The 57671-nt window shown below is 74.0% G+C and carries 46 protein-coding genes and 1 pseudogene (1 of these 47 running past the window's edge); 31 read left to right on the plus strand and 16 right to left on the minus strand.

All coding sequences use genetic code 11. The features are described 5' to 3' along the window. Nucleotides 1-38: 38 nt before the first annotated feature. Nucleotides 39-1451 (minus strand): dihydrolipoyl dehydrogenase, encoded by a 1413-nt coding sequence (gene lpdA / locus ACFWIC_RS09630; RefSeq protein ID WP_329950570.1) that lies wholly within the window; start codon nucleotides 1449-1451, stop codon nucleotides 39-41. 269 nt (nucleotides 1452-1720) lie between these two features. Further along, nucleotides 1721-3226 carry a M28 family peptidase gene (locus ACFWIC_RS09635; protein WP_380517590.1) on the minus strand — a complete coding sequence of 502 codons (1506 nt, stop codon included), beginning with the start codon at nucleotides 3224-3226 and terminating at the stop codon, nucleotides 1721-1723. A gap of 229 nt (nucleotides 3227-3455) precedes the next feature. Here ACFWIC_RS09635 and ACFWIC_RS09640 point away from each other — a divergent pair, with 229 nt between their 5' ends. From ACFWIC_RS09640 to ACFWIC_RS09660, 5 genes are all read left to right on the plus strand, one after another. Beyond that, a complete protein-coding gene (locus ACFWIC_RS09640; protein WP_329875774.1) occupies nucleotides 3456-3632 on the plus strand; it encodes an antitoxin in 177 nt (58 codons plus the stop codon). A 247-nt stretch (nucleotides 3633-3879) separates the two neighbouring features. Further along, nucleotides 3880-4365, plus strand: coding sequence for a TrkA C-terminal domain-containing protein (locus ACFWIC_RS09645; RefSeq protein WP_329950568.1), 486 nt, complete (start codon nucleotides 3880-3882; stop codon nucleotides 4363-4365). Nucleotides 4366-4369: 4 nt separating this feature from the next. Then, nucleotides 4370-5713 carry a cation:proton antiporter gene (locus tag ACFWIC_RS09650; protein ID WP_329875770.1) on the plus strand — a complete coding sequence of 448 codons (1344 nt, stop codon included), beginning with the start codon at nucleotides 4370-4372 and terminating at the stop codon, nucleotides 5711-5713. Between the two features lie 347 nt (nucleotides 5714-6060). Further along, nucleotides 6061-6735, plus strand: coding sequence for a TetR/AcrR family transcriptional regulator (locus ACFWIC_RS09655; protein WP_380517344.1), 675 nt, complete (start codon nucleotides 6061-6063; stop codon nucleotides 6733-6735). Continuing rightward, complete coding sequence (locus tag ACFWIC_RS09660; RefSeq protein WP_380517347.1) at nucleotides 6732-8081, plus strand: MFS transporter; 1350 nt, start codon at nucleotides 6732-6734, stop codon at nucleotides 8079-8081. The genes ACFWIC_RS09655 and ACFWIC_RS09660 overlap by 4 nt, the downstream gene beginning before the upstream one ends. Nucleotides 8082-8366: 285 nt before the next feature. Here the strand turns inward: ACFWIC_RS09660 and ACFWIC_RS09665 are convergent. Beyond that, nucleotides 8367-9449, minus strand: a pseudogene (locus ACFWIC_RS09665) (MATE family efflux transporter); the annotation flags it as partial. Nucleotides 9450-9612: 163 nt separating this feature from the next. Between ACFWIC_RS09665 and ACFWIC_RS09670 the strand changes: the two are divergent. From ACFWIC_RS09670 to ACFWIC_RS09695, 6 genes are all read left to right on the plus strand, one after another. Then, nucleotides 9613-10155, plus strand: coding sequence for a PadR family transcriptional regulator (locus ACFWIC_RS09670; protein ID WP_380363365.1), 543 nt, complete (start codon nucleotides 9613-9615; stop codon nucleotides 10153-10155). Between the two features lie 260 nt (nucleotides 10156-10415). Continuing rightward, on the plus strand, nucleotides 10416-11312 hold the full coding sequence (locus tag ACFWIC_RS09675) for a class I SAM-dependent methyltransferase (RefSeq protein ID WP_380517350.1): 897 nt from the start codon (nucleotides 10416-10418) through the stop codon (nucleotides 11310-11312). Between the two features lie 142 nt (nucleotides 11313-11454). Further along, entirely contained in the window at nucleotides 11455-12378 is a 924-nt protein-coding gene (locus ACFWIC_RS09680) for an acyltransferase domain-containing protein (protein WP_380517353.1), read from the plus strand. Nucleotides 12379-12575: 197 nt separating this feature from the next. Further along, nucleotides 12576-13484 carry an oxaloacetate decarboxylase gene (locus ACFWIC_RS09685; protein ID WP_380517356.1) on the plus strand — a complete coding sequence of 303 codons (909 nt, stop codon included), beginning with the start codon at nucleotides 12576-12578 and terminating at the stop codon, nucleotides 13482-13484. Then, nucleotides 13481-13780, plus strand: a complete 300-nt coding sequence (locus tag ACFWIC_RS09690; protein WP_355400341.1) for a hypothetical protein — start codon at nucleotides 13481-13483, stop codon at nucleotides 13778-13780. The genes ACFWIC_RS09685 and ACFWIC_RS09690 overlap by 4 nt, the downstream gene beginning before the upstream one ends. A gap of 104 nt (nucleotides 13781-13884) precedes the next feature. Next, a complete protein-coding gene (locus ACFWIC_RS09695) occupies nucleotides 13885-14877 on the plus strand; it encodes a bile acid:sodium symporter family protein (RefSeq protein ID WP_380517360.1) in 993 nt (330 codons plus the stop codon). Between the two features lie 161 nt (nucleotides 14878-15038). Here ACFWIC_RS09695 and ACFWIC_RS09700 read toward each other — a convergent pair whose 3' ends face one another. The 3 genes from ACFWIC_RS09700 to ACFWIC_RS09710 are packed head-to-tail and all read right to left on the minus strand — an operon-like array spanning nucleotide 15039 to nucleotide 18327. Beyond that, on the minus strand, nucleotides 15039-15962 hold the full coding sequence (locus ACFWIC_RS09700) for a hypothetical protein (protein ID WP_380517363.1): 924 nt from the start codon (nucleotides 15960-15962) through the stop codon (nucleotides 15039-15041). After that, nucleotides 15959-17935, minus strand: a complete 1977-nt coding sequence (locus tag ACFWIC_RS09705; RefSeq protein WP_380517366.1) for a GMC family oxidoreductase — start codon at nucleotides 17933-17935, stop codon at nucleotides 15959-15961. Before ACFWIC_RS09705 ends, ACFWIC_RS09700 begins: the two co-directional genes overlap by 4 nt. A 35-nt stretch (nucleotides 17936-17970) precedes the next feature. Further along, nucleotides 17971-18327, minus strand: a complete 357-nt coding sequence (locus tag ACFWIC_RS09710) for a hypothetical protein (RefSeq protein WP_329950559.1) — start codon at nucleotides 18325-18327, stop codon at nucleotides 17971-17973. Between the two features lie 328 nt (nucleotides 18328-18655). Here ACFWIC_RS09710 and ACFWIC_RS09715 point away from each other — a divergent pair, with 328 nt between their 5' ends. Beyond that, complete coding sequence (locus tag ACFWIC_RS09715; protein WP_380517369.1) at nucleotides 18656-19582, plus strand: DUF4389 domain-containing protein; 927 nt, start codon at nucleotides 18656-18658, stop codon at nucleotides 19580-19582. Nucleotides 19583-19703: 121 nt separating this feature from the next. Here ACFWIC_RS09715 and ACFWIC_RS09720 read toward each other — a convergent pair whose 3' ends face one another. Next, entirely contained in the window at nucleotides 19704-21587 is a 1884-nt protein-coding gene (locus ACFWIC_RS09720) for a S8 family serine peptidase (protein ID WP_380517372.1), read from the minus strand. A gap of 383 nt (nucleotides 21588-21970) precedes the next feature. Between ACFWIC_RS09720 and ACFWIC_RS09725 the strand changes: the two genes are divergently transcribed. The 3 genes from ACFWIC_RS09725 to ACFWIC_RS09735 all read left to right on the plus strand — a co-directional run bounded on the left by ACFWIC_RS09725 (nucleotide 21971) and on the right by ACFWIC_RS09735 (nucleotide 25836). Then, the gene (locus tag ACFWIC_RS09725) at nucleotides 21971-22447 is read left to right on the plus strand and encodes a GreA/GreB family elongation factor (RefSeq protein ID WP_329875747.1); all 477 of its coding nucleotides are present in this window, start codon (nucleotides 21971-21973) and stop codon (nucleotides 22445-22447) included. A 46-nt stretch (nucleotides 22448-22493) separates the two neighbouring features. Further along, nucleotides 22494-24833, plus strand: coding sequence for an FdhF/YdeP family oxidoreductase (locus tag ACFWIC_RS09730; protein WP_380517375.1), 2340 nt, complete (start codon nucleotides 22494-22496; stop codon nucleotides 24831-24833). 151 nt (nucleotides 24834-24984) lie between these two features. Beyond that, nucleotides 24985-25836: an N-formylglutamate amidohydrolase gene (locus ACFWIC_RS09735; RefSeq protein WP_380517378.1), complete on the plus strand. Its 852-nt coding sequence runs from the start codon at nucleotides 24985-24987 to the stop codon at nucleotides 25834-25836. Nucleotides 25837-25844: 8 nt separating this feature from the next. On the opposite strand, the gene ACFWIC_RS09740 is transcribed toward ACFWIC_RS09735, so the two are convergent. Together ACFWIC_RS09740 and ACFWIC_RS09745 are read right to left on the minus strand one after the other, a co-directional pair. Next, entirely contained in the window at nucleotides 25845-26600 is a 756-nt protein-coding gene (locus tag ACFWIC_RS09740) for a thioesterase II family protein (RefSeq protein ID WP_380517381.1), read from the minus strand. 251 nt (nucleotides 26601-26851) lie between these two features. Next, nucleotides 26852-27592, minus strand: coding sequence for an AAA family ATPase (locus tag ACFWIC_RS09745; RefSeq protein ID WP_380517384.1), 741 nt, complete (start codon nucleotides 27590-27592; stop codon nucleotides 26852-26854). A 746-nt stretch (nucleotides 27593-28338) separates the two neighbouring features. Here ACFWIC_RS09745 and ACFWIC_RS09750 point away from each other — a divergent pair. From ACFWIC_RS09750 to ACFWIC_RS09770, 5 genes are all read left to right on the plus strand, one after another. Then, the gene (locus ACFWIC_RS09750) at nucleotides 28339-29064 is read left to right on the plus strand and encodes a hypothetical protein (protein ID WP_380517387.1); all 726 of its coding nucleotides are present in this window, start codon (nucleotides 28339-28341) and stop codon (nucleotides 29062-29064) included. After that, nucleotides 29013-29252: a hypothetical protein gene (locus ACFWIC_RS09755; protein WP_380517390.1), complete on the plus strand. Its 240-nt coding sequence runs from the start codon at nucleotides 29013-29015 to the stop codon at nucleotides 29250-29252. Before ACFWIC_RS09750 ends, ACFWIC_RS09755 begins: the two co-directional genes overlap by 52 nt. A gap of 148 nt (nucleotides 29253-29400) precedes the next feature. Continuing rightward, the gene (locus ACFWIC_RS09760; RefSeq protein WP_329950555.1) at nucleotides 29401-29586 is read left to right on the plus strand and encodes a hypothetical protein; all 186 of its coding nucleotides are present in this window, start codon (nucleotides 29401-29403) and stop codon (nucleotides 29584-29586) included. A gap of 265 nt (nucleotides 29587-29851) precedes the next feature. Continuing rightward, a complete protein-coding gene (locus ACFWIC_RS09765) occupies nucleotides 29852-30688 on the plus strand; it encodes an aldolase (protein WP_329950554.1) in 837 nt (278 codons plus the stop codon). A gap of 1 nt (nucleotide 30689) precedes the next feature. Continuing rightward, nucleotides 30690-31577, plus strand: a complete 888-nt coding sequence (locus ACFWIC_RS09770) for a dihydrodipicolinate synthase family protein (protein WP_380517394.1) — start codon at nucleotides 30690-30692, stop codon at nucleotides 31575-31577. A gap of 97 nt (nucleotides 31578-31674) precedes the next feature. Here ACFWIC_RS09770 and ACFWIC_RS09775 read toward each other — a convergent pair whose 3' ends face one another. The 4 genes from ACFWIC_RS09775 to ACFWIC_RS09790 all read right to left on the minus strand — a co-directional run bounded on the left by ACFWIC_RS09775 (nucleotide 31675) and on the right by ACFWIC_RS09790 (nucleotide 39575). Further along, nucleotides 31675-32250 (minus strand): XRE family transcriptional regulator, encoded by a 576-nt coding sequence (locus ACFWIC_RS09775; protein ID WP_329875733.1) that lies wholly within the window; start codon nucleotides 32248-32250, stop codon nucleotides 31675-31677. A gap of 83 nt (nucleotides 32251-32333) precedes the next feature. Continuing rightward, nucleotides 32334-33326, minus strand: a complete 993-nt coding sequence (locus tag ACFWIC_RS09780) for an ABC transporter ATP-binding protein (protein ID WP_380354460.1) — start codon at nucleotides 33324-33326, stop codon at nucleotides 32334-32336. A gap of 79 nt (nucleotides 33327-33405) precedes the next feature. Beyond that, the gene (locus ACFWIC_RS09785) at nucleotides 33406-36216 is read right to left on the minus strand and encodes an FtsX-like permease family protein (protein ID WP_380517398.1); all 2811 of its coding nucleotides are present in this window, start codon (nucleotides 36214-36216) and stop codon (nucleotides 33406-33408) included. Next, a complete protein-coding gene (locus ACFWIC_RS09790; protein ID WP_380354455.1) occupies nucleotides 36213-39575 on the minus strand; it encodes a PT domain-containing protein in 3363 nt (1120 codons plus the stop codon). The genes ACFWIC_RS09785 and ACFWIC_RS09790 overlap by 4 nt, the downstream gene beginning before the upstream one ends. Before the next feature lie 337 nt (nucleotides 39576-39912). Between ACFWIC_RS09790 and ACFWIC_RS09795 the strand changes: the two genes are divergently transcribed. From ACFWIC_RS09795 to ACFWIC_RS09805, 3 genes are all read left to right on the plus strand, one after another. Continuing rightward, nucleotides 39913-40626 (plus strand): ABC transporter ATP-binding protein, encoded by a 714-nt coding sequence (locus tag ACFWIC_RS09795; protein WP_329875726.1) that lies wholly within the window; start codon nucleotides 39913-39915, stop codon nucleotides 40624-40626. A gap of 669 nt (nucleotides 40627-41295) precedes the next feature. Beyond that, the gene (locus ACFWIC_RS09800; RefSeq protein WP_380360913.1) at nucleotides 41296-42078 is read left to right on the plus strand and encodes a TSUP family transporter; all 783 of its coding nucleotides are present in this window, start codon (nucleotides 41296-41298) and stop codon (nucleotides 42076-42078) included. Nucleotides 42079-42429: 351 nt separating this feature from the next. Continuing rightward, nucleotides 42430-42831 (plus strand): SAV_915 family protein, encoded by a 402-nt coding sequence (locus ACFWIC_RS09805; RefSeq protein WP_380517403.1) that lies wholly within the window; start codon nucleotides 42430-42432, stop codon nucleotides 42829-42831. Nucleotides 42832-42994: 163 nt separating this feature from the next. Here the strand turns inward: ACFWIC_RS09805 and ACFWIC_RS09810 are convergent, their stop codons facing one another. Beyond that, complete coding sequence (locus ACFWIC_RS09810) at nucleotides 42995-43537, minus strand: EF-hand domain-containing protein (protein ID WP_380517406.1); 543 nt, start codon at nucleotides 43535-43537, stop codon at nucleotides 42995-42997. A gap of 423 nt (nucleotides 43538-43960) precedes the next feature. Between ACFWIC_RS09810 and ACFWIC_RS09815 the strand changes: the two genes are divergently transcribed. The 6 genes from ACFWIC_RS09815 to ACFWIC_RS09840 all read left to right on the plus strand — a co-directional run bounded on the left by ACFWIC_RS09815 (nucleotide 43961) and on the right by ACFWIC_RS09840 (nucleotide 51243). Then, entirely contained in the window at nucleotides 43961-45883 is a 1923-nt protein-coding gene (locus tag ACFWIC_RS09815) for an alpha/beta hydrolase family protein (protein ID WP_380517409.1), read from the plus strand. Then, the gene (locus tag ACFWIC_RS09820) at nucleotides 45880-46041 is read left to right on the plus strand and encodes a hypothetical protein (RefSeq protein WP_329875716.1); all 162 of its coding nucleotides are present in this window, start codon (nucleotides 45880-45882) and stop codon (nucleotides 46039-46041) included. The genes ACFWIC_RS09815 and ACFWIC_RS09820 overlap by 4 nt, the downstream gene beginning before the upstream one ends. Nucleotides 46042-46120: 79 nt before the next feature. Then, nucleotides 46121-48067, plus strand: a complete 1947-nt coding sequence (locus ACFWIC_RS09825; RefSeq protein ID WP_329950548.1) for a RiPP maturation radical SAM C-methyltransferase — start codon at nucleotides 46121-46123, stop codon at nucleotides 48065-48067. Then, nucleotides 48048-48719 (plus strand): DUF5825 family protein, encoded by a 672-nt coding sequence (locus ACFWIC_RS09830; protein ID WP_380357636.1) that lies wholly within the window; start codon nucleotides 48048-48050, stop codon nucleotides 48717-48719. Before ACFWIC_RS09825 ends, ACFWIC_RS09830 begins: the two co-directional genes overlap by 20 nt. Before the next feature lie 30 nt (nucleotides 48720-48749). Then, on the plus strand, nucleotides 48750-49949 hold the full coding sequence (locus ACFWIC_RS09835; protein WP_380517413.1) for a cytochrome P450: 1200 nt from the start codon (nucleotides 48750-48752) through the stop codon (nucleotides 49947-49949). Then, nucleotides 49942-51243 carry an MFS transporter gene (locus tag ACFWIC_RS09840; RefSeq protein WP_380517415.1) on the plus strand — a complete coding sequence of 434 codons (1302 nt, stop codon included), beginning with the start codon at nucleotides 49942-49944 and terminating at the stop codon, nucleotides 51241-51243. The genes ACFWIC_RS09835 and ACFWIC_RS09840 overlap by 8 nt, the downstream gene beginning before the upstream one ends. A 250-nt stretch (nucleotides 51244-51493) precedes the next feature. On the opposite strand, the gene ACFWIC_RS09845 is transcribed toward ACFWIC_RS09840, so the two are convergent. Then, the gene (locus tag ACFWIC_RS09845) at nucleotides 51494-51880 is read right to left on the minus strand and encodes a winged helix-turn-helix transcriptional regulator (RefSeq protein ID WP_380357625.1); all 387 of its coding nucleotides are present in this window, start codon (nucleotides 51878-51880) and stop codon (nucleotides 51494-51496) included. Nucleotides 51881-51933: 53 nt separating this feature from the next. Here ACFWIC_RS09845 and ACFWIC_RS09850 point away from each other — a divergent pair, with 53 nt between their 5' ends. Continuing rightward, nucleotides 51934-52821 carry an NAD(P)-binding domain-containing protein gene (locus tag ACFWIC_RS09850; protein WP_355400383.1) on the plus strand — a complete coding sequence of 296 codons (888 nt, stop codon included), beginning with the start codon at nucleotides 51934-51936 and terminating at the stop codon, nucleotides 52819-52821. Nucleotides 52822-53028: 207 nt separating this feature from the next. Here ACFWIC_RS09850 and ACFWIC_RS09855 read toward each other — a convergent pair whose 3' ends face one another. Beyond that, nucleotides 53029-56874 (minus strand): ricin-type beta-trefoil lectin domain protein, encoded by a 3846-nt coding sequence (locus ACFWIC_RS09855; RefSeq protein WP_380517419.1) that lies wholly within the window; start codon nucleotides 56872-56874, stop codon nucleotides 53029-53031. A gap of 572 nt (nucleotides 56875-57446) precedes the next feature. On the opposite strand from ACFWIC_RS09855, the gene ACFWIC_RS09860 reads away from it, so the two are divergent. After that, nucleotides 57447-57671 carry the 5' portion of a ricin-type beta-trefoil lectin domain protein gene (locus tag ACFWIC_RS09860; RefSeq protein WP_380517422.1) on the plus strand. Its footprint extends 7590 nt past the window's final position, so only the first 225 of its 7815 coding nucleotides appear in the window; it begins with the start codon at nucleotides 57447-57449; its stop codon lies off the right edge, out of view.

Here is a 57671-nt window from a genome sequence, read left to right on the forward strand (position 1 = left end):
TCCCGGATCCGGGACGAGACCCGCGACCGGATCCGGAATCACATGTTGATCATGTGCCCGGCCAGCCCGTGGATCGCCTCCTTGACCGCCTCGCCGAGGGTCGGGTGGGCGTGGACGTTGCGGGCCACCTCGTGCACGGTGAGGTCCCACTGCTGGGCCAGGGTCAGCTCCGGCAGCAGCTCCGTGACCTCGGGCCCGATCAGGTGGGCGCCGAGCAGCTCGCCGTGCTTGCCGTCGCTGATGACCTTGACGAAGCCGATCGGGTGGCCGAGGCCGTGGGCCTTGCCGTTGGCGGTGAACGGGAACTTGGCGACCTTGACGTCGTAGCCGAGCTCGCGGGCCTGCACCTCGGTGTAGCCGAAGCTGGCGATCTGCGGCTGGCAGTAGGTGGCGCGCGGGATCATCGCGAAGTCCAGCTCCATGGTCTCCGCACCGGCGATGGTCTCGGCCGCGATGACGGCCATCGCCTCGGCGGCGTGGGCCAGCATCAGCTTGGCGGTGACGTCACCGATGGCGAAGATGTGCTCGACGTTGGTCCGGCCGCGCCCGTCGACGGCGATCGCACCGCGCTCGGTGAGCCTGACGCCGGTGTTCTCCAGGCCGTAGCCGTTGACGCGCGGCGCGAAGCCGATCGCCTGGAGGACCTTGTCGGCCTCCAGGACCTTCTGCTGCCCGTCCTTGGCGGTGACGGTGACGCGGACCTTGGCCGCCGGGTCCTTGTCGTCGATCGAGTCGACGCGGGTGGAGGTGAGCACCTCGATGCCGAGCTTGCGGTACTGCTTGGCGAGCTCGGCGGAGACCTCGGCGTCCTCCAGCGGCACCATCCGGTCGAGGAACTCGACGATGGTGACCTTCACGCCGTAGTTGTGGAGCACGTAGGCGAACTCGACGCCGATCGCGCCCGCGCCCGCGATGACGATGCTGCCGGGCAGGTCCTCGGTGAGGATCTGCTCCTCGTAGGTGACCACGCGGTCGCTGAGGCCGGTGCCGGGGAGCAGCCGGGTGGAGGCACCGGCGGCGATGATGCAGTGGTCGAAGGTGACGATCTCGAAGCCGCCGCCGTTCAGCGCGACCTGGAGGGTGCGGTCGTCGACGAAGGTGCCGCGGCCGTCGTACTCGGTGATGCCGTTCTTCTTCATCAGGTAGTGGACGCCCTTGACGCGGCCGTCGGCGACGGTGCGGCTGCGCTTGAAGGCCTCGCTGTAGTCGAAGGTGACCTGGCCCTCGATCCTGATACCGAAGGTCTTGGCCTCCTTGGTGACGATGTGCGCGAGCTCGGCGTTGCGCAGCAGTGCCTTGGAGGGGATGCAACCGACGTTGAGACAGACCCCGCCCCAGTACTTCGACTCGATGACGGCGGCCTTCAGGCCGAGCTGGGTCGCGCGGACGGCCGCGGTGTAGCCGCCGGGGCCCGCGCCGAGGACGACGACGTCGTAGTGCGTGCTGCTCATGGTGCTGACTCCTCCGAGGGTGTCACGGTGACGTGATCTCCGTGCCATGGTGTCAGGCGCCCCGGCGTCGCACCCATCGGGCCCCGACCGGCGCCCCGGGCGGTGGGGCGCCCGCGGCCGGGGCGCCCACGACTCCGGCCCGGCCTCCCGTCCGCACGGGGCGGGAGGGGGGACCGGGCCGGGTCGGGCGCGGAGGCGGGCGGGGCCTCGGCCCCCTCGGGCAGCAGCCCTCCGGGGCCGGGGCCGGGCCCCGGGTTCCACCGGTGCGGTCAGGCCTCGACCTCGTGGGCGTGGCCCTCCTGGAGGCCGCCGCCGCTGCCGGCCTGGCCGTCGGTGTGCTGCGGCGCGACCGGCGCGTACAGCGAGGAGAGGTCCCACGCGTAGGTGCCGACGGCGTTCGCGATCACGGCGATGTTGACGTCGAAGGCGGCGAGGTCGAGGTTCTCCAGGTCGTCGCAGGCCTTGTGGTAGCACTTGTCGAAGGCCACCCCGGCGGTGCCGCCGTAGCGTGCGGCCTGCTCGGCGGTCTTGATCACCTCGGCGCCCGTGTCGGTGCCGCCGGCCGGGATGCCCGCCTCGATGAACGGTCCGTAGTCGGAGCGGCCGGTGAAGTCGGTGCCCTCGTGCGGGACGTCCCAGTCGTCGAGGAAGTCGGTGATGTGGCGTTCGAGCTGCGCGGAGCCGGCCGGGCCGGGGCCCGAGCCGACGTGGTCGGAGTCGTCGCCGTCGTAGACGAACTGGGCGGAGTTGGGCGAGGCGATCATGTCGAAGTTCAGGTAGAGCTTGATCTTCTTCTTCTCGGCCTCGGACAGCGACTTCACGTAGGCCTCGGAGCCCTTGAGGCCGAACTCCTCGGCGGACCACCAGGCGAACTTCACCTTGTTCTTCACCGGCCGGGTGCCGAGGTTCTTCGCGACCTCCAGGATGCCGGCCGAGCCCGAGCCGTTGTCGTTGATGCCGGGCCCGGTCACCACGGAGTCGAGGTGGGAGCCGACGACCACGGTGTTGTCCTCGTCGCCGCCGCGGGTCTCCGCGAAGACGTTCCAGGTCTTGCGCTTCTCCATGAACGTGCGGATGTCCAGGGCGACGGTCACCGGGCCGGCCGCGGCCTTGGCGGCGAGGGCCTCACCGGCGGCCTGGGAGATGCCGCCGGTCGGGATCCGGCCGGCGGCCGGGTCGCCGAGGGTGCCGTTGAGGTCGCCCGCGGTGTTGTTGTAGACGATCGCCCCGGCCGCGCCGGCGTCGGCCGCCGCGGCCGCCTTGACGGCGAAGCTGCACCCGCCGCGGCGGATCAGGGCGACCTTGCCGGTGACCGTGCCGGCGGCGTAGTCGGTGGCCTCGCAGCCGGTCGTGGCATCCACCGGAACGACCGCGAGCCCGGTGGTCAGGCCGCCCGCCGGGCCGCTCACCGAGTAGGTCATGGTCCGCACCGTCAGCTCCTCGGCCTGCGGGGAGACCACGGCGAACCGCTCGGACAGGGCCTGGAAGAAGGTGTACTCGAACTCCTGCTTCGACACCTTCAGGCCGGCCCGGCGGGCCTGCTCGTAGACGTAGCCGGCGGACTGCTCGTGGCCGCGCGCGCCGGCCACCCGGTTGCCGCCGTTGCGGTCGGCGAAGCGCTGGAACGCCTCCAGGGTCTCGAAGGCCTCGTCCGCGCTGCTGTCGTCGACCAGCCGCGCGGCCAGTTTGGCCCCCTTGCGGGCCGGGTCCGAGTCTGCGGTGGCGGTGCCGGTGCCGACCAGCAGCAGCGGGGTCACCAGCGCCGCGACGGCCAGCGCGGCGCCCGCCGTGCGGCGGGCGGTGGCGGCCCGGGGGCGGGGCGTGGCGGCCTGGCGACCGGTCCGAACGTTCAAGGCGAGTCCTTCCGACGGTCCGTGGGACTCCCGATTTGACATGTTCCTCGCCGCCTTGCCAACCCCGGCGCGCAAGCTGACCGGATGCGGACACTCCGGTGCGCGGTGATGCTGGAGGGAGTGGGGCCGTCTCATCCAGGAGTGTGACCACATGTCCATGATGGACAAGCTGAAGCAGATGCTGAAAGGCCACGAGAGCCAGGCCGAGAAGGCCGTCGACAAGGGCGGTGACATGGTCGACGACCGGACGCAGGGCAAGTACAGCGGCCACGTCGACACGGCCCAGGAGAGGGTGAAGGACCAGCTGCGCGACCAGCCGCCCCAGTAGGGCCGCCGTTCCGGCGGTCCCGTCCCGACCGGCGGACCGCTTCCCGGCAGGCCGTCTCCCCCGGTTCGAGGTGTCGTTTTCGGCTCCTCGGACCGGGGTGTCATTTTCGGACTTTACATACTCATTACTATTGATCCGGTTGCGCGTTCGCGTGTCACACGCGGTCAGGCGCCGGCGTTCCTCTGTGCTCCGGCGCGCCCGCGCCACACGCAGCCCCGCGGAGCACCCTGACGAGAGGACAGCCGCCGTGTCGATCCCCCGTGTCCGGACCACCCCGCTGCCCGGTGTCGGCGTCCAGTACGACCTCACCACCCGAGAACAACGGCACCTGTCCGTGATCGCCCACCGGGACGGTGCGCGCAGTCTGAACGTCTACCGCTCGGACGACCCGGACGCCTGCTCCCAGGCGTTCCGGCTCACCGCCGAGGAGTCCGCCGCCCTGGTCGACGCCCTGACGCCCGCTCACCACAGCCCGGGCCTGCTGCACACCACCGACCTCGGTCTGGTCGCCGAGCGGCTCCCGGTCGAGGGCGCCTCGTACTGGAACGGGCGGCTGCTCGGCGAGACCCGGATGCGCACCGAGACCGGCGCCTCGATCGTCGCCGTCCTGCGGCGCACCGGCGCCGTGCCCTCCCCCACACCCGACTTCCGGCTGGCCGGCGGCGACATCCTGATCGTCATCGGCACCCGCGAGGGCGTCGACACGGCGGCCGCGATCCTGGATCGGGAGTGATCGGATGCACACCGCCACCGTCTTCATCGAGCTCGGCTCCGTCATCCTCGTCCTCGGCCTGCTCGGGCGGATCGCCGGACGCTACGGCTTCTCCCCGATCCCGCTCTACCTGCTCGGCGGGCTGGCGTTCGGCAAGGGCGGGCTGCTGCCGCTGAGCGCCAGCGAGGAGTTCGTGGCCACCGGCGCCGAGATCGGCGTCGTCCTGCTGCTGCTGATGCTGGGCCTGGAGTACACCGCCGCCGATCTGGTGACCAACCTCAAGGCCCAGTACCCGGCCGGCGCCGTGGACTTCCTGTTCAACGCGACACCCGGGGCGGTGGCCGCGCTGCTGCTCGGCTGGGGCCCGGTGGCGGCGGTGGTGCTGGCCGGGGTGACCTGGATATCGTCCTCGGGAGTCATCGCCAAGGTGCTCGGCGACCTCGGACGGCTCGGCAACCGGGAGACCCCGGTGATCCTCAGCATCCTGGTGCTGGAAGACCTGGCGATGGCGGTCTACCTGCCGATCCTGACCGCGCTGCTGGCCGGCGCGGGCCTGCTCGCGGGCTCCGTCACACTGGCCATCGCCCTGGCCACGGCCGGCGCGGTGCTCTTCGTCGCCCTCCGCTACGGGCGCCTGATCTCGCGGTTCGTCTCGCACGACGACCCGGAGAAGCTGCTGCTGGTGGTCCTCGGACTGACCCTGCTGGTCGCGGGCATCGCCCAGCAGCTCCAGGTGTCGGCCGCGGTCGGCGCCTTCCTGGTCGGCATCGCCCTGTCCGGCGAGGCCGCGGAGGGCGCGCACATCCTGCTCAGCCCGCTGCGGGACCTCTTCGCCGCGGTGTTCTTCGTGTTCTTCGGTCTCAGCACCGACCCGACCAGCATTCCGCCGGTCCTGCTGCCGGCCCTGCTGCTGGCCGTGGTCACCGCGCTCACCAAGGTCGCGACCGGCTACTGGGCGGCGCGGCGCGCGGGGATCGCCACGCGGGGCCGGTGGCGGGCCGGCGGGGCGCTGGTGTCACGCGGGGAGTTCTCGATCGTCATCGCCGGCCTGGCCGTCACCGCGGGCATCGAGCCCGGCCTCGGCCCGCTGGCGACCGCGTACGTGCTGATCCTGGTGGTCACCGGGCCGCTGGCCGCGCGCTACACGCAACCGGCCGTCGAACGGCTCGGCACGGTGCTGGGACGGCAGCGGTGGGTACCGACCCGCGCGCCCGGCTCGGGGCCCGCGCACCTCCCCGGGCAGGGCGGGGCACCGGCCCAGGAGGCCGGACCGACGGTTCCGGACGCCGAGCAGATCCCGCCCGGCACGCCGACGCCGGGCTCCACGGCGGCCGATTCGGGCCAGACGCTCGACGGGCTGTCGCGCTGACGCCCCGTTCGTTCCCACGTCCGTTCCCGGGGCGGGTCACCGACGGTGACCCGCCCCGGGGCGTTCCCCGTCCGGCGCGGTGCCCGTGACGCCGTCCGGTCGTCCGTCCGTCCGGTCGTCCGCACCGGCGCGCGCGCCGGGATCCGCGCCGCCGACCGGCCCGGCGCCGGTGCCGCAGTGTTCACAGGGCCCCGGTCCGGGACGCTCCCGCAGGCGCCCGCAGTCCTCGCACACCCGGTCCAGCCAGCAGGCCGGCTCGCCGCCTTCGTCCATGCCGCCGATTCTGCCCGCCGACCCGCTCCGACCGCGAGTAGACAATGTCTACTCGATCTTGGTAGACAGTGTCCATGACCGATCAGGACTCCACCACCGGCCTGCGCGGGCGCCTGGTGACGGCCGGCGTCGAGCTGGTGACCCGCGAGGGCGTGCACGCCCTCACCCTGCGCGAGATCGCCCGCCAGGCCGGCGTCTCGCACGGCGCCCCCCGCCGCTACTTCGCCACCCACGTCGAACTGCTCGCGGCCATCGCCCGGCGCGGCTTCGACGACCTGGCCGCCTCGCTCGGCCTCGCCGGGCCGGCCGCGGACCCTGTCGGAGCAGGTGGCCCCGCCGCCCGGGCGGCGCTCGGCCGGCTGGCCCGCGGCTACCTCGACTTCGCGGCCGCCCAGCCCGGCATGTTCGAGCTGATGTTCCGCCACGACGTGCTGGAGGGCAGCGGCTCCGACCTGCGGCGGACCACCCTGCCGCTCTTCGAGGTCATCGCCCGCCTGGTCGCCGAGGCCCGCCCGGACACCGCGGGCCGCACCGGCGGGCCCGGGCCGTACGCCGCCGCACCGCCCGGCGTCCCGGACCCGGCCGGCGTGCCCGACCCCGTCACCGCCGCGGCGGCGTTCTGGGCCAACCTCCACGGCCTCGCCCAGCTCCGCGCCTGGGGCACCCTGCGGCTCGTCACCGGAACCGACACCCTCGAACCGCTGCTGCGCGCCGCCCTCGACGCCCACCTCGGCCCGGAGCCCCGGTGAACGCGGCCACCCGGCAGCGCCTCACCCTGGCCGGCAGCATCACCGGGGCCGCCGTCGTGGCCCTCGACGGGACGGTGCTCACCGTCGCCCAGCCGAGCCTCCGACGCGACCTCGACGCCTCCCTCTCCGACGTGCAGTGGACCAGCACCGCGTACCTCATCACCGTGGCCAGCCTGCTGGTCTTCGCCGGGCGGCTCGGCGACCGCTACGGACACCAGCGGGTCTTCGCCGTCGGCGTGCTCGGGTTCGCCGCCAGTTCCGCGGGGATCGCCCTGGCGCCCGACATCGGCTGGGTGATCGCCCAGCGGGTCGCCCAGGGAGTGGCCGGCGCACTGCTCCAGCCCGCCACCCTCGGACTGCTGCGGGCCGCCTACCCCGCCGACCGGCTCGGCACGCCGATCGCGCTGCGCACCAGCGCGATCGGCCTGGCGGCCGCCGCCGGCCCGGTCGTCGGCGGTGCGCTGACCACCCACTTCGGCTGGCGGTCCGTCTTCGTCCTCACCGTCCTGCCCGCCGTCGCGGCCGGCGCCGCCGCCCTGTTCGTCCGGCTCCCGCACGCGCCCGGCGACCGCGCCGCCGGGCTGGACCTCCCCGGCGCCGCGCTGCTGGGGGCGACGCTGTCCTGCCTGGCCTTCGCCCTGACCGGAATCCCCGACCGGGGCTGGACGGCCGGCACCTGGCTCGGCCTCGCCGCGTCCGCCGCGCTGGGAGCCGCCTTCCTCCGGCACGAGCGGCGCACCGCGCGACCGCTGCTGCCACCGGCCGTGATCGGCTCGACCACGGTGACGGCGGCCCTCGGCGTGCTGTCGACCGCCTCGGCCGCGCTCTTCGGCACGATCTTCCTCGGCACCTACTTCCTCCAGGACGTCCTCGCCCTCGACCCGCTCGCGAGCGCGGTGCGGTCCCTGCCACTGGCGGTGGCGATGGTGGCGTCCGCGCCGGCCTCCGCCGTGCTGGCCCGCCGGTACGGTCCGCGCCGTACGGTCGTGGCGGGGATGTCGGCGATCGCGGCCGGGGCCCTGGGGGTCGCCGGGTTCGGACCGGCCACCGGCGTGCTCGCGATCGGTGGGGCCTTCCTGCTGCTGGGCGCCGGGTTCGGGACGGTGATGGTCACCGCGACGGCGGCGATCGTCCGTGCCGCCTCGCCGGCCGACGCCGGGGTGGCGGGCGGGCTGCAGCAGACCGCGATGAACATCGGTCCGGCCGTCGGTGTGGCCACCGCGGCCACCCTGACCGCGGGCCATCCGCTGGTCACCGCCCTGGGCCCGGCGCTCTGGGCCCTGGCCGCCACCGCCGCCGCGGGCGCCCTGCTCGCCACCCGCCTGCCGCACGGTCGCACCGCCTGAGGCCCGCCCCGACGCCGGGCCGTCCGCGGGGGTCACCGCCGGGTGACCCCCCGCGGACGGCCCGGCGGACTCCGCGGACCCCTCCGGCGGCCCGGCCGGCCGGCGGCGGACCGTCAGGACGTGGAGCAGCACCAGCTGGACGAGCGCGCCGACCGCCGTCCCGGCCCACAGGCCGGCCACCCCGAACGGGCCCGACAGCGCGATGCCGGAGGCGAGTTGCGCCGTGAGGCCGAGCAGCACGGACACCATCAGCGGGCGCCCGGCGCCGACCGCCTGATGGACCCCGCCGAGGGCGACCACCAGCGCGTACGGCAGCAGGTAGAGCCCGGCCGTCCGCAGGAACCCGACCGCTTCGCCGGCCACCGCCGGGTCGTCCGTGAAGAGCCGGGCCAGCGGCACCGCCGTGACCGCGCAGAGGACGGCCGCACCGCCGCCGAGCGCGCCGGCCAGCCGGGCGGTGTCGCGGCCCAGGGCGCGCACGGCACCGGCCCCGACCAGCCGGGCGGCCTCGATCGCGGCGGCCTGCCGGACGGCGTAGAAGGCCATGGTGACGACCAGCAGCACCCGGTAGCCGACCCCGTACCCGGCCACGGCGGGCACGCCGAAGGAGGCCACCAGCCCGAGCTGGACCGTCCCGACGCCCATCCGGGCGGTGAAGTCGAGACCGGACGGCGCACCGGCGGCCGCGATCCGGCGTGCCGTCCGCAGCAGCCCGTCCGGGTGGGCGGGCAGCCGGTGGCGGCGCCGGAGGAGCACGGTGACCGCGAGGGTCACGGCCCGGGAGGCGGTCAGGGCGAGGGCCGCGCCGGTGACGCCGAGGGCCGGCAAGGGGCCCGGACCGAGGATCAGCAGCGGGTCCAGGACCAGCAGCAGCGCGTTCGAGAGCAGGGCCGTCCGCATCGGCGTCCGGGTGTCGCCGGTGCCCTTGAACAGCTCGTCGGCGATCCGCTGGCCGAAGAACAGCACGAAGGCGGGGAACGCGACCGTGAGGTAGTCGGCCGCGAGTCCGGCGGCCTCGCCGTCCAGGAAGGCGTCGGCCAGCGGTGCGCGGAACAGGAAGCCGGGGACGGCGATCGCGACGCTGCCGACGGCGCAGAGCCGCCAGGCGGCACCTGCGACCCGGCCGGCCTCGGCCCGGTCGCCCGCGCCGTGGGCCCGCGAGAGCCGCAGGGTCGTCCCCGAGACGACCACCAGGACCAGGCCGAGCAACAGGTTCTCCACGGTGCCGGCGAGCGTGACGGCGGCGACGGCCGGCCCGCCCAGCCCGGCCACCCAGAAGGTGCCGACGACGGAGGCGACCACCCCGGACAGCAGTTCCCCGTAGACCGGTCCCGCCAGTGCGACCAGTCGTGGCAGGTGCCCCCGCATGATGTCTCCCCGTGCTCCGCCGCGCCCCGGCGGGCGCTTGCCTCGAATAGAGATACATCGAATCGATGCATCCCGGCAAGGGATACCATGACGCCCGTTCAGAGCCCGTACGAGCGGGTGTCCGGCCCGACCGGACGTCACGACGGCGGAAGGACGTGCGACGGTGCTGACCCTCGCGATCCTCGGATTCCTGCACGAGGAGCCGCTGCACGGCTACGAGCTGAAGTCCCGGATCCGCGGCCTGACCGGCCACGTCCGACCGGTCAGCGACGGCGCCCTCTACCCCGCGATCACCCGCCTGGAGAAGGCCGGGATGCTGCTGCGCCACAGCAGGCCGGGCAGCGGAGCCGTCCCCCGGCAGGTCCTGGAGCTCACCCCCGGGGGGCGGGAGGAACTGGAGCGGCGGCTGGCCGAACCGGAGGAGGCCGAGATCTCCGACCAGATCCGCTTCTTCACCGTCGCCGCCTTCCTCCACCGCCTCCCCGACCCGGCCCGCCAGGCCGCCGTGCTCCGTCGGCGACTGGCGTTCCTGGACGCGCCGAGCAGCTTCTTCTACGACGCGGACGGCCGACCGGTCGCCGCCGAACAGGAGGACAACCCGTTCCGGCGCGGCATGCTGCTGGTCGCCCGGGCCTCCGGCGCGGCGGAACGGGCCTGGCTCGCGGAGACGATCACCCGGCTGGAGGGCGCCGGGCCGGCGAGGTAGCCGGGCGGCGCCCGCCCGGCGACGCGTGGACGCCGGGACGACGCCCGGGGGTGTCCGCACCGTGACGCGAGGATGAACACGGGGCCCGACCGGCGCGTGCGGAAAGTCCTTCCGCACGGCTCCCCGCGGCGCCCGCCCGTCGCTATGATGACGCCCTCGCAGCACGGCCGGTCCGCCCCCCGGACCAGGGCACTGCCGCGCGTGAACCGCTCGCCGGGCCCCGCCCGCGCACGCTCCGCCCCGTCCGCAGGGAGACCGCCGTGCCCAGTGCCGACACCGCCACCGGCCCCGCCGCCACGACCGCGACCACGGCGGCACCCCGCCCGGCCCCGAGCCGGGACGCCATCCCCGGCTGGTTCTTCCGGCTCGACCAGGAGGCCTTCCGCCACCTGCTCGCCGCCCAGAGCACGGCCGGACGCACCGGCGACATCCTCGAACTCGGGACCTACCTCGGCCGCAGCGCCGTCCTCCTCGGCGACCACCTGCGGCCGGGCGAGCGGCTGACGGTCTGCGACCTCTTCGACTCCGAGGCCGGCGACGCCGACAACGCCGCCGAGATGACGATGTCGTACCGGACCTCGCTCACCAGGGCCGCGTTCGAGGCGAACTACCTGGCCTTCCACCCGCGGCTGCCGGAGATCGTCCAGGCGCCGACGTCGGTGCTGGCCGACGGCCGGATCCCGGCCGACAGCTGCCGCTTCGTCCACGTCGACGCCTCCCACCTGTACGAGCACGTGGCCGGGGACATCGAGGTGGCGCGGGCGGCACTCGCCGAGGACGGCCTGGTGGTCCTGGACGACTACCGCTCGGAGCACACCCCCGGTGTCTCGGCGGCGGTCTGGCAGGCGGTGTTCACGGGCGGACTGCGGCCGGTGCTGCTCACGCCGATGAAGTTCTACGGGACGTGGGGCGACGCCGAGGCGGTCCGTCGGATCCTGCTGGCCCGGGACTGGCGGGCCGAGGGCTTCACCGTGGACGAGGACACCATCGCCGGGGTGCCGGTCGTCCGGCTGAACAACGCCGTACGGTCGGGCACGGCGCCGCGGTCGACCCCCCGACGACTGCTGCTCGACCTCCTCCCGCCGGTGGCCACCCGGACGGTTCGCCGGGCGCTCCGGGGGCTGCGCGACCGCCGCGCGGGCGGCCGGGCGCGCTGACCTCACGGGCGCGGTCGGCGCCGGCCCTCACCCGGCCGACCGCGCGGGCCCGGTTCCCCGCGCCCGGACACCCCGCCGGTCGATAGGGTCACCCGGTCGCCCCGCTCGGACGGCCGAGCGGGCCGCGCACCGAGGAGGAACCGTGGAGCAGTACCTGCCGGCGGACGAGGAACTGGCGGACGCGCTGCTGGAACTGGCAGTCCCGTTCGACGCGGTGAACGGAGTGCTGGCCGCGCGGTCGCGGCTGGCCCGGGACCGCGGCCTGCGGACCGTCTTCGAGGAGATGCTGCACCTCCAGACCGCGGCGGTCGGAACGCTCGGACGGCCGTCCGGTCTCACCCGCGACTGGCCGGCCGACACCGACGGCGGCGGGCTGCTCTCCACCCTGCTGTTCGTCGCCCTGGCACCGCACACCCGGGCGTACCACCGGACGCTGGGAGTCGCGCCGGAGGTGACCCGGACCACCCTGGCCGATCTCGGCCGGCAGCTCGCGGTGAGCCGGTGGCGCGGACGGCCCACCGGGCTGGGCAGCCCCTCCTGGCTGACACTGCACTTCCGCGGCGAGCTGTTCCAGCTCGGCCGGCTCCAGTTCCAGCGCAGGAGCACGACCGGCGACGGCGGACCGGACGCCCGGGTCACCGAGGCCGCCCGGGCGGCGGGCCTCGGCGAGTGGATCCTCCAGCTGCACGTCCCCGACAGTTCCGGCCCGCTCTCCCCCGCGGCCTGCGACCGCTCGCTGGAGCGGGCCCGGGCGTTCTTCCCCGCCCACTTCCCCGCCGAGCCGTACCGGGCGGCCTGCATCTTCTCCTGGCTGCTGGACCCCCAGCTCGGGCACTACCTGCCCGACGACTCGAACATCGTGCGGTTCCAGCGGCGGTTCGTCCCGCTGCGCCGCCCCGGCGGCCCCCCGGAGCCCGAGGACACCAATCCGCTCCGCTACGTCTTCGGCGACGCCGGGCAGCCCCTCGCCTCGCTCCCCCGCGACACCGCCGTCCAGCGCGCGCTCGTCGACCACCTGGGCGCGGGCGGTCACTGGTACGTGATCGGCGGCCGGCTCGCGCTCTGAGCGCCGTCCTCGCCCCATTCTCGGCGAATTCCTCGGATCAATATGACTGCATATCACTCTCGCGAGGGAACTTCCCTTAAAGATTTGCCCACGGAACATTAAAGAGAGCATAGTGATGTTGCCTCAGTTGGCCCTAGGAATGGCCAATTTATGGCAAAGTCCCGTGCGTCCCGCGTGCGGGTCCCGCAAGTGAGGAGATGGCGTTGCGACACGAGAACCTTCACGAGAGCGGCATCGCTGCCGCAAGTCACGGACAGCGGCTGCGCGAGCGGATCGCCACCCCGGGAACGACCCCGCTCATCGGCGTCTACGACATGTACTCCGCATCGATCGCAGCCGAACACTACGACGGAATGTTCGTCTCCGGTTTTGGATTCGCGGCGTCCTACTACGGCCTGCCCGACATCGGATTCATCGCCTGGCCGGACATGGTCGCCTTCGTGGAGCGGCTGCGCGGCGCCTTCCCGCAGCACCACCTGCTGGTCGACATCGACGACGGCTACGTCGATCCCGAGGTGGCCTGCCACGTGGTGCGGCGGCTGGAGCGGATCGGCGCGTCCGGTGTGATCCTGGAGGACCAGAAGCGGCCCCGGCGGTGCGGCCACGCCGACGGCAAGCAGGTCCTCCCGCTCGACGAGTACCTGGAGAAACTGCACCAGGTGCTCGCCACCCGCACCGACCTCGTGGTGGTCGCCCGGACGGACGCCACCGAGGAGTCCGACATCCTCCGGCGGGCGGAGGCGCTCGCCGCCACGGACGCGGACGTCGTCCTCGTCGACGGCGTCCGCAGCGAGGAGTGGATCCGACGGATCCGGCAGGTCGTGGGCGACAAGCCGCTGCTCTTCAACCAGATCGCCGGCGGCAAGTCACCGCGGCTCTCCCTCTCGGAGCTCGGCGATCTGGGGGTCGACGTCGCGATCTACAGCACCCCCTGCCTGTTCGCCGCCCATCAGGCGATGGACGAGGCACTGGCCGGCCTCAAGGGGGCGGACGGCCGGCTCCCGGCCCCGGTCGGGCAGCGGCGCGAGATCGGTGTCCGCGAGTCCACGGAACTGCTGGAGCGGAACATCGCACGGCCGCACGTCCGCGAGGAGGTGGGCGTGTGAAGGGCCTTGGCCCGGGCCGGCCCGCCCGGCCGCGCCGGGGGCGGCGGCACGTGGCCGCCGCCGGACTGGCCGGTGCCTGGGCGGTGCTCGGCTGCGCCGTCCCGGCGGCGGCGGAGCGGAGCCTGATCACCGTGATCGACAACCCCAGGATCGACTCGATCGTCGAGGTGGACCGGACGGCCAACCTCCAGACCGGTCGGGGCTCGGCCGGCAGCGACCACGACGGCGGCGTCGTCCTGGCGACCGGTCTGCTGGGAGTGCCCGCGACGGGCCCGGAGGCGGAGGGGGAGACGTGAACGCGGCCCGTCGGCACCGGGCACCGCCACCGGACGCGCGGGGCCGCCCGGCACCCGGCGGCGCGGGCCCACCACGGCCCTGGTGGCGCGCCCTCGATCCCTACGTGGCGGCCTTGGCCGGGGCGGTGCTGCTCGCCGCACTGCTGCCCGCCACCGGACGGGCCGCGCGCGGCGCCGACCTGGCCTGCGACCTCGCGGTCGGCCTTCTCTTCTTCCTCTACGGCGCCCGGCTGTCGGCCCGCGAGACGGTCGCCGGACTCCGGCACCTGCGGTTGCACGGGCTCGTACTCGTCTGCACCTTCGTCGTGTTCCCGCTGTTCGGGGTCGCCACGGCGATCCTGACGCCCGTCCCGCTCACCGAGCAGGTGCGGGCCGGGGTGCTGTTCCTCTGCCTGGTCCCGTCGACGGTCCAGTCCTCGGTCGCGCTCACCGGCGCCGCGCGGGGCAACGTACCCGCCGCGATCTGTGCCGGGACGTATTCGAGCCTGGCCGGTCTGGTACTGACCCCGTTGCTGGCGGCCTGGTTGCTCGGCGCCCGCGCCGCCCTGTCGGCGGAGGGCGTGGTGCGGATCTGTGCCCAGTTGCTCGCGCCGTTCGTCGTCGGGCAGCTGCTGCGCCCGTGGATCGGCGCCTTCCTGAGCCGCCACCGGCGGGTGCTCACCCCGGTCGACCGGGGCTCGATCCTGCTGGTCGTCTACACGGCGTTCAGCAGCGCGGTGGAACAGGGCATCTGGCACACGGTCACACCCACCGTCCTGCTCGGCCTGGCGGCGGTCCTGCTGCTCCTGCTCGCCACCACCCTCGCCTGCGCCGCGCTGGGCGTCCGGCTCCTGGGGCTGGACCGGGCCTCGGGCATCGCGGCGGTACTCTGCGGTTCGCAGAAGAGCCTGGCCGGCGGGCTGCCGATGGCCACCGTGCTGTTCGGCCCTCAGGCCGGCCTCCTGGTGCTGCCATTGATGATGTACCACCAGTTGCAGCTCGTGGTGGGCACGCTGCTCGCGGGCCGCTGGGCCCGGTCGGCGACGGACGGCCCCACGGCCCCCGCCGTCGAGGAGGAGGCGGTGGGCACCGCTCGGGCCTCACCCGAACCGGCCTGAGCCGGCCTGACCCGAACGGCCGGCCTGTTCCTGTGGACGCCCGCACGCCTCCGTTCCCGCACCCCGGCACCCAGCGCGCCTGCGCGCCTGCCGGTGCGCCCTCCGTCCGGGCACGCCGGCAGGCGACGGGCGAGGTCCGGACCGTACGCCCGGCCCGGACCTCAGGGCAGGTAGTAGGCGCGGTGGTGGGCGGCCACCGGGGCCGACTGGTACGTCCACACCCCCGCGGCGGGCGCCTCGCCCACCAGCCGCGCGAGGTCTCCGACGGCCTCCGCCGTCCGGTCGCCGAGCGTGAGCCGGATCCGTCCGGCGGTGCGGTCGTCGAGCGGGTGGAAACGGTACGGCTGGTGCACCAGGAGCGGCCCGGCCAGCAGCCTGCCCTCCTGGTCGGTGCCGTACCCGGTGATCGGGGTGTTCACGACCGGCTCGCCGTCGAGTCCGGCGAGGTCGGCCTCGACCGCGAGGAGTTCCTCGTCGTACCGCCGGAGGCGGCGCGGTGCGTCGGCACCGTCCTGTCCGTCCTGTCCGCCCTGTCCGTCCGGCCCGTCGTGTCCGTCCGCGGCGTCCGTCCGGTCCGGTTCCAGGGCCGCCCGGCGGCAGGAGAAGGACCAGCGGTCGTGGACGGCGGCCGCGTTGAGCGAGGGCAGCACCGTCACGAACCAGCCGGGGTACTTGGGTTCGGCGTAGAGCCGGGTGCCGGCGTCGATGGCGAGCGGGTTGTCGCAGAGCACGTGGAGGCGGGCGATGCCGAGCAGACCGGTCCGGTCGTAGCCGCGGGCGTACTCGCCGTAGCCGACGGCCGGGAGCCGGTCGGCGGCGTTCCGGGGGTAGGCGATGACGTTGATCTCCACCTCCTCGGTGATGCCGCCGCCGGTGGGGTACTGCGCGAAGTAGAGCTGGTAGTTGAGCGAGACACACGCCCGGTCCCCGAACTCGGCTGCGGCCAGCGCGGGGTGGCGCTTCGCGAGCAGTTCGCGAACGGGCCCCGGCTCGACCAGGTAGTCCACGCCGATGTTGTGCAGGGCGCCGTAGTGGAACGGCAGGTGGTAGGGCTCCGGTACGGGTGGGAGAGGCAGACCGGTCACAGGGACTCCCGGAGAGGTGCGGCCGACGGACGGGCCGAAGGGACGACGGCGGACGGAGAAACGACAGGAACGGCGGGAACGGCAGCGGGAGCGACAGCGGGAATGTCAGGGACAGCGGGCTGCGGTCCGGTCGGCGACGGTGCGGCGAGTGGCGCACCGTCAACGGTCGGTGCCGCAGGCGGTACGGCGGTCGACGGCGTCGAGGTCGACGGCACGGCGGGCGACGGCGCCGAGAGCGTGGCCCGGTCCCGCAGCGCCAGCAGGTCCTGGTGGATCCGGTCGGCGCTGCGCAGCGCGAGCGCGGCCATGGTGAGCGAGGGGTTGGACGTGCCGAGGGAGGGCATGGAGCCGCACCCGACGGCGTAGAGATTGGGGTGTTCCCAGCAGCGTTGCCACTGGTCGACCACGGACGTGGCCGGCGAGTCGCCCATGACGTGGGTGCCGCCGGCGTGGCCGGCGCCGCGGTAGGCGTAGCTGCGGCCCTCGTGCTCCAGCCGGCCGGGCCAGCCCGGGCCCGCCTCGTAGCGGGTGTGGTCCTCGGCACCGAGCAGCGCGAAGAGCTGGTCGGAGACCGCGCGGGCGGAGGCCATGCCGGCCCGGACGTACGGGGAGAGGTCGTAGCGGATCGCCGGACGCGGCAGGCCCAGGCGGTCCCGGCGGTCGGGGTCGAGGGTGACCCGGTTCGCCGGGTCGGCCGGCTGCTCCAGTTCGAACTGGAGGGAGAACTGACGGCCGAGCCGGTCGCCCAGCCGATGCCGCAGCTCCTTCCCGCGCAGTCCCGCACGGAGCAGCCCCTCGACCTCGACCTGGGGCGGTCCGACGGCCCAGGACCAGCCCCAGTTGCCGATCTCGACCCGGTACGGCGCCCGGCGCCTGCGGGCCGGACCGAAGCGGAAGGACTCCAGCCCACTGGTCGACCCGGGCCCCCGGTAGGGGCCGACGGGCTCGGGCATGAGGCCCCAGGTGAGCAGCGCCGGGTGGTCCATCAGGTTTCGGCCGACCTGGCCGCTTCGTTCGGCGAGGCCGGAGAGGAGCAGCAGCCGGGCGTTCTCGACGGCGTGGGCGGCGAGGACGACGAGGTCGGCCTCCGCGGTGTGGACGGCGCCGTCGGCGAGGTACTCGACACCGGTGGCGCGGCCGGTGCCGTCGACGAGGACCCGGCTCACCACCGCGTCGGTGCGCAGTCGGACCGTGGCCGCCCAGCGGGCCTGGGTGCGCAGCGGCGTGTACTTCGCCCCCGTCGGACAGACCGGCACGCAGCCGGCGCTGCCCCGGCAGAGCGGGCCGTGCCGGTCCCCCGGGCCGGAGGTGCCACCCGGCCGGGCGGTGGTCCGGCCGTTGCGGGCGTGCGGGGTGGCGGTGACGGCGAGCCGGGCGTCCTCGGTCATCGCCGGATCGCGGACGGTCCGGCCGTCGAGGGCGCGGGCGACGGTCCGGTCGAGGTGGCTCGCGGGGATGGCCCGCATCGGGAACGCGTAGTCCTCGGGGACGGGGAGTCCGACCGCGTGGCGCTGTTGCCCGGCGTCGGCGGCGACGCCGAGTTCCTGCTCGGCCTCGCGGTAGTACGGTTCGAGGTCGTGGTAGCCGATCGGCCAGTTGCGGCCGTGTCCGAGGTCGGCGGTGCGGAAGTCCTCGGGGTGCATGCGCGGGGTGAGGCCGGTCCAGAGCAGTCCGGTGCCGCCGTTGGCGCGCAGGTAGCCGCTGGCGTAGGGCAGCGGGCCGTGCTGGACGAGGTGTCCGGTCGCGGTGAAGCCGCCGCCGGGAAGGCCGACGAGGTCGGTGACGTCGGGAGAGGGGGCGTCCTCGCTCAGGGGGTACGGGGAGGTGGGGGCGCCGCCGCCGGCCGCGCGGTACGCGGTGGTGGTCGCGACCGCGTCCGGGACGGGGCGGCCGGCCTCCAGGACGAGGACCCGATGGCCCTGCGCGCCGAGACGGTGGGCGACCAGCGAGCCGGCGAACCCTGCCCCGACCACGATGACGTCCTGGTCCCGGTCTGTCGGTCGGCGGTTCACCGGTCACCGCCGCCGTTCGGGGCTTCGGACCAACTGCCGTGTCCGGGGGCGGTGGAGCCGGGCGGGGCGCCGTGGAAGGTCCGCCACATCAGTCCCTGGTCGTAGGCGCGGGGCGAGGAGGGCGGTTCGTCCGGCCAGGCTCCGACGTACCAGAGGCGGAGGAGGGCGTGTTCGTCGCGGGCCCGGTGCGCGAGGAGCGTGCGGTGATGCTCGTCGGCCATACCGGTCGCGCGCAGCTCGGCCTCGTCGAAGCCGGTCAGCTCGGCGGAGACCCGGAGGAAGGCGTCGAAGTCCGCGAGGTCGGCGGGGCCGCCCCCGTCGGAGAGGTGGTCGTGGTCGTCGATCGCTGGCAAACCGGAACCCCCGCGGCGGGCACTGTACGTCCTGGACATGACAGCACACCCGGCCTGGACGGCCCCGCGCTGTCACGTCGATGCTGCCGCGCGACTCCTCGACCCCGAACCGACTGTTCGAAACCGGCCGCAGACGTTCGTTCTCCTGCTGTCGACGACCGCTGTCCGACCGATCTGCCGCCCTTTCGCACAGGAATATGAACGTTTCACCGACCGCGCCGTCCCCCGGTCGGCGCAGTACAGCGCGCGGGGGCGGCGGGCTGCTGCGATCTTCGGAGCACGCGGCGGGTTGGCCGCGCACGCCTGGCGTCGAGACCTGGAGGCACGGATGTGGCAGGCACCCCCCACCCCCGCCCCCCATCCGAGCGAGTGGCTGCCGGCCCTGGACATTCCGGCGCCGGGACCGCAGAACCGGCTCACCGTGCTGGTGCGTGTCCTGCTGCTGATCCCGCAGTTCATCGTGGTCTGGGTGCTGTCGGTGGTGGCGTTCCTGGTCGCGGTGGTCGGCTGGTTCGGCGCGCTGGTCCTGGGCCGGCTGCCGGTCTTCGCCGCCGACTACCTCTCCTCGTACGTGCCGTACGAGACCCGGGTGAACGCCTACCTGCTGCTGACGGTCGACCGCTATCCGCCGTTCGCTTTCCGGACCCCGGACTACCCCGTCCAGGTGGAGCTGCGGCCCGGTGAGCTCAACCGGCTCGCGGTGTTCTTCCGGCTGATCCTGGTGATCCCGGCGGCGATCGTCCAGGGCCTGCTCTACGCCGGGTGGTGGGTGGTCGGGTGGATCAGCTGGCTGGTGGTGCTGATCCTGGGGCGGATGCCCCAGCCGCTGTTCGAGGCGACAGCCGCGATCCTGCGCTACCGGATGCGCTACATGGCCTACCTGCTGATGCTCACCTCGGCCTACCCGAAGGGGCTGTTCGGTGACGAGCCCGACGGGCCGGTCCCGGTCCCGGTCGTACCGGCGTCGGGCGCCTCGGCACCGGGCGTCAAGGAGCCGGGCACACCGCTGTCCGCACAGGGCGCCTTCGGCCGGGCGCCCGGCGCCCGGGTCTCGGCGACCCGCCCCCTGGTGATGAGCGGCGGCGGGCGGGCGCTGCTGGTGGTCTTCCTCCTGCTCGGCCTGATCTCCGGGGTGACCGGTTCCGTCACCACGAGCTTCACCTCGGACGACGACGACGCCACGTGGTACTCCGGCCCGCCGGCGCCCGGGCCCGCGCTGTCCGGGCCGGTGGCACCCGGACCCGCGACGCCCTGATCCGACGGGGCGCCGGGCCACCCCGACGACCGGGCCCGGCCGGCGCCGCCCCGCCCCGACGACCTGCGCTCCGCCGCCCGGGAGGCGGCGGAGCGCAGGCGACGGCAGAGGTGCGGAAGGGCTAGAAGGTGAGGTTCCAGGCGTCGATCGTGCCGACGTCGCCCGAGGCGCCGTCCTTCACCCGCAACTTCCAGGTACCGGCCGCGAGACTCGCGGAGGCGTTCACCGTGTACGTCTTGACGACGTTGTCGGCGCTGTCGTTGTTCGCGAAGTCCTCCAGCAGGTACACCGTGCCGTCCGGGGCGACCAGGGAGACGACCAGGTCACCGCGGTAGGTGTGCTTGACGTCCACGCCGACCTTGAGGGTGGCGGGGGCGTTGCCGGCGACCCCGGTGACGGCGATCGGGCTCTCCGCGGTCGCGTTGTCGGCGACCGCGACGTCCGTCAGGTTCTCGAAGTACTTCCCGGTCGGCGGGGTGCCGCCGCCGACCGCCTTCAGCGCGTCGACCTGGCCCTCGCCGAAGAAGGCGTTGTTGGGGGTGGTCCCGGTGCAACGGCTGTCGGAGGCCGGGCAGGCCACGTCGTTGGCCTGGGTGGCGAGCCGGGACCGGATGTCGGCCGGGGTGAACGTCGGGTTGGCACCGGCGATCAGCGCCGCCACGCCGGCGACGTGCGGGGAGGCCATCGAGGTACCGCTCTTGCTGCCGTACTTGCCGCCCGGCAGCGTGGAGTAGACGCCGGTGGCGCCGTCCCCGCCCGGCGCGGCGACGTCGATGACGCCCCTGCCGAAGTTGGAGTAGGACGCCTTGCCGGTGCCGCTGGCCATCGCGGCGACGGTCACCACGCCGGGCAGCTCGGTCGGGATGTCGATGCAGGCGTTGGTGATGGTCCGGGTGACCTTGGTCGAGTCGTTGGGGCTCTCGCTGTCGGTCGTCTTGTTGGCCAGGTCGTAGTTGGAGTTGCCCGCGGCGGCGACCTGGAGGGAGCCCTTGCCCTCGGCGTACTCCTGGGCGCGCCGGACGCCCTCGATGATGGCCGCCTGGTCCACGTTGTCCGGGCAGTTGAACTGCCACGGGTCGGTGTAGTAGCTGTTGTTGGTCACCTTGAAGCCGTGGTCACCGGCCCAGACGAAGCCGCAGACGGTGTTCTCGGCGAAGAACAGCGTGCTGGTCGGCTCGGCTATCCGGACCGAGGCGATCTTGACGCCGGGGGCCACGCCGATGACGCCCTTGCCGTTCTTCGCCGCGGCTATGGTGCCGGCGACGTGCGTGCCGTGGGTGTCGACGTCGCGCCAGGCACCGGTACGGGTGTCGGCCTTGCCGTACGCGCAGGAGGCGGAGTCGGCGGCGTCGAAGTTGGGCGCGAGGTCCTGGTGCTGGTCGTCCACGCCGGTGTCCAGCACGCCGACCTTGACCGCGGACGAGCCCGTGGAGACGGCCCAGGCCTGGTCGGCCTTGATCTGGGTCATGTCCCAGCGGTTGCTCTCGGTGAGCGTGGTCGCGGACTGGCCGGGGTTGGCGGGAAGCGCCGGACTGTAGGCGTCGGCGGGGACGTCCGAGGTCCGGGTCGCACCGACCTGCTGGATTCCGGCCACCCCGCGCAGGGTCGCGGCGAAGGTGCCGGAGGTCGAGTGCGCGACGACGACGCCGATCGCGTCGTAACTCGCGAAGACCGTGCCGCCGTTGGCGGTGACAGCGGTCCTGGCGGCGGCGGTGTCGGCGGGGGCGCTGATGACCAGGTAGGCGCGGGTCCCGGCGGCCCAGCCCGCGGCGATCTGCGGCGCGGTCGCGGCGGCGGGGGCCGCGAGGGCGGTCGTGGTGCCCGGCGCCCCGGCCGGACCGGTGGCCGACTCGGCGGCGAACTTCGCGGAGACGGCGGGGGCGGTGGACGCGGCCGGCGCCGCGGCGGCCAGGGTGGCGGGTGCGGCCAGGGTCGCGGCGGCGAGCAGGGCGAGCGCGGCGGCGGGGCGGCCTGCGCTCCGGGATATCAGGGGTGACACGTGCATCCTCCGATCGACCCGTGCGTGAGGGGATCACACGGGGTTTGAACGCAACATGCCAGAACCGTGAGCATTTGGGGAAGGCCTTACGCATGACTCGTTGTCACAAACGTGTCAACTTTTGATGTCCCACCGATTGCCCCCGTCCGGCACCCGCCCGAAAACGACCACACGCCCGCCGGACGGAGGAGGGAGGAAGCCCGGAGGAAGGGCGGAGGAGACGCCTCGGGGGCGGCGGAGGAGGCGGGCAAGGGAGCGGCGGCCGAGCCCCTCGCCCCGACGGCCCCACCCCCGCCGCGGCGTGGCGATTTGACTGATATCTTCGAAAAGGCCCCAATTCTGCGATTGGCCGGAGACACCTCCCGTCCCCCGGCACGACAGGAGCAGGAATGACCGGTGGACCAGAGCCCATCAGCGAGGTCGCCCGCGAGGCACTCCGGCAGGACCTCGCCGACCTGCACATCGAACGCGAGAAGGTCGCCGCCACCCTGCGGAGCGGGGACGAGGTGGGTGATCCGGCGGACCAGGCCGACGAGTTGCAGCGCGCCACGGAGCTCGACCGCCTGGACCGCCGGATCGCCGAGATCGACGAACGGCTCCACGGGGCAGCCGTCGCGGGACGGCCCAGCACCGACGCGGTCGGCGTGGGCAGCACCGTCACGGTCCGGTTCGAGGACGGCACGGAGATGACCGTCCAGGTCGGCGAGGTCGCCGAGGCGCTGGACGAGACGCTGGTCACGGTCGACAGCCCGCTCGGCCACGCGCTGCTCGGCCACCGGGCCGGCGACACCGTCGACTACGAGACGCCCAGGGGGCGGACGGCCGCGGTCGTCCTGTCGATCGGCGCCGAGGACGGCGGGGTGTGACCTGCGGGGCCGACGGGGTCCCCGCACGGCGGAAGGGTGGAGAGCTTTGAGCACCGACAAGGACGAACAGGCCCCCCGGGACTCCGTGGGGCCCGACGGTCCCACGGAGTCCCGGGTCGGGCCCGTGCCGGAGGGGGAGCCGGAGTTCCGTCCCTACCACCACCCCGCCGCCGCCTGGGGCGCGGCCAAGAGCGTGAGCCGGTTCCTGGTCCGCAAGGGATCGCCGGTCGACAGCCCACGGGCCATCATGCGGATGAACCACGAGAACGGCGGATTCGACTGTCCCGGGTGTGCCTGGCCGGACGACACCAAGGGCCTGCACCTGGACATCTGCGAGAACGGGATCAAGCACGTCACCTGGGAGATGACCCGCAAACGGGTCGGCCGCGAGTTCTTCGCCGCGCACTCGGTGACCGAACTGTCCGGGTGGAGCGACTACGACCTGGAGAACCAGGGCCGGCTGACCGAACCGATGGTCTACGACCCCGCCTCGGACCACTACGTCCCGATCGACTGGAAGGACGCGTTCGAGCTGGTCGGCCGCACCCTGCGGGAGCTGGACGACCCGGACCGGGCCGCGTTCTACACCTCCGGCCGGCTCGGCAACGAGGCGACGTTCCTCTACCAGTTGATGGCCCGCGAGCTGGGCACCAACAACCTGCCGGACTGCTCCAACATGTGCCACGAGGCCAGCGGCCGCGCGCTGCAGGCCTCGCTCGGCACCGGGAAGGGAACCGTCGACCTCCAGGACTGGGAGGCCGCCGACGCGCTGTTCATCCTGGGGGTCAACGCCGCCTCCAACGCGCCCCGCATGCTCACCGCCCTCGCCGCGGCGTACCACCGCGGGGCCCGGATCGTGCACGTCAACCCGCTGGTCGAGGCGGCGGCCACCCGCACGATCGTCCCCCACGACTTCCTCGACATGGGCCTCTACCGCACGACCCGCACCAGCACCCTGAACCTGCAGCCCCGCATCGGCGGCGACATGGCGCTGCTGCGCGGCATGGCCAAGGCCGTCCTGGAACAGTCCGCCACCGACCCCCGGGCGCTGGACCGGGAGTTCATCGACCGCCACACCGCGGGCTTCGAGGAGTACCGCGCACTGTGCGAGGCCACGGCGTGGGAGGAGATCGAGCGGCAGTCCGGGCTGGTCCGCGCCGACATCCTGGAGGCGGCGCGCGTGTACGGCGAGGCCGACCGCAGCATCGTCAGCTGGTGCCTGGGGCTCACCCAGCACGAGCACGGCGTCGACACCGTCCGGGAGGTCGTCAACCTGCTCCTGCTCCGCGGCAACGTGGGCCGCGAGGGTGCGGGTCCCTCCCCCGTCCGCGGGCACAGCAACGTCCAGGGGAACCGCACCTGCGGCATCGACCACCGCCCCACCGACGAGTTCCTGGACCGCCTCGGCGAGGTCTGCGGGATCCGGCCGCCCCGGAAGCACGGCCTGGACACCGTCGGCACCATCAAGGCGATGCACGGCGGTGGGATCTCGGTGTTCGTCGGCATGGGCGGCAACTTCGCCCTGGCCGCGCCCGACACCCCGTACACCTTCGAGGCGCTGCGGGCCTGTGACCTGACCGTCCAGGTCAGCACCAAGCTGAACCGCAGCCACCTCGTGCACGGTCGCCTGGCCCTCGTCCTGCCCTGCCTGGGCCGGACCGAGAAGGACCATCAGCGCCGCGGCGTGCAGAGCACCTCCGTCGAGGACTCGATGAGCATGGTCCACCTGTCGGTCGGCATGAAGCGGCCCGCGTCCCCGCACCTGCTCTCCGAGCCGGCCATCGTCGCGGGCATGGCCCGTGCCGCCCTGCCCGACAGCGCCACGCCCTGGGAGTGGTACGTCGAGGACTACGACCGGATCCGCGACACGATGTCCCGGGCGCTCGACGGCTTCGAGGACTTCAACCGCCGGGTGCGCCTGCCCCTCGGCTTCCGCATCCGGCAGCCCGCCCGCGAGCTGGTCTTCCTGACGCCGTCCGGGCGCGCGGAGTTCTCCGCCGCCGCCCTGCCCGACGTCGTGCCCGCGCCCGGCACCCTGGCCCTGGGCACCATGCGCTCCCACGACCAGTGGAACACCACCATCTACTCCGACAACGACCGCTACCGGGGCGTCAAGAACCTGCGCACGCTCGTCTTCATGAACCGCGCCGACATGCGCGACCGCGGAATCGCCGACCTCGGTCCCGTCGACATCACCAGCACCGCCAAGGACGGCAGCCGGCGTTCCCTCCACGGCTACCTCGCGATCCCGTACGACATCCCCCGCGGGTGCGCGGCCGGCTACATGCCCGAGATGAACGTGCTCTGCGCGCTCGGCGACTACAGCACCCAGAGCGACCAGCCGATCATGAAGCACGTGAAGGTCACCATCGACCCCGCTTCCTGAGCGGGGCCTCGCAGGGGAGTTCCGAAGGGCCGGAGCGGATCGGACGACCGGTCGGCCGGGTGATCCGCTGATCGGGTGATCGGGGCGGCCCCGGACGGACATGATGGCGGTGACACCCCCGTGGCACCACCGGACGCGCAGCGAGGCACAGATGACCGACGCACCCGACGCACCCGACGCACCCAGGACGCCCGGGACACCCGGGGCACCCGACGTGGCCGGCCCCTTCCGGCTCCACCCCGGATCGCCCGACTCCCCCGTGATCCTCCACGTCCCGCACTCCGCCCGAACGGTACCCGCCGACGTCCGCTCCGGAATCGTGCTGGACGACCGGGAGCTCGCCCTCGAACTGGACCACATCACCGACGCGCACACGGCGGAGATCGCCCACCGGGCCGCGCAGGCCGCCGGATCGACGCCCTGGCGGTTCGTCAACCGGCTCTCCCGGCTGGTCGTCGACCCCGAGCGGTTCCCCGACGAGCGCGAGGAGATGCTCGCGGCCGGCATGGGGGCGGTCTACACCCGGACCACCCACCGCGAGGACCTCCGCCCGGCCGGCTTCGACGGAGGGCCGCTGCTCGACCGCTACTTCCACCCGTACGCGGAGGCGATGACGGCCGCGGTCGCCGGGCGCCTCGCGGCGGTCGGCCGCGCGGTGGTCGTCGACGTCCACTCGTACCCGACGAAGGCCCTGCCGTACGAGCTCCACGGCGACGGCCCCCGGCCGCCGATCTGCCTGGGCACCGACGCCCGCCACACGCCCGCCCCGCTGCTCGACGCGGCGCAGCGGGCGTTCGCGGGGTTCGGCGGTACCGGCCTCGACAGCCCCTTCGCGGGGACGTACGTGCCGCTGCGGTACTACGGCGGGACGGCGGACGTCAGCGCGCTCATGGTGGAGATCCGCCGCGACCTCTACATGGACGAGCCCGGCGGGGCGGCCGGGCCGGGCCTGGACGCGCTCGCGGCAGCCCTGGCCCGACTCGTCGACCTGGTCTCCGTCTGACGCCGGGGTCAGCCCCGCAGACGGGCGGTCAGGACCTCCACCACGGCGGCGCGCTGGTCGGCGAGGTAGAAGTGGCCGCCGGGGAACACGTTCAGGTCGAAGCCGCCGGTGGTGTGGGCCGCCCAGCCGCGGACCTGGTCGAGCGTCGCGCGCGGGTCGGCGTCGCCGGTCAGTGCGGTCACCGGCAGGGAGACCGTCGCGTCCGGCGCGGCGCAGTACGTCTCGATGGCCGTGTAGTCGCCGCGCAGTGACGGCAGGATCAGTTCCCGCAGCTCGGGGTCGGCCAGGACGCGCCCGTCGGTGCCGCCGAGCCTGCCGACCTCGGCGAGCAGGCCGTCGTCGTCCAGCAGGTGGACCGTCGAGTCCCGGGGCACGGAGGGCGCGCGGCTGCCGGAGACGCAGAGCCGCACCGGTCCGGCCACCCCGTCGCGCTCGAAGCGGCGCGCCACCTCGAAGGCGACGGACGCGCCCATGCTGTGCCCGAAGAGGGTGAGCGGGCGGTCCGCCCAGCCCAGCAGCGCCTGGTAGGCCCGGTCCGCGAGGACGGCCAGCGAGTCGACCGCAGGCTCCCCGAACCGGTTCTGCCGGCCCGGGTACTGGACGGCGAGCACGTCCGCGTAGGGCGAGAGGGCCGCCGACCACTCCAGGAAGTAGCCGGCAGACCCGCCCGCGTGAGGGAAGATCACGACCCGTGCGGGCGCCGCGTCGACGGGGTGGAAGCGGCGGAACCAGAGGCTCTCGGTGACGGCGGTGTGGCCGGGCATGCGGGGGCTCCCTCTCGGCGGACGGATCGGTCGGTGATCTCTCTCCCCAGTCTCCCCACCCGACCACCCCCGCCACCAGATCATCAGCCGGAGCGGCGCCGTGACGGCTGCCACTTCCGCGCGCCGCCGGATCCCCGGCAGGCCCGCGCCACCGGCCGCCGAGCCCCGCCCGTCCGCGCCGAAGCCCCACCGAGGACGGGGCGAGGACGGGGCGAGACAGCGCGGGACGAGCCGGGACGCGGCGGCCCCGTTCAGGCTCCGGGCGTCGTGCCCGACGGCCCCGGTCCGAACCGTGCCCGCACCGCCCGTGAGCGGGAGGCCGCGTCCAGCAGGAGCACCGACGCGGCCTCGGGCGTGGGCGTCGCGCCGTCGCCGCGGGCGTGCCGGGTGAGCGAGGCGACGAGGCGGTCGAGGCCGCGCCGATGGCGGGCGAAGGCTCGGCGGGGCGCCCACCGGCCGCGGGCCTGCTGCCCGGCCAGGGCGGTGGCGGCGCCGACGTCGAGCAGGACGAGGTGCAGCTCGCGTCCCTGTCGGGCGGCCGAGCGGGCGAGCCAGCGGCGCATCCACGCCCGGCTGCCGCAGTCGTGGACCAGCAGCGGCCCGCCGCGGGAGACCGACCGGCGGAGCAGCCGGACGTGCTCCAGCCGTGCCCACGGCCGGTAGACGCCGTAGGGCAGGCGCGCGGGCATGACGGCGGCGCAGGCCTCGTGGACGGCCCTCGGGTCGACGGTGGCGGCCGACGGCGCCCCGGCGGACCACCGGCGCAGCAACGTGCTCTTGCCGCTCCCGGGCAGGCCGGAGACGACCACGACGGCGTCGCCCGGGTACTCGACGGCGAACGGCTCGCCGGCTTCGCCGCGCAGGTCGACCGGCCCGCGCGGTGCCATCATCACGCCCACGCCCGCCGCCGGCGTCGGCCCCGTCCGGCTGCCGGTCCGCGGCCGGACCGCCGTCGGGCCACCCGCGCCGGTCGCCCCGTCCACGGTGCTCACCGGCGCTCTCCCGGGAGGCCCCCGCCGTCGGGCCGGGGAGACGGGGGTGCCCCCGTCCTCAGCGTGGCGGCGGGTCCTCGGCCCGGATCCGGGGAGCGGCGGAGCGGACGCCGGGACCGTGGACGGACCGCGTCGCCGGTCGGGGCCGCCGGTGGGACTGCCGTGCCTGTGGGGTGTTCCATGATCCTGACCTCAACGCTGCTCGAAGCATCCTGCCCGCCGGGCAGGCGGACGGACTGTACGCCCATCGAGGGCCGGCACGTCCTCGCGTGGCGATCGCACGCCGAATTCGGGCCGAGGAACGGGAACCCGCCCCGGCGAACCGGCCGAGGGCGCGCGTCCGTACCGCAGGACGGGAGGAATCCCCGACCTGGGGGCGGGAAGGGTGCCGGCCCTCCCGTCCGTGCCCGACCCGGCACGATAACAATCCACAACAGTCCACGTCGGAGGCCGGGTCCCCGGTTCCGGCGGCGTGCCGCGGCATGCCGGGGGCCAGCCCCACGAAGCCGGTGCGGTCCGCCGGACCGGCCACCGACGGACCGACCACGGACCGGCGCCTCCGCCGCGACGGCCCGGGCATACCGGGCAGGCGCGCTCTATGGCGGCGGCCGACATGATGGTCCATCAGTTCACCGACCCGCTCGGCACGGTGAGCGGCGGGACGACCGGGGCCGGGCTCGGCACGGCGGGCGCACGGCGGACGGGTGGCGGGTGCACGGCGGTGCACGGCGGGCGGAGGGCTGGACGTGGCGGGGACACTGCGGGAGGCCGCGGGGGCCGGTGCGGGGACGGCGACGTACACCGGGCTGGTCCTGGCCGGGCTGACGCGCGATCCGGGGCGGGTGGCACTGCGTCACGGGGCGGAGGCGCTCACGGCGGCCGAGTGCCTCGCCGGTGTCCACCGGCCGGCCCGGGCGCTGCCGGCGTTCGGCTTCGATCCCGCGCGGTTCGGCGCGGCCGCCGCGCGGATCGCGGCCGAACTGCCCTCGGCCGAACTGCCGGCGCTCGGACGGACCGGCCCGGGCACGGACCTGCTGGAGCCGGCCGCGCCGCTGCCGGCCGAGCCGGTGGCGCCCCGGTTCCGGCCCGAGGACGCGATGGCGGTCCGGTTCACCGGAGGGTCGACCGGGCGGCCGAAGGGGGGCCTGCGCCGGTCCGTCCGCCCGCCGCGGCCGGAGCTGGTGGCCGCCACGGTGCGGACGCCCAGCGCGATGCAGGGCTACTGGCGCGACCCGGAGCTGACCGCCAGGGTCCTCCGCGACGGCCTGCCGGACACCGGCGACCCGGGCAGTCTGGACGGGGCCGGCTACCTGACGGTGGCGGGGCGGCGCGATTCGATGGCAATCGTGGACGCGCACAACGTGTTCCCCCCGACGTCGAGGAACCGCTGCTGGCGCACCCCGCGGTACGGACGGCGGTCATGTTCGCCACGACCGGACCGGACCGGCTCCAGCGGGCGCACGCCGCCGTGACCGTGCTGCCGGGCAGCGGGGTGACGGCTGAGCAGCTGCACCGGTGGGTGCGGGACCGGCGCGGGCCGCTCTGCGACCCGGCGACGATCCTGGTCCTGCCGGGCATCCTCCCCACCGGGACCGGCAAGCCGGACCTCGGGGCCCTGCGGGCGCCGGCCGTCCCACCAGGGGCGCACGTGCCGGAATAGTGCGCCGCCCGCGCTTCGACCGCCCGCGCACGCCACCGTTCGCGCGGCGGACGCGATGCGGAACCGCCCGTGAACACTCGACCTGGCGGGCCGGTCTGCCGATATCCCCGGCGGTACCCTTCGCGCCGCCCTCCAGGAGGCACCTTCCGTGACCTGGCTCCGCGTCCTGACCGCGCTCGGCATCCTCGCCGTGGCGGCCAGCGCCCTGATCGTCTTCGCCCTCTGCACGGCCGCGGCCCGGGGCGACCGCACCGACCGCGGCGCCCCCCGGGGCGGTCTCCGCGAGGACGCCGAGCAGTCCGGACTGATCCGGCGCACGGGCGGGGAGAGCTGACCACCGGTCCGGCCCCCGCCGGGTGACCTCCGGCAGGCACCTCCGCCGACCGTCACCCTCGGTGGCGGCGCCCGGGCACCCGGTACGCCGACCGGTACGCCGCCCGTTCGGCGTCGACATGAGGACACAAGGTGTCCTAAGGTGAACGACGTGTCCTTCGTCGATCCTCCGGCGCACGACACCGACGCGCCGCACGCCCGGCGGCGCGCCGCACCCCGGCGTCCCCGACGGACCCGGTGTCCCCGCACGAAGGAGAAGCACCGTCATGGCCGAGACCCTGACCGCCGCCAAGGCGGACCTGGTCGACCTCGCACACCGCAGGATGCAGAGCGCCATCCCCGACAACGACTGGACCGTCCGCCAGAAGCTCGCGCTCACCTGCCGGATCCTCTTCGACGCCGGCCACGACTCCGGGCTGGCCGGTCAGATCACCGCCCGCGCCGAGCGGCCCGGCACCTACTACACCCAGCAACTCGGGCTCGGCTTCGACGAGATCACCGAATCCAACCTGCTCCTGGTGGACGAGGACCTCAACGTCCTCGAAGGCGGGGGCATGGCCAACCCGGCCAACCGCTTCCACAGCTGGGTGTACCGGGCCCGCCCGGACGTCAACTGCATCATCCACACCCACCCGCTGCACATCTCCGCACTGTCGATGCTGGAGACCCCGCTGGTCGTCTCCCACATGGACCTCTGCCCGCTGTACGACGACTGCGCGTTCCTCGAGAAGTGGCCCGGCATCCCGGTCGGCAACGAGGAGGGCGAGCTCATCTCGGCCGCGCTCGGCGACAAGCGGGCGCTGCTCCTGGCCCACCACGGACAGTTGGTGGCCACGGGCACCGTCGAGGAGTCCTGCACCCTCGCCGTGCTCTTCGAACGGGCGGCCCGGCTCCAGTTGCTGGCCTCCGCGGCCGGCCGGATCCAGGAGATACCGGAGCTGCTCGCCCGCGAGGCCCACGACTGGACCTCCACCCCCAAGCGGGGCCAGGCCAACTTCGCCTACTACGCCCGGCGCGCCCTGCGGGCCGGCCACGGCGACGCACTCGTCCCGCCCGGCTCCCCCCACACCCACGACGCCCACGACACGAACGGCGGTGCCTGAGATGACGAGCCTCACCCTGGAAGGGATCATCGCCTACCCGGTGACCCCGTTCGCCGCCGGTGACGGCGGCGTGGACACCGACGCTCTCGCCGCCCTCGTCGACCGCCTGATCGCCTCCGGCGTCCACGCCGTCGCACCGCTCGGCTCGACCGGCGAGAGCGCCTACCTCGACGACCAGGAGTGGTACACCGCCGCCGAGACCGCGCTGGCGGCGGTGGCCGGACGGGTGCCCTCGGTCGTCGGCGTCGCGGACCTCACCACCCGCAACGCGGTCCGGCGCGCCCGCTTCGCCGAACAGGCGGGCGCGGACGCGGTGATGGTGCTGCCGGTGTCCTACTGGAAGCTGGACGAACGCGAGGTGATCCGGCACTTCACCACGGTGGCCGAGGCCGTCTCGGTGCCGGTGATGATCTACAACAACCCCGCCACCAGCGGGATCGACCTCTCCCCCGAGCTGATGGTCTCCCTCGTCGACCGGGTGGAGAACATCACCATGGTGAAGGAGAGCAGCGGCGACGTGCAGCGGATGCACCGGCTCTCCCAACTCACCGACGGCGCACTGCCGTTCTACAACGGCAGCAACCCGCTGGCGCTGGAGGCGTTCGCCGCCGGCGCGGCCGGCTGGTGCACCGCGGCGCCGTGCCTGATCCCCGAACCGGTGCTGGAGCTCTACCGTGCCGTCCGGGCCGGCGAGCTGGACACCGCCCGCAAGGTGTTCTACCGCCAGCTGCCGGTCCTGGAGTTCATCCTGCGCGGCGGCCTGCCCACCACCGTCAAGGCCGGCCTGGCGCTGCGCGGGCTGGACGTCGGCACGCCGCGCCGCCCGCTGCTGCCACTGGACGAGGAGCGGACCGGCCGGCTGGCCGAGCTGCTCGCGGCGGTCGGCTGACGCCCGTCGCCCCCCGGGACCCGTCCCCGGGACCTCGCGTGAGGGCCGTCGCGTCAGGGTCCTCGTATATCAGGGTCCTCGCGTCAGGGTCCTCGTGTCAGGGCAGGGTGGGAACGCGGTCCGCCGGGCCGGCCGGGTCGTCGTGGATCACCACGAGGACCGCGGCCGGCCCGGCGCCGGTGGAGCGGCAACGGTGCGGCAGCGCCGAGTTGAAGTAGACGCTGTCGCCCGGCTCCAGCCGCACGGTCTGCTCCGGGAACTCCAGCTCGACCGTCCCCTCGTGGACGAAGAGGAACTCCTCGCCCGCGTGGGACTTGAACGGCGAGTCACCCAGCTCGGTCGGCGGGTGCATCATGAACGGCACCATCTGCTTGCCGGTCAGCCCGGTCGCGATGCCCTCGTAGTGCGGGGTCCCCGGGCCGGTGCCCCCCGCCATCGGCGTCCGCTCGCCGGCCCGCACCACGGTCACCAGCTCGGGCTCCACCTCGTCCGAGAACAGCCGGCTGACGTCCACGTCCAGCGCGTGCGCGAGCTTGAGCGCGGTGGAGATCGACGGGTCGCTGAGGCCGCGCTCCACCTTGGACAGGTAGCTCTTGGTCACCCCGACCTTGGCCGCCAACGCCTCCAGGCTGAGCCGGTTCTGCTTCCTCAGCACCCGCACCCGGCTGCTCATCGCGCCACCTCTCGCCCCGGAACGTCCCGGTCCAGTATCCCATCCGCGCCCGCCGCGCCTCCACCGCGCCCGCGCCGCGGCCCTCAGTGCCCTTCGAGGTCGTCCGGGCGGACGGAGATGTGGTCGGGAGCGAGCTCCACGGCCACCCGGTGCTCCATGCCGAGCGCCTCCAGGAACTTCGCCGGCAACTGCACCCGGCCGGTGCGGTCCAGCATCACGTACTCGGTCTCGTTCACCGACTCCTCGCCGTGCTCGTCGGTGAGCGTGCGGCGGAGCACCTCGCTGCTGGTCCGGCCGTCGCGGATCGCGACGGTGCGCCGCACCTCGCCGGCCACCATCGGGTCGTGGGTGACGATCACGACCGTGGCGCCGAGGTCCCGGTTGACGGTGCGGAAGGCCTCGAAGATGCTCGCCCCGGTGTCCGAGTCGAGCTCACCGGTCGGCTCGTCGGCGAGCAGCACGGGCGGGTTGTTGGCCATGCCGACCGCGATGGCGACCCGCTGCTGCTGGCCGCCGGACATCTCGGAGGGGCGCCGGTGGGCGAGGTCGCCGATCTCCAGGGCCTCCAGCAGTTCGGCGACCCGGGCCGCCTGGCGGCGGGAGGCGCTCCGGGTGGAGCGGCTGCCGCTCAGCTGCATCGGCAGGGCGATGTTCTCGGCGGCGGTGAGGAAGGGCAGCAGGTTGCGGGCGGTCTGCTGCCAGATGAAGCCGACCACCTCGCGGCGGTAGCGCAGGCGCTCGCGGGCCGACATCTCCAGCAGGTCGCACCCCGCCACCGTCGCGGTGCCGGCGGTCGGCACGTCGAGGCCCGCCAGGATGGTGAGCAGCGTGGACTTGCCGCTGCCGGAGGCGCCGACCAGGGCGACCAGGTCGCCCTTCCGGATGGTCAGTTCCAGGCCCTGGAGGGCCTGCACCTCGACGCCCTGGGCGCTGAAGATGCGGACCAGGCGGTCGCAGACGATGGCCGCGTCCGCATCTCCGAAGGCCTTGGGCGCGGCGGCGGCACGCGCCCGTTCCTGCAGTTCCTGGAAGGTGGGGACCGGGACGGCCGTCTGTTCCTGGGCGCTGCTGTTCACCGCTGCACTCCTCTCGTCGACGCTGTGCTTCTGTCGCGGTCGCACTGTCGTGCTTCCGTCGTGTGCCGGACCGGGACGCTCATTGCTGGTCCCCCGCCCGGAGTTCGGTGGCGATCTGGCGGCGGCCGGAGACCAGTGCCTCCGCGACCACGCCCGCCGAGACGAGGGCCGCGAGGCCGACCGTCTGGAGCAGGACCGGCGGGACGGCGACCGGCAGGCCGGCCGGGATCGCCGCGCCGACCAGGGTGGACAGGTCGAACGCCGGGCCGAGCAGGGCGACCGCGGCGACCGCGACCAGCCCGCCGCCGACCGCCGCGACCAGCGTCTGCGGCAGGGTCTCCACCAGGATCAGGAAGAGGCCCTGGCGGGGGCGCAGGCCCATCGTCCGCAACCGGGCCAGCAGGGCGGCCCGTTCGGGCGCGGCCCGTACGAGGGTCAGCAGGACCGCGAGCAGGGCGAGCACCCCGGCGCCGAACACGGCGACCCAGAACAGCCGCTCGGCGGACTCCTGGAGCGGATCGTCGCCGAGCTCGGCGACCACGCCCGCACCGGTGCGCACCGTGTACCCGGCGGGCAGTGCGTCCTTCTCGGCCGTCGCGCCGGTGACCCGGCCCTTGGTCGCCGTGGCGGCGATCAGTTCGCGCACCAGCCGCTTCAGCTCGGCCTCGTCGACGGAGCCGGCGGCGAACCAGAGGTTGGGGCGGCCGAGTTCCGGTGCGCGGGCGACGGCCGGCGCGGCGGGGAGGACGACGAACATGCGGCCGTCGCCCTGGAGGGCGGGCGTGCCGTCGACGGTCCCGACCGCCCCGACGAGCAGTTCGCCGCCGCCGGGCAGCCGGAGCCGGTGCCCGGTGGCGTCCCCGGCGAGCTTCTCGGCGAGGGCGGTGGAGACCAGCGCCGGCAACGGGGCGTCGGGGCCCTCGGATCCGCCGGCCAGGACGGCCGGGTCGAACGCGCCGTGGCCGAGCGAGCGGGAGATCGCCGCGTACGCGACCGGATCGGCGACCACGGCGGAGATCCGGGTGGAGCCGCTGCCCGTGCCGAGCAGGAACACCTCGGTGTCGGACCAGACCGGGGCGGCGTCCCGGACCCCGGGGAGCGCGGCCGCCGCGGCGGCGAAGGCGGGTGTGACGTTGACGCCGATCGGGAGCAGGACCGAGGCGTCGCCGCCCACGGTGAGCCGGGCGGCACGGGTCCGGGCCGACTCGACGGCGTCGAGGACGGTGGCCCCGAAACCGGCGGTGGTGACGGCGAGCAGGAGGGCGAGCAGCGGCAGGACGGAGGGTCGCGGCCGGGTGTCGGTACCGCGGGCGGCGCGGGCCAGCCCGAGGAAGCCGACCACGCCGGGCCGCCGGCCCGCGGCCCTGGCGAGGGCCCCGACCAGCAGCGGCTGGATCCGGGCCAGCACCAACCCGCCGGTGAGGGCGAGCAGCAGCGGCGACGCGACCAGCAGCGGGTCCAGGCCGTCGCCGACGGGCGCGACACCGCGCCGCCGGACCTCGGCCACGGCCGCCACGGTGAGGGCCAGCACGGCGAGTTCGCCGACCAGCCGGCGCCGGGCGCCGGCGGCGCGGGGCCGCGACCAGAGGAGTGCGGCGCGGACCGGGAGGGCGAGCAGGGTGAACAGGCCGACGCCGAGCGCGGCCAGGACGGCTCCGCCCCAGCGCGGGGTGGGCAGCAGCCACAGGGCCAGCGCCGTCGCCAGCGCGGCGGCGGGCAGCACCGTGACGGCGCCCTCGCCCAGCAGCCGTCTCGTCACACCGCCGCGCGAGCCGCCGCGGGCCTGGAGCAGCCGGAGTTCGGCCGTACGCCGGTCGGAGGTCAGCGCGGCGGCCAGACAGAGCACCACCACACCGACCCCGGCCAGACCGGCCGGGCCGAGCGCGGCGAGCGGGGCGACGGCCTGCTGCCGGGCGGTGGCCTGGGTGAACAGCTGCGGCAGCTGGGAGTTGATCCGCAGGTCCGGGTGGTGGGTGGCGGCCATCAGCGCGGTCGCGGTGGGACCCGTGAGGTAGGAGGCGATCTCCTGCTGCACCCGGGGCAGTTGGTCGGCGCGCAGGCGGTCGACGTCGAGCGGCAACCGCCAGAAGTCCTGGGCGCCGCTCTCCCAGCCGTCGACCCGGTCGAGGGCGCCCCCGGCGACCATGCCGGTGACCCGCCAGTAGGCGTCCGGGAACTTGCCCGTGGTGTAGGCCAGGCAGGCCTGCACGGGGCAGGGCAGCTCGGTCCAGTACGGGTCCTCCGGGGCCGGGGCGGTGAAGAACCCGACGACCTCGGCCTGGGGTGCCTGGCCGGTGACGGACTCCGTGGTCCGGAGTACGTCACCGAGGTGGATGCCGACGGTGTCCGCGGCGTTCTTGCTGATCGCGATCCGCACGGGGGCGCCCTGCGGGCCGACCTCCGGCCAGCGGCCCTCGACCAGCGTGGTGCGGTCGCCGAGGCCGTTCACGTAGAGCAGGTCCATCATCGGGAGGACGCCCTCGGGCATCGCGAGCCCCGGGTTGGCCAGGGTGCGGGGCTTGCCGCTGCGCGCGCCGTAGACCGGGCCGCCCGGGGCGACGCCGAAGGTCCTACCGGTGTGGGCGGTCAGCTGCGCGGCGGCGTCGTCGAGGTCCTTGGCTCCCCCGCTCAGGCGCGAGGTGGCGAACAGGCTGGTCGCGGCGGGGCCGCGGTCCTTCAGGAACTCGCGCAGCCCCTGGTCGGCCGTCCGGTCCAGGATCCTGGGGAAGGCGGCGGCCAGGAAGACGGTGCCGAAGGCCAGTGCCGCGGTGAGCAGGGCGGCGAGCGGCGTCGCCCGCAGCCTGGTGCGCACCCAGGGCGCGGGGCGGTGGGCGGCGGAGGGGAGGGCGGTCGCCCTGCCCGTGCCGTCCGTTCCGGTCGGGCTGGTCACATCTCCTCCATGTTCCGGAGCCGTTGGGCCACGTCCCGGCGCCGGCGGCCGCCGAGGAGGGCCGAGAGCAGCGGGACGGCGGCGATCACGACGGCCAGGAGCACCGCGGTGCCGACCGGCAGGTCGACCACGGCCTCCGGGACGGGACGGCGGGCCGCCGGGGTGAGCACCACGAGCGGCACGATGAGGTGGACGATCAGGGCGCCGAGGCCGAGTCCGACGAGGCTGCCGAGGCCCACCAGGACGGCCTGTTCGGAGGCCGCGGTGCGGACCAGACGGCGCCTCGGCGTACCGAGGGCGAGCAGCAGCGCGAACTCACGGGACCGTTCGCCCGCCGCGGCGGCCGAGGCGGCGCCGAAGCCGATCGCGGCGAGCACCGTGGTGACGACCGCGATGGCAGCGAGCGCGTTCTGCGGGGCGGCGCTGAGCGGGTCGCCGGTCAGCGCGGCGGCGACCTCCTCGCGCAGTTTCAGGTCCGGCGTGCCGGGGGCGGCGCGCAGGGCGGCGGCGGCCCGGGCGGGTGCCGGGTCGTCGGAGCCGGTGGCCGGCAGCCACCACTCGGCGGGGACGGGGGTCTCCCGGCCCTCGGCGGCGAGCGCCCGGCTGACGGTGGCGAGGTCCAGCAGGAGGGACTTGTCGCCGACGACCGGCAGGGACTCGACGACCGCGCTGATCCGCACCCGCAGGACGGTGGGGCCGACGGGCACCCGGACGGTCTCGCCGACGGCCCCGCCGTTGGCGGTCAGGAAGCCCCGGGTGGCGACGCCGGCGACCTCCTGCGGCGTGCCCGCCGCGGCGGCTCCGGCCGCAGCCGCCGCGACCGGCGTGTAGACGCCCCGGACGCTGCCGGAGGCTCCGTTGACCGGGCGGTAGCGCACCTTGAACAGCTGCTGGGCGTCGGCCCCTCCGAGGCTGCCCTCGGTGGCGAGGACGCCGCTGACCGCGGAGCCGGTGGGGGCCCAGGTCAGACCGGCCGGGACCTCGGCGGGCACGGCGGGAGCGTCCGCCGCGTCGGCGGCGGAGATCCGGCGGACGGTCAGCTCCCCACCGTCCCGGACGTCCGCAGAGACGATCAGCCCCACGACCGAGAGCGGTGCGGACGCCGTGCTGAGCGGGGCGTCCGTCAGGGCGCGCAGGTCGGCGGTGGCGCGGCCCTCGCCCGAGGCGGGGACGCCGATGAGGGGGGCCTGGAAGGTGAGGCCGTAGCGGTCGCGCAGCAGCACCCAGACCTCCGGTCGGCCCTTGGACGGTATGACGTAGCTGTCGCGCGGGTTCTCGGCCTGCTCCCTGGGCACGAACGTGACGTCGGCGTCGATCCGTTGCGGTCGGCCGGGCAGCGGTACTCCGGCCGCCGCCCCGGTGGGCGCGGCCTGGGCCAGGGGGTCGAACAGCGTGTGCGGGTCCTGGTTCTCCAGGAGGTCGGAGCGGACCGGCACACGGTCGGCGAAACCGGCGGCGTCCAGGATGAGCACCTGCCCGTAGCCGTTGTCGGGGAGCGACTGCTCCTGCCGGACGACCGGGAGGACCCGGTCTCCTCCGGGCAGGGCGCTGTAGCGGCTGCCCTGACCCATCGGAGCGGTCTTGGAGTTGTAGATCCTCAGCCCGCCGGCGGTGGTGAAGCTCGCCTGGTCCTGCTGGGAGGTGTTCCAGGTGGCGTGCTGGCCGAGGGCCAGGACGCCGGTGGAGACACCGAGGACGAGGAGGAGGACCGGCCCGCTGGCGCGGCCGGGCCGGCGGGCCAGCTGCCAGCCGACCAGGGCGGGCGCCAGGCCGCGACCGCGGGCGGCCAGCCGGGCACCGAGCCGGGCGGCCAGCGGCAGCAGCCGCAGCGCCAGGAGGGTGCCGGCGCAGAGCGCGAGGGTGGGGGTGGCGACCAGGACCGGGTCCAGGCCGAGCCGGCCGTCGGAGTCCGGGGACAACCCGCCGCTGTACTGCGAGAGTTGGTGGTAGGCGAGCACGGCCAGGGCGAGCAGGGCGAGGTCGGCGCCGGACCGGGCGGCGCCGGAGGCCAGGGCCTGGCGGCGGCCGGCCCGGCGCAGCACGGCCGACCCGGCGCCGCGCAGCACGGCGGGTACGGCGGCGAGCAGGACGCAGCCGAGCGCGCAGAGGACCGAGACCGGCCAGAGCGTCCAGCTGAGACCGGTGTCCAGCGGCACCCGGCGCAGCGGCCCGAAGCCGCCCAGGACGCGGAGCAGCGGCGGGGTGAGCAGGGGGGCGAGCAGCGCAGCGGGCAGGGCGAGCAGCGTCGCTTCCAGGGCGGTGAAGGCGCCGAGCCGGGCGCCGGACGCACCACGGGCGGCGAGCAGGGCGTTCTCGGACTGCTGACGGGTCGCGATCAGGTGGACGACCAGGAGCAGGGCGGCGGCGGCGAGGACGATCAGCTGCAGGGCGCCGATCAGCAGGGTCGACCGGGCGACCAGCGCGCTGGACTCCAGTTCGTCGAGCAGGTCGGGGAGTTCGCTCCGGGCGATCAGGCCGCCGTTCTTCGCGAGCTCGTCGCCCAGCCCGGCGGCCCGGGCGCGCAGGGCGTCGACGGTGGCGGGGGCGGTGCCGGCGAAGTCGGCGTCGAGCAGCCAGCTGCGGCCGTTCTGCGGGACGCCGGCGACGGTGAAGACACTGTCGTCGACCAGCAGGGGGCCGTAGGTGGTGAAGCCGCCGGCCTGGATCTCGCGCCCTTGCAGCGGATCGAGCCGCCAGTAGAGGTCGGCGGCGTCGGTGGCGCGGTAGAGGCCGGTGATCCGCACGGTGAGCGGCGCGCCGCCGTAGCGGTCGGCGAGCCGGACGTCTACGGGCAGCGCCTCGGCGGTGAGGCCCAGCCGGGTCAGGACGGTCTGCGGCACGGCCGCCTGGACGGGGCCGCCCGCGCCGCCGGCGGTGGCGACGGCGGGCAGGGTGCCGGCGAGCACGGTGACGCGCTCCCGGTCGAGGGTAGCGAGGAGGGTGAGGTCCGCTTCCTTGCCCCCGGGCTGGCCGGTCGGCTGGCCGGTGGCCTGGCCGCTCGGCTGCCCGGTGGCCGCACTGCTCGGCCGGCTGCCCGACTGCGTGTCCGGCAGCCCGTAGGAGCGGCTGCGGGCCAGGCTGTGGACGGTGGTGGGGAGTTCGCCGAAGAGGGCGCGGTTGTAGTCCGCGACCGCCGTCTCGTCCTTGGCCCGCTTGTCCAAGCCGTGCTCGGAGTTGACCACCACCGTGGTCCGCGGGTGGCCCGCGCCCTGGAGCGCCTGGCGCTGACCGACCTCACCCACGGTGCGCTGGAACGCCACCAGTGCGGTGAGCACCGCCGTCGTGATCAGTACGGTGAGCAGCGCCGCACTGGCCAGGGGCAGTCGCCCGCGCAAACGGCGCACGACAAAGCCGAGCATCCTGATTCCTCCCCCGGTCCATCATGGTCCCCGCGCCGCTGCCCCTACGGGCAGACTTGTCCCATTACGCGGATGGGCGCCCTCGGCGCACCGATACGGTGATCACCGGCACTTGATCACCGGATAGCGGACGATGCTGTCAGATCCGGCCAAAGAAAGGAAGGGACTTGCGCGAATCATGTAAGTAATGAGCAAATGCTCCGCACCGCAGCGCTGTTGCGGCTGACAACAGGTCAAGCCGCTCGGCTTTTGCGTGACCGATAGCCATGAACACCTCAGCCCTTTGCCCCCGGCAAGGAGCCCCGTAGGAACACCCGAACACCGAGGGGACGTCGTCATGACGCAGCAACCGGTCGGCACCGTCACGGCTCCCATGGTGGCCGTGACCGATCTCCGACGCAGTTTCGGATCCGGTGAGCGCGCCGTCCACGCGCTGCGCGGGGTCAGCTTCTCCATAGGCAAGGGCGAACTCACCGCCCTCAAGGGCCGGTCCGGCTCCGGCAAGACCACGCTGCTCAACCTGGTCGGCGGCCTCGACAGCCCGAGCGGCGGCACCATCACCCTCGACGGCACCGACATGGGAAGCCTCGACGAGGAGGGCCGGCTCGCCCTTCGCCGCGACCGCCTCGGCTTCGTCTTCCAGTCCTTCGGCCTGCTCCCGGTGCTCACCGCCGCCGAGAACGTCGGCGTACCGATGCGGCTGCGGAAGGTCCCCGCGGCCCAGCGCGAGGAGCGCGCCCACACCCTGCTCGCCCTGGTCGGGCTCGCCGACCACGCCAACCAGCGTCCCGGCGAACTCTCCGGCGGCCAGCAGCAGCGCGTCGCCATCGCCCGCGCCCTGGCCAACGAGCCCGACCTGATCATCGCCGACGAGCCGACCGGCCAGCTGGACTCGGAGACCGGCCGCGCGATCATGCAGCTGCTGCGCGCGGTGGTGCGCAGTGAAGGGGTGACCGTCCTGGTCGCGACCCACGACCCGACCCTGATGGAGCTCGCCGACCGGGTGGTCGAGCTCCGCGACGGCCGGATCGTCGAGGAACCCGCCGCCTGAGCCCGGACGCCACCTGCCGCCGGTCCCGCCGTCGGCCACTGTCGGCCGGTGGCGTCCGGTCGCCCTGCCGCCGCTCGGACCGGCGGCAGGGCGACCGACCGGGTGTGGCCACAGCGAATGCCCGCACGGACAAAAGGCCGGGCAGCGCAATGCGCCGGGACGGCAGACCGGGGAATCCGGCCCCACCGGCCAGGAATAGGCAGAGGTCCCGCTCACCAGGGATCCGCCACCGGCGCAGGAATTCCCCGCCGCGCCCGCACAAGGCGAAGCGCACCGAGAATTGTCCGGCCGGCGGGGTCGGGCGACTCCGGCGACGAACCGCGGAGGTGAGCACGGAACCGCCGACAAGCGGGGCTCGCCCTGCCACCCGCAATGCGTCGAGGGCCGCCGATGCCACGAGCACGGTGACCGCGCAACCGCCGGGCGGACCACCCGCTCCTGGCCAAGCTCTCGAAGCTCGGCGGCCAGGGCCGCACGGGCCGTCGGCCGGGCCCTGCCCGCCCTGGGCGTCACCCTGCCGGCCTTCCTCACAGCCGACGTCCTCCCCGGTCTGGTCCGCCGCACCGGCGCGGACCGGTCCGGGCGCTCCGGTCCGGTCCGTGGACACGCTCCCGACGGGTGCGCGGGCATGGCGGATACTGCCCCGAGGACCGACGGAGGGGGCTCGCGGTGGGCTGGTCTTCGAGCCTGCTCGGGTTCGGCACCGGACTGCTGATCTCGACGGTGACGGCGCCGGTGGGTGTCTCGGGAGCGGTGTTCCTCCTGCCGGTCCAGGTCAGCGTCCTGGGGGTGCCGAGCCCCGCGGTGACGCCGACGAACCTGCTGTTCAACGTCGTGGCCGGCCCGGGTGCGCTCCTGCGCCACCGCAGGGCCGGACGACTGGGCGGGCCGCTCACCCGGCTGCTGGTCGCGGGCACCGTTCCGGGTGTCGTCATCGGCGCCGCCGTGCGGGTGTTCGCGGTGCCCGGGCCGGAGGTCTTCCGGCTGCTGGTCGCCGCCCTGCTGCTGCCGCTCGGCGGCTGGCTGTGCCTCCGCACCCTGCGTCCTGCCCGGGACCGCGCCGCCACCGCGCCGACGGCCCGGACCACGACCGGACTCGCCCTGGCCGTCGGTGTCGTCGGCGGGATCTACGGGATCGGCGGCGGTTCGATCCTCGGCCCGGTCCTGGTCGGCCGCGGCGTTCCGATCGCCGAGGTGGCACCGGCCGCACTGGCGTCGACGTTCGTGACCTCGCTCGTGGGTGCCGGCACCTACGCGGCGCTGGCCCTGGCCACCACCGGCGACATCGCCCCCGACTGGGTGCTCGGTCTGTCCTGCGGGCTGGGCGGCCTGGTCGGCGGCTACCTCGGCGCCCGCTTCCAGCCTCATGTGCCCGAGACCGCGTTGAGGCTGCTGCTCGGTGTTCTGGCCGCCGCCGTCGGCCTCCTCTACGCCGTGCAGGGCCTGCGCTGACCGGTGCCCGCCCCGTCGGGGCGAGCGTGGCGGCGAGGTCCTCGCGGCGGCGCCGGGGGCGAGAGGCTCGCGGACGTGTTCACGGCGTGGCGGCAACGGCTGCACGTACGGGTGAACCGACCGGTGGGCCGTGCTGCCCGCCGCCTCGCCGATTCCTCGGCCGCACGGCGGCGACCGCGTCAACGCGGCGTCAAGGCCGCGTCAAGGACGAGGGCGGCCGGATCATGAAAGCGTCAGGGACGGGGACGGAGCGGGCGCGGGCGGGCATACGGTCATGGTGCGAGCCCGGCCGGCGACGGCGCCGAGGACCGGGGCACCGTCCGTCCGTGCCGTCCCTGCCTGGAGGCAGCCATGAACCGCCGTTCACTCGCCGAGGACCCCGAGCCTTCCGAACCCGTCCCGGCCGGACTCCTCCTGGTCCCCGTCCGGCCGGGTCCGCTGGGCCACGCCGCCCGGCTCTTCCGCACGCCCCTCGGCGACCGCACCGCCGTCGCCTTCACGACCGAGCAGCTGCTCATGACCGTCCTGGGCCCCGCCCAGCCGTGGATCACCCTCGCCGAACCCGCCCTGCGGGCCCTCACCGAACCGCTGGGCGTCGCCGTGCTCACCGTCGACCCGCAGCTGGCCGCAGCCGCCGCCCGGCCCCGGCGCGAGGGCACCTTGGAGCGCCCCCTCCTCATCACCCCGTCCTTCGTAGGCGCTCCGGGCCGAGGGCCCGCGCCCGACGTGCTGCCGCACCGGGCCCGCCGGTAGAGCCTCCGCTCCGACGGCCGGCCGGGCGGCACGGCCGGGTGGCCGGCCCGGTGGCACCGCGAAGCGGCAGCCCGAGCCGATCCGCGTCAACATCACCGTCGGCGTCAACCTCGCCGTCGGCGTCGGCAGGCGGGACTTCAGCGCTGCCCGCCCCGAGTTGCGGTCACTGCTCCGGGATGCGGCCGCACATCGCGTTGCCGGGCTCGGACGGGTCGGCACTGATCCAGAACTGCGCCCACAGGAGGGCGAATTCGGGCCGGCTGAGATACCCGTCGCCATCCAGGTCGAGCAGGTCGAAGACGTCGTCGGTCTCCACGCTCCGCCCGTGCCAGATGTCGACGAGGCGGTGGTGCTCGGCGCGCGAGATACGGCCGTCCCCGTTCTCGTCCACGGCGTCGAAGACCGTGTCGGCAGTCGCCGTCACGACCTCCCGCAGGGCGGGGAGCCGGTCGACGAGGGCCAGGAACTCGTCCATGTCGACCGTGCCGTCGTGGTCGGTGTCGGCGACCGTGAGCAGGTGGTCCCACCAGCCCGTCATGAGCGCCTCGACCCTGGCCCCCAGCCCGGTGTCCCGCTGGACGGCCGGCAGCCGGCTCCAACGCTCCGCCAGGGCACCGAAGTCGCTCTGCCGCAGGCAGCCGTCCCCGTCCGCGTCGAACGCGGCGAACACGTTGCGGAGCTTGCGCTGCTGGAACTCGCTGGCCATGGACGGGCCTCCCCTGTGCCGACTGCCCCACCACGTGTGGCGACAGGCTGGTGACTTTAAGTGCGCAGCGCGGGCGTCGCCGGGTTTCGGGGGAAGAACCGAGGACTCCCGGCGCGGCCACCCGGAGTGTGCTACGCATCGCCCGCCGGATCCGGCGCGGCCCGTGACCACCGGGGCGCGGCCCGCCGCCGCGCCGGATCCGGCGGCCACGAAGGGCAGGCTCCCGAGGCGTGGAGCATCGCGGTGGGCCCGGGCAAGCGACATGTTCAGATAAATTGCGTCGCCTTCTGTTCGTATCCGCGACACCCCCCTACAGTGGACCGCGATCCCCCGAGATGTGTCCTTCCCCACATGCCGGTTCACTGGCTCCCGGAACGTCCAGCGCAGCGTGTCCCCCACCGTCGAGCCGGAAGGGCCGGGTCCGTGACGCAGGCGTTCCAGTCCCCCGGCTTCGCCGCGTTGGCGGCCGACCGCGCGGTCGAGACGCGGCTCGTCGACGAACGCTGGCAGGCGGTCGCCTGGGACCTGGGGACGGGGCGGCGCCGGGTGGTCACCGACCGACCGGGGGGCGTCCACCTGAGCGAGATCGAGCCGGACGGCGATGCCATCTGGTGGTTCGACGCCGACGGTGCCGGGGAGGGGCGGTGGCAACGCGAGCCGTTCGCCGGCGGACCGGGCGGCGCGGCACTGCACGGCGTGCCGCACGGGCGGGCGTACGGCGTCGCCTTCGACCGGACGGGCTCGCTCGCGGCCGTGGCCGTCGGTGTCCACGACGCCTCGCACCTCTATGTCGGGCCGCCTGCGGGCGAGGCGCGACCGATCGGTTCGGCGCCGGGGTACCTGGGCCTGGCCGACCTGTCGCCGGACGGTCGACTACTCGCCCTCGGCGGGCGGCCCGACGGGGACGACGCAGCGGTCCTGTGGCCGACGGACGCTCAGGCGGGCAGTCCGTTACGGCTCGCCGGGGACCGGCGACTGCGGCTCTGGCCGATCGAGTTCAACCCGCTCGCCGTACTCGAACCGGAGCTGCTGCTGGTGGTCGAGGAGGACGAGCGGTACACCGTCGCGACCTGGCGGGCGGGCGCGGGGCTGAGCAGGTACCCGAGACTGTCGTTCGACTCGCAGATATCGGCCGGCTGGTACCGGGGGCCGCGCGGGGTGCTGATCCAGCACGAGCGGGCCGGGCGGAGCCGGCTGCTGCTCGCCGACCTCGACCCGCCGGTGGGGCCGGGGGCAGCGCGGCCGGGGCCTGCGGGCCGGGCAGCGGTGGGCCGGGCAGCGGTGGGCCGCGGGATGGCGGGCCAGGGGGTGAATGCCGACCAGGAGCCGGCCGAACAGGCCCCGCCCGCCCGGGAGATCGACACACCCGGCGGCACGATCCACGACCTCTCCTGCGCCCCGGACGGCACCCTGCACTGCGTCTGGAGCCGGGAGTCGACGCCGCCCCGCCCGCTGGTCCTGCGGCCCGGCACGGAGGTCGCGGACCACACCGATCCGGAGCAGGGCGACACCTCCCGCAGCCGGCGCTGGACGCCCCGGCCGTACGGGAGAATCCACAGCTTCGTCAGCACCCCCGTCGGCGGGGGCCCGTGGCCGACCCTCTTCCTGGTGCACGGCGGCCCCGCCACCCACGACCGGGACTCCTACGACCCGCGGGTGAACGCCCTGGTGGGCCACGGCTACGCGGTGGTGCGCACCAACTACCGCGGTTCCACCGGCTACGGCGCCCGCTGGCAGCACGAGTACGGCCACCGGGTCGGGCTGGCGCAGATCGAGGACCTGGCCGCCGTCCGCGCCGAGCTGGTCGCCGACGGCACGGCGCTCGCGGAGCGCACCGGCCTGTGCGGATTCTCCTGGGGCGGCTACCTGACGCTGCTGGCGATCGGTGCGCAGCCGGAGCTGTGGTCGCTCGGCATGGCCGCCCAGCCGATCGCGGACTACCCCGCCACCTACCGCACCACCACCCCCGCGCTGCGCGAGCTCGACCGGCAGCTGTTCGGCGGGACCCCGGACGAGGTGCCCGAGCGCTACCGCGCAGCCGACCCGCGATCCTACGTGCACCAGGTCCGCGCGCCCGTCCTGCTGGCCGCCTCCCGGACCGACGAGCGGTGCCCGCCCGACCAGGTGGCCCGGTACGCCGCGGACCTGCGCCGGCTGGCGGTGCCGCACGAACTGCTCTGGGTGGACGGCGGGCACTACAGCAGCCGGACCGCCGACCACCGATCCGTGCTGGCCGCGATGGTCCGGTTCGCCGGGCACGCCTGGCCGGCACCGCTCCCCCGAGCACCCCGGGGCGGTCGTCCCGGGGTACCCGCCGATCTGACGGAAGGAGGTGAACAACCATGAAGCGACGCAGCATCCAGAACGACCCGATCAGCACCCCGGAGCGTGACCGGGGCGCCGTCGTGGTCCAGAACTTCGCGCTCGACATCACCAAGGCCACAGCGGTCGCGCCTGCCCTCAAGGGGCAGCCGAAGCCGAAGCCGGAACTCAAGGGCAAGTGACCCACGGTCGCTCCGGGGCATCTGCGGTGCCCCGGAGCGACACCTCGCCGACCGCCTGCGGACAACAGAAGTGGCCATCATGCGTATCGTCCTGCTGCACATGCCCTGGGGCGCGATCGACGTGCCGTCGCTGGCGCTCGGGATCCTGCACACCGCCGCCGCACGCGCCGGCCATCAGGTCGAAGTGCGGTACGCCAACCTGGACTTCGTGGACTGGGCGGCCTCGACCGCGGGCTTCGGCGTGGACGACTACCAGTACTTCTCCGAGAAGTCCTACTTCCAGGGCGCGGGCGACTGGGCGTTCGCCGGTGCGCTGTACGGTGACGACGGCCCGGCCCCCGGCGTCGACGGCGGCCTCGACGGCGACGGCAACGGCGCCGGCGACAGCGATGTCGAGTTCGCGAGCTACTTCGAGCACCTCGCCGCCAACGGCGCGAGCGAGCAGGACATCGCCCTGACCCGGGCCACCCGCACGATCGCCCCCGCCTTCATCGACCGACTGGTCGACGAGCTCGCCGCCGACCCACCGGACCTGGTCGGCTTCACCACCACCTTCCAGCAGAACACGGCGAGCCTCGCCGCCGCGAGGGTGCTCAAACAGCGGTGCCCGCAGGTGCGCACGGTGTTCGGCGGCGCGAACTGCGACGGTCCGCAGGGCGCCGCGCTGCACCGCAACTTCCCCTTCCTGGACTACGTGGTGCGCGGCGAGGGCGAAGCCGCCTTCCCGGCGCTCCTGGAGGGCGGCGACCTCTCCGCCGTCCCCGGGCTGTGCTGGCGTGACGACTCCGGGACGTCGACCGCCAACGAGATGACGAAGCGCCCGCTGCCGCCCTCGGCGATCCTGACGCCCCGCTACGACGGCTTCTTCGAGCGGCTCGACGCCTCCGTCGCGGCCGGCTGGGTCGATCCCAAGCTGGTCCTCGAAGGCTCCCGGGGCTGCTGGTGGGGCGAGAAGCACCACTGCACCTTCTGCGGGCTCAACGGCTCCTCGATGGAGTTCCGCTCCAAGCCGCCGGCGGACTTCCTCGCCGAGGTGCTCACGCTCGCCGAACGCCACCAGCTGCTGGACGTCTACGTGGTCGACAACATCCTGGACATGGGCTACTTCGACACCGTCCTGAAGTCGCTGGCCGAACTCCCGGTCGATCTGCGGCTGCACTTCGAGATCAAGGCCAACCTGCGCCGCCACCAGTTCCAGCTTCTCGGCGACTCGGGCGCGGCCCAGGTGCAGCCCGGCATCGAGAGCCTGAGCACCCGGGTCCTGCGGATCATGGACAAGGGGGTGACGGGCTGCCAGAACGTCCGCGCGCTGCGGGACGCGCAGAGCGCCGGGGTCTCGGTCAGCTGGAACTACCTCTACGGCTTCCCGGGCGAGCAGCCGGCCGACTACGAGTCGGTGATCGGCCAACTTCCCGTGCTGCACCACCTGGACCCGCCGACCGGGGCGGGACGGATCGCGATCGAGCGGTTCAGCCCGTACTTCGACCGCCCCGAACTGGGCTTCGCGATCACCCGGCCGGCCTTCCAGTACCGCGCGACCTATCGCCTTCCCGAGAGCGAACTGGCCCAACTGGCGTACGTGTTCACCGCACCGCCGCGCGGGATCGGCGGCGACCTCGCGGAGCGTCTGAGCGCGGCGGTGGACACCTGGATCGCGCGGTTCCCCGACAGCCGGCTCAGCTACCGGGACGCGGGCGGGCGCATCGTGCTCGTCAACACCCGGCCCGGGTACGACTGGCGGGTGGTCGAGCTGACCGATCCGGTGGAGCTCGCCGCCTTCCGGCTGCTGGCCCAGCCCCGCTCGACCGCCACGCTGGCCGCCAAGGTCCCCGGCGGCGCGGCGGCGGTCCAGCCCGTGCTGGAGCGCTTCACCGCGCTGGGCCTGCTGTTCCACGACGGGGACAGCTTCCTTCAGGTCGCCGTCGAGTCCGACAACCAGGTGCTGATGCGGATGCAGCACCGGCACGGCCCGGCCGCCGCCCGTCCTCGTACCGAGGAGGTGCTCGATGCCGTCACGATCGGCTGAACGGACCGACGCCGCCTGGCGCGCAGCCGACCCGGAGGTCGAGCTCTGGCTCGACTACGACCCGGCCGCCAGGGAGTTGCCGGGCTTCGCGCTCGGTCGCCGCACCCTGTCCGGCCCGGCGCAGGCGGAGGTGACCGAGCTGCACCGCGCCGGGGTCCGCTGCCTGCGGCTGACCGAGCCGGTCCGGCTCTGTGCGGACGCGCCGGCGGCCTCAGCGCGGGCGCTGATGCTGCTGCGCGAGGCGACCGGACAGGGGTTGGCCGTGCTCTGGCAGGCGGTCTGCACGGACGGCTGCGCGGCGCAGCGCCGCTTCCACCACCTCTACCCGCCCGAGCGGTTGACCGGCGCACCGGAGGACGTCGTCGCCGACTGGCGCGCCACGTACTTCCCGAGCAAGTGCGTCTTCCGGCGCGGGCCCGGCTTCGTCGAGGTGCGCGACCGCCGGTTCGGGATGCTGGAGCTGTTCACCATCGACGAGCCGGGCCACCTGGCACAGGTGGACGCGCTGGCCGAGGGTGTCGAGATCGGCCGGCTGCCGGACGCCGTCCACCAGGACTTCGCCGTGGCCGGTCTGATCGCCGAACAGGCGGGCCGCGCGTGGTTCCTGCCCATGCGGGTCCGCCGCTGGCCCTTCCCGTCACTGACCGTGTAGTTGCGAGAGTTCGAGTCCGAGGAGAGATCCATGACCACCGCGGTCGACGACGCCGCCTCACGGATGTCCGCCTTCATCCGCGACCCCTACCCCACGCTCGCCCGGATCCGCGAGGCCGGCGCGGTCTCCGTCGTGGAGTTCGGCGAGGGCCTGCCGGTCTACCTGGTGACGCGTTACCAGGACGTCCGGGCCGCGCTGATGGACCCGCGGTTCGGGCAGGACGTCCGCCGCAGCCAGGCGATCGCGAGCGGGCGGGGCTCCGGCCTGACGCTCGGCTCGGAGGTCATCCACATGCTCAACAGCGACCCCCCGGACCACACCCGGCTGCGCCGGCTGATCCAGGGCGTCTTCACCCGCCGGCGCGTCGATCAGATGCGACCGCTGGTCGAGCGCATCACCGACGGCCTGCTCGACGGGCTGCGCGGGCGGGAGACCGCCGACCTGGTGACGGACTTCGCCTTCCCGCTGCCGATCATGATCATCTGTGAGCTGCTGGGCTTCCCCCCGGAGGACATGCAGGACTTCCGCACCTGGTCGACGGCGATCCTGACCCAGGGCGGGGACATGTCGTTCCACCAGGCCACCACCGAACTCAACGACTACTTGCGGGAGTTGATGAAGGACCGACGGGCGGCGCCGCGCACGGACATCCTGACCGACCTGGTGCAGGCGTCCGACGCCGGCGAGCTCACCGAACAGGAGGTGTTCTCGATGGTCTTCCTGCTGCTGATCGGCGGTCACGAGACCACCGTCAACCTGCTCGGCACCGCCACCCTGGCACTGCTCCACCACCCCGACCAGCTCGCCCGTCTGCGCGCCGACCCGGCGACGATGCCGGTCGCGATCGACGAGTTCCTGCGCTACGAGTCCCCGGTGAGCATGGCCACACTGCGGTTCACGAACGCCGACGTGACGGTCGACGACGTGGAGATCCCGGCGGACGAGCTGGTGCTGCTCTCGCTCGGCGCGGCCAACCGGGACCCGGCCCGCTTCACCGATCCCGACCGGCTGATCCTCGACCGGGGCGATCCGGGCCACCTGGCCTTCGGGCAGGGCCTGCACCGGTGCCTCGGTTCCTTCCTCGGCAAGCTGGAGAGCGAGGTCGCGCTGACCGGCCTCCTGGAGCGCTTCGAGCGGATCGAGCTGGCCGCCGCGGAGGAGACCCTGCCCTGGCGCAACACCATCATGCTGCGCGGCCTGGAGTCGCTGCCCGTCTCGCTCGATGGCTAGCGGCGCGGGGACGGGCGGTACGGGGGCGGGCGGCGCGGGGACGGGCGGTACGGGGGCGGGCGGTGCGACGGGGCTGTTGCGGTTCCGCCCCCGGATCGGCGTCGCGCCGCTGCGCTCGCGCGGTTACCGGCTGCTGGTGATCGGGCAGGGCACCTCTGAGTTCGGCAACGCGTTCCAGGTGGTCGCCCTGCCACTGCTGGTCTACTCCCTCGCCGGCGGCGCCCGTCAGTTGGGCCTGGTGGTGGCCGCCTACGGCGCGGGACGGCTGGCCGCCACCCCCCTGGGCGGGGTACTCGCCGACCGGTTCGGCGCCTGGCGGGTGATGCTGGCCGCCGACCTCGTCCGGCTGCTCGCCACCGCCGGGCTGTGCGCGGTCGCCGCCGGCGGGGCGGCGGAGTTCCTGCTGATCGGCGGGCTCGCGCTGCTGGTCGGCCTCGGGGCCGGGGTGTTCCTGCCGGCCGCCTGGGCGATCACCCCGACCCTGCTGCCCGCCGAGGACCTCCACGCGGGCAACGCCCTCAGCAGCACGGTCACCTTCGGCGCCGGTCTGCTCGGTCCGGCGGCGGCCGGCCCCCTGGTCGCCTGGCTGGACCCGGCCGCCGCACTCGGCCTGGACGCGGCGACCTTCGCCGTGTCGACCGTCACGCTGCTGCTCATCGGCCGCGGCAGCCTCGCCGCACCGCCCCGACCGATCTCCGAACGTTCGTCCGTGCCGAGGAACTTCCGCGCCCTGCTGCGGGAATCGCCACTGCTGCGCGCGGTACTGACGGTGACGGTGATCGCGAACCTGACCGTGGGCGGCGCCACCAGGGTCGCCCTGCCGACCCTGGCCACCGACGGCTTCGCCGCCGGTGCCGTCGGGCTGGGCATGCTGCTGGCCGCGTTCACCGGCGGCGCCCTGGTCGGCGGCCTGTTCGCGGCCGGTCTCACGGAGTTGCGCTCGCGGGGCCGCACGGCGATGCTCTCCGGCCTGGTGATGGGTGCGGCGATCGGCCTGGTGCCGTTCACCGGCCTCGTCGGCGCGGTGCTGCTGCTCTGCGTGGCCGGCGGCGCCAGCACGGTGACCAACGTCCTGGTCGTCACCGGCGTGCAGAAGAACACCCCGCCCGCGCTGCTGGCCCGGGTCATGGCGGCCATCACCTTCTGCGCGCTGGGGGTCTTCCCGCTGTCGGTGATCGCGGCCGGCGCGGCGGTGGAGGCGTTCGGGAGCCGGGGGGTGTTCGCGACGACCGGGCTCTGCCTCCTGGGCGCGTTCGGGTACGCGCTGACCAGGCGCGAGATCCGCGCGCTGTGAGGCCACCACCCCCGCCGGCGTCGACCGCCCCCCGCCGGCGTCGTCAGTCGACCGGAGCGGTTTGCCCGGCCCTCCTCCTCACCGCGTACGGCAGGAACTCCCTCGACGGCGAGGGCGGCCCGCCGGGGCCGCGGATGTGAACCCGCCGCCCCTCGGCCCCGGCCGGTAGCCACCTTTTTGTGCGTACTGGGCAACGACGTGCGGCGCGACGAGACTGGTCCCCAGGAGGACGGAAGGAGATGACAGCAGGTCAGGAGGCCGACAGTTCGACCTGTCCGACCTGTCCGACCCGCCCGGCCTGCTCCGCCGTCATGCGGTCGAGGCGCTCGTGGCCCAGGTCGGAGACCGGGCCGAGGGCGTCGGAGAGCCGGCGGCCGAAGTCGGTCAGCGAGTAGACCGTCTTCAGCGGAAGGACGTCGTGCACCTCGCGGTGCACCAGGCCGTCGGACTCCATCTCACGCAGGGCCTGGGTGAGGACCTTCTCGCTGATCCCGGGCAGCCGTCGACGGATTTCGGCGGGGCGCTGCGGTCCGGCCTCCAGTAGCCAGAGCAGGGACGTCTTCCACTTGCCGTCGATCACGGCAATCGCGGCGGTCACCCCGCACACGTTCGGGTTCACGGCCTGGCTGCGCGTCATCTCTTCCCCCCGGGGTCGTCGTTGTCCACCACCATGTCTACAGGAGATGAAGTATGCCCACCAACCACACCCGTCCCACCGTCACCGTGCTCGGCCTCGGGCCGATGGGACGCGCCCTGGCCGGTGCCTTCGTGGACGCCGGCGTCCGCACCACGGTCTGGAACCGCACCCCCGGGCGGGACGCCGCGCTGGTCGCCCGGGGCGCGGTGAGCGCGGCCACGGCGGAGGAGGCCGTGGCGGCGAGCGAGCTCACGGTCATCTGCGTGGTGAACTACGACGCCTCGGACGCCGTGCTGCACCGTGAGGAGGTCGGGGCCGCGCTCAAGGGCCGGGCGGTGGTCAACCTGACCGCCGACTCGCCGGACCGGGCCCGGTCCACGGCCGCGTGGGCGGCGGAGCACGGCGTCGAGTACCTGGACGGCGCCATCATGACGCCGGCCCCGAGCATCGGCACGCCGGAGGCGGTCTTCATCCACAGTGGGCCGGCCGACCTCTACGAGCGGTACGCGCCGGTGCTGGCGGTGCTCGGCGGTACCCACACCCACCTCGGCGAGGAGATCGGCCGGGCGGCCGGCTTCGACATCGCGCTGCTGGACATCTTCTGGACGACGATGGCCGGGTACGTGCACGCGCTGGCACTGGCCAGGGCGGAGGGGATCAGCGGGCGGGAGCTGGCGCCGTTCGCCCAGGGGATCGGTGCGATCCTGCCGCCGCTGTTCGCGGAGTTCGCCGAGGATTTCGACAGCGGCAGCTACTCGGGCGCGATCAACCCGCTCACCTCGGGGGTCTCCACCATGGCCCACGTCGTGCACACCGCGGAGTCGCACGGCATCGAGTCCGGGGTGATGCGCGCGGCCGAGGGTCTGGTCCGCCGGACCATCGCCCTCGGCCACGGCGAGGACGGGGTGAGCCGCCTCGCCGAGGTGCTGGGCCGACGCTGAACCCCGGCGGACCGGCCCCCGGCCACCCGCGCGCGACAGCAACCCCGAGGGCCCCGGACCCGAGCGGGCAGCACCACCAGCTCGGCGAGGAAGACCGGGCCGACCCCACCGGCCCGACCCTGCCGCGGCCGGTGGCCGAGCGGAAAGGCCCGTGCCGGGCGGAGGTCCGACCTCCGCCCGGCACGGGCGTGATGCGCGGGTCGGGTCTCAGACCGCCGTGGTGACGCTGAGAATCCACCGCTGGTTCGCGCCGCCGTGGCAGGACCAGATGCCCAGCCCGGTGCCGTTGGTGGTGTCCCAGCCCGGGATCTCCAGGCAGCGCTGGGCGAGCGGACTGTACAGCTCGCCGCTGGAGCGCAGCGTCCACTGCTGGCCGCGGGCCCCGACGCACTCGGACATCGCGACCGGAGAGCCGTCCCCGGCCCCGCTCTCGGGAACGGAGAGGCAGGCCGCGCCGGACCGCACCGTGCCGTCCGGGGCGAAGGTGAGCTTCTGGTTCACCCCGGCCCAGCAGTTCCAGACGGCCGGGCGGTGGCCGTCTGCGGTCGTCCCCATGCTGTCGACGCACTTGCTGCCGTTGGAGGCGGAAACCAGCTGGTAGCCGACGGGCCGGTTGGGAACGCCGAGGTTGACGCGCCCGGAGAACTGCGGAAGGCCGTTCGCCGCAGCCGCGCCGCGCAGGACCGTCAGGGTGCCGTCGGCGGCGACCACGTACAGGTCCGGGTGGCCGTCGCCGTCGACGTCACCGGGCGAGTCGACCTTCGGGAAGGCCGAGGAACTCAGACCCAGCGGGAGGACCTCCTGCGCACCGGCCTGCTCGGCCGGGATCCCGGCGTCCCACTTCTGACCGGCGCTGCCGTCACAGTTCCGGATGGCCAGCACGCCGCCGACACCGGTCGCACCTCCCTCCACACCCAGGCAGAGGCCCGAGTGGGGGTTGCGCAGCGCGCCGGTGGACGCCTCGGGCACCCACTTCTGGTTGGCGCCGTTGTTGCAGTCCCAGAGCACCAGCCTGGTGTCGTTGGCCGTGGCGCTGAACGGGACGTCCACGCACTTGCCCAGCACGTGCAGCGAGCCGTCGGTGCCGAGGGTGAACTGCTGGTTTCCCGCGCCGGCGGCGCAGGTCCAGTTGAGCAGCGCGGTCCCGTTCCCGGTCAGGCTGTGGTCGACGTCCCCGCACAGGCCGGACAGCCCGGAGGCCAGCAGCCGGCGAACGGGCGCCGCGATCGTCGCGGTGGGCGTGCCCTGGGCGTCGAGCGACAGCGGGTAGGTGTGGATCGCGCCCGTGAGGTCGTCCCGGGCCCACAGGGTCGGGGTGGAGCCGACGGAGCCGGGCGGGAGCAGGGTCACGCCGGACCAGTCTCCGGTGCCCAGATCGGTTCCGGTGGCGAACAGGCAGCCGCCCAGTGTGCTGCCGGGGTAGTAGCGCAGCCTGCCGTTCTCCACGGTGATCAGGTTGGGCCGCTTCGCCACGTTGCCGTTCGGGGCCGTGGCGACCATCTGGGTCAGGTGGTTCCAGGTGCTGTCGATGCCCTGCGCACAGGTCGACGAGGTACCGATCGGGGAGATCGCGCGGCGGCTGAAGTGCCCCGCGATGCCGGGCGGCACCGCGGTGGCGTCGTTGTAGTAGACGTAGAGCTTGCGGGTCGCCCTGTTGAAGGCGATCAGGTCGTCCTGGCTCCCCTCGCTCACCGAACCCCGGTGCGCCACCAGGTAGTTGTTCCAGCTGTCGTGCTCGGGGCTCTGGTCCTGGGTGGAGGCGAGCCCGGGCTTGGCGGTGAAGTCGCTGTTGCCCGGCACCAGGGTCAGGGTGCCGTCGGTGGCCTGGGAGAGGAAGTCCGGGGTGCCGTCGGACGTCACGTCACCGGGGCTCACCACGTTCGCCGGGTTCCACGGAGCGTAGAAGTCGTACCGGGCTGCCTGCTGCTGGGTGTTGCCCGCGGCGTCGACCGCGCGGACGAACAGGGTGTGGACGCCCCAGTCGTCACGGTTGAGGTTCACCGGGATGTCCGCGACGGCGGTCCCGTCGGCGTCCGGCCACACCCACATGGTGTTGGCGCCGGCCGGCGGGATGTTGTCGTCGAGCGCGTACTGGAAACCGCGCACGCCGCTCTTGACGCACGCGGCGCGGTTGCATCCGCCCGGGGTGGGGTCGTTGCTGCTGACCCTGATGGTGAGGTTCTGGTCCCCGGCGTGGGCGGTCGGCGTGAGGCCGCTGCCCAACGGTGGGAGGACCGTCGACCGCTCGAACTCGGCGAGCGACGGCGGGGTCAGGTCGACGCCGAAGTAGCAGTACGCCGAATCCGGCCCGTTCAGCAGACCGTCGGTCGCCCGGGCGTTCCACCCGTACTGGTGGCCGTCGGAGACCGGGCTGCCGATGTAGGCCTGTGCCAGGCCGCCCGACCCGATCGGCTGGCTCGCCGGCCAGCCCACGTCCGCAGGGTTGCCGTTGCCGTCGGCGACCATGTTGTCCCAGACGTGGAAGCCGACGACCAGGTTGGTCCCCGGCATCGGCGTGGTGGCGCGCGCGTTGAGGATGATGTTGGAGGAGTTGCCGGCCATGCTGGTCATCCCGATCCAGCCGGGCTGCCCGCCGCCGCACGCCGGCCCTCCGGGGTTCTGCGAGTCGGGGGTGGTGGACATGTCGTAGGGCCGGTCCGGCGCGATGTCGTAGTTCGCCTCGACGTACGGGTTGGTGTTGAACCGCATGAACCCGAGGTTGCCCGCGACCTTGGACTCGTTGCCGAACAGGCCGACGGTCCACCGCGGGATCTGCTGCTGGGCGACGGTCCGCATGGCGTCGGTGACGTTGAACACCACCGGCTTCCAGCCGCCGCAGTCGAACCAGGCGCTCTTGGGCCACTGGGTCTCGAAGGACATCTCGACGTTCTGCGGCTGGTGGTTCCAGTCGGTGCCGCCGCCGATGCCCTCGCGCATCCACTTCGCCGTCACGGGCGCGGTGGCGTTGCAGTCGTGGTTGGCGCCGTACGTCTCGTACATGATGAGTTTGGCCTCGTTGACGACCATCCGGTTGGTCATCGCGCCGGTGTTGAACTCGTAGTACGACCGCTCCAGGCCGCGGCAGGTGGCCGCGTACTGCTGGTAGCCGACGCCCTGGCCGTTGGCCTGCGGGATGTCGTACTGCGGGGCGCCGGCGCACCCCTCCATGACCTGGGCGAAGTGGTTGGTGCCCATCGGCCCGGTCGGCGTCCATGACGGGTCGATGTACAGCGGCCAGGTCGTGCCGTCCCCACCGAGCAGGCCGGTGTCGGGGGTGAGGGTGACGCCGCCCGGCTCGGCCTTGACGGCGACCGGCCGGACCGTGGCCCCGTTGCCCGGCCCCGCCGAGGACGAGACCGGCCCGCCGGTCGCCGCGGAGTGGGCGACGGCCTCGGTGTCGTCCGGGCCGGCGGCCGGGGCCGCCGCCCTCGGGGCCGCCCCGCGGGCGGAGGCCGTCGCGTCCGCCGAGGGACCGGAGGAGCCGGCGGGAGCGGCGGGGGCCGTCGAGGAGTCCCACATCACCGGAGTGGGGGCGGTGAAGACCGACGTGCCGTCGGCGGCCTTCGCGGCGAGGCCGCCCGCGGCGTCGGCCTCGACCGTGAGGTTCCCGCCCGCGGTGCCCATCCGCAGCGCCTTCAGCCCGGGGTTGGCCGCGGCCTCGGCGTCGCGGACGACCAGGACCTCGCGGACCGCACCCTGCTCACTGACCGTCACGTCGAGGTCGACCCCGGGCAGGACGTTCGCGTACCGCGCGCCGGCGCCGGTCACCACCGGCTCGGGCAGGTCGAACGGAAGCGAGAGCGCGAGGCTCCGGCCGTCCGTGTCCGTGAGCGTGGCCAGCGGCCCCTTGCCGCCGCCGGACAGGACGACGCCGGACGGGGTCGCCTTCGGCGACCAGTTGCCGTCGGCGTTCCGGGCCAGCCCGGCGTCCACCGGCGTCCAGGCGCCGCCCTTCTTGACCCGGGCGGCCTGCAGATAGCTGGTGAGGGTGATCCGGCCGTCCGGTTGCGCGACGGTGAGCGAACTCCCGGTGGTGAGCTCGTCGACGGTCACGGGCTTCCCGGTGGCCTTGGCCTTGAGCCGGGCGGCCTGGAGCGGCCCCCCGGCATCCGGGGCCGGAAGTGCCCCGGGGCGGACGGTCTGTCCCGGTTGCACAGCAAACGGGCGGTCATCAGCGAATGCCGGAACGACGTTTCCGAGCGCGAGTCCGCCGAGCGCGGATATGACGGCAAGGCGGGCCGTCAGCCCGCGCGTCCGAATTCGGCAGAATCGGATGGGTTTCCCCACGGGTTATCCCTTTCAATGAGCTGAATCAGCATCAGAACCCTGCGCGAACAAGGTCGCACGGTGACCGTCAGGCGAACAGGGACTTGACATCGGTGGAGCTCCCCCTTTCACCGACGGCGTCGAACCACCTGGTCAGGTGGGCCTCGCGAAGGGTATTGCGCGGTTCGCACGTCTGGCAATACGGTTCCCGCGCCGCAATCCTGTGGTGCAACGGGTCGTCAATTGTCTTTACTCGTCCAGGAACTGTTCTCAAGTGGGGGGTATGGTTAGTGCGCACTAGATTGCGCCGGTTCGTCTCCGCCGCCGGTGGGGGTCGCCGACGAAGCAGGGTGGCCCCGGTGGCCGCCCTGACCGTGGCGATGTCCCTTCTGGCGCCGATGGCGGGCGCCGAAGGCGTCGAAATCGTCGGCGGTTACCGCAACGACAATCCCGGGCAACCGGAGAAACCGCTGCCCCCGCTGCCCCGGGTGTCGGGCAGCAACGCGGACGGGCCCGGCCGTCCGGCGCTTCCCGCCCAGCCGGGCGCCCGGGACCTGACGGCCTACAAGCCGTCCCCGGCGCAG

This window comes from Kitasatospora sp. NPDC127035 (genome assembly GCF_042726075.1).
Lineage (GTDB): Bacteria > Actinomycetota > Actinomycetes > Streptomycetales > Streptomycetaceae > Kitasatospora.

Coding starts and splice junctions, on each gene's coding strand:
- ACFWIC_RS09755 (WP_380517390.1), top strand. CDS start 29,013: ATGTTCGCCACGACCGGACCGGACCGGCTCCAGCGGGCGCACGCCGCC.
- ACFWIC_RS09770 (WP_380517394.1), top strand. CDS start 30,690: ATGACGAGCCTCACCCTGGAAGGGATCATCGCCTACCCGGTGACCCCG.
- ACFWIC_RS09735 (WP_380517378.1), top strand. CDS start 24,985: ATGACCGACGCACCCGACGCACCCGACGCACCCAGGACGCCCGGGACA.
- ACFWIC_RS09720 (WP_380517372.1), bottom strand. CDS start 21,587: ATGCACGTGTCACCCCTGATATCCCGGAGCGCAGGCCGCCCCGCCGCC.
- ACFWIC_RS09835 (WP_380517413.1), top strand. CDS start 48,750: ATGACCACCGCGGTCGACGACGCCGCCTCACGGATGTCCGCCTTCATC.
- ACFWIC_RS09765 (WP_329950554.1), top strand. CDS start 29,852: ATGGCCGAGACCCTGACCGCCGCCAAGGCGGACCTGGTCGACCTCGCA.
- ACFWIC_RS09805 (WP_380517403.1), top strand. CDS start 42,430: ATGAACCGCCGTTCACTCGCCGAGGACCCCGAGCCTTCCGAACCCGTC.
- ACFWIC_RS09725 (WP_329875747.1), top strand. CDS start 21,971: ATGACCGGTGGACCAGAGCCCATCAGCGAGGTCGCCCGCGAGGCACTC.
- ACFWIC_RS09655 (WP_380517344.1), top strand. CDS start 6,061: ATGACCGATCAGGACTCCACCACCGGCCTGCGCGGGCGCCTGGTGACG.
- ACFWIC_RS09715 (WP_380517369.1), top strand. CDS start 18,656: ATGTGGCAGGCACCCCCCACCCCCGCCCCCCATCCGAGCGAGTGGCTG.
- ACFWIC_RS09650 (WP_329875770.1), top strand. CDS start 4,370: ATGCACACCGCCACCGTCTTCATCGAGCTCGGCTCCGTCATCCTCGTC.
- ACFWIC_RS09830 (WP_380357636.1), top strand. CDS start 48,048: ATGCCGTCACGATCGGCTGAACGGACCGACGCCGCCTGGCGCGCAGCC.
- ACFWIC_RS09775 (WP_329875733.1), bottom strand. CDS start 32,250: ATGAGCAGCCGGGTGCGGGTGCTGAGGAAGCAGAACCGGCTCAGCCTG.
- ACFWIC_RS09790 (WP_380354455.1), bottom strand. CDS start 39,575: ATGCTCGGCTTTGTCGTGCGCCGTTTGCGCGGGCGACTGCCCCTGGCC.
- ACFWIC_RS09845 (WP_380357625.1), bottom strand. CDS start 51,880: ATGACGCGCAGCCAGGCCGTGAACCCGAACGTGTGCGGGGTGACCGCC.
- ACFWIC_RS09810 (WP_380517406.1), bottom strand. CDS start 43,537: ATGGCCAGCGAGTTCCAGCAGCGCAAGCTCCGCAACGTGTTCGCCGCG.
- lpdA (WP_329950570.1), bottom strand. CDS start 1,451: ATGAGCAGCACGCACTACGACGTCGTCGTCCTCGGCGCGGGCCCCGGC.
- ACFWIC_RS09685 (WP_380517356.1), top strand. CDS start 12,576: ATGGCGTTGCGACACGAGAACCTTCACGAGAGCGGCATCGCTGCCGCA.
- ACFWIC_RS09740 (WP_380517381.1), bottom strand. CDS start 26,600: ATGCCCGGCCACACCGCCGTCACCGAGAGCCTCTGGTTCCGCCGCTTC.
- ACFWIC_RS09840 (WP_380517415.1), top strand. CDS start 49,942: ATGGCTAGCGGCGCGGGGACGGGCGGTACGGGGGCGGGCGGCGCGGGG.
- ACFWIC_RS09850 (WP_355400383.1), top strand. CDS start 51,934: ATGCCCACCAACCACACCCGTCCCACCGTCACCGTGCTCGGCCTCGGG.
- ACFWIC_RS09795 (WP_329875726.1), top strand. CDS start 39,913: ATGACGCAGCAACCGGTCGGCACCGTCACGGCTCCCATGGTGGCCGTG.
- ACFWIC_RS09825 (WP_329950548.1), top strand. CDS start 46,121: ATGCGTATCGTCCTGCTGCACATGCCCTGGGGCGCGATCGACGTGCCG.
- ACFWIC_RS09820 (WP_329875716.1), top strand. CDS start 45,880: ATGAAGCGACGCAGCATCCAGAACGACCCGATCAGCACCCCGGAGCGT.
- ACFWIC_RS09640 (WP_329875774.1), top strand. CDS start 3,456: ATGTCCATGATGGACAAGCTGAAGCAGATGCTGAAAGGCCACGAGAGC.